This is a genomic window from Paenarthrobacter sp. NyZ202, from assembly GCF_049860755.1.
Taxonomy (GTDB): Bacteria; Actinomycetota; Actinomycetes; order Actinomycetales; family Micrococcaceae; genus Arthrobacter.
This window is the reverse complement of the sequence record NZ_CP187556.1, coordinates 2341064-2397560: the sequence shown is the minus strand read 5'-3', so window position 1 is coordinate 2397560 and position 56497 is coordinate 2341064. Positions and strand designations below refer to the sequence as shown.

The following is a 56497-nucleotide window of genomic DNA, read 5'->3' as shown; positions in this document are numbered from 1 at the left end:
AGCCCCCAGGGCAGATGGGGCCGTGGTGGCGATGTCTTCTGCCAGCAACACTCCGTTGGCCGTGGCACCGGAGCGCAACTCCTTGGCCAGCGAACGCAGCATCCCGTCAACACCTTGCCGGGCCGCGGCCGACGCCGGCGTCGACGCCGAGTGCGGAGTCCTGGAAACCGTGATGATGCGGCCATTCGGGGACAGGTCGCGCAATGACGCTGCGACTGTCAGGATCTGCTTGCCCAGGTCGTCGGGATGCTGCACTGCGTCAAGCACCAGGATGACGGCTCCAAGCTTCTCCTTGGGCAAAGCATTGCGCCGCACGTCCAGGCCCCAGCCCAGCAGCGCCGTGGCGAGGTCGTCGGCACCGAGGCTGTCGCCGTTCACCAGCACCGGCCCGATCACCAACGGAGCACCGGGCGCATGGCGCCTCAGCTCTACCGGCTGTGGCAGTCCCAGCCTCCTGGCTACGTCTTTTCCGAGTCCCTGGCTGACGATCCGCGTGTATGTATCTGTCACGTCGCTCCCTAAGCTGCTTCGAGAATGGCTACGACACCTTGTCCGCCCGCCGCGCAGACCGAGATCAGCCCCCGGGCCGGCCTTCCTGCCACGGTCCCCTGCTCGTGAAGCATCTTCGCCAGCGAGGCCACGATCCGTCCGCCTGTGGCGGCGAACGGGTGGCCGGCGGCGAGGGACGATCCGTTGACATTGAGTTTGGCGCGGTCCACCTTGCCCAGTGCGCCGTCGAGCCCCAGCCGGGTCCGTCCGAAGTCTTCGTCTTCCCAGGCAGCCAGCGTGCTCAGCACCGTTCCGGCGAAGGCCTCGTGGATTTCAAAGAAGTCGATGTCCTCGAAAGTCAAGCCGTGGCGTGCGAGCAGCCGGGGAACGGCAAAGACCGGGGCCATGAGCAGTCCGTCCTTGCCGTGGACGAAGTCGACGGCAGCCGCCTCTCCGTCCAGAACCGTGGCCAGCTTGGGGAGGCCGCGGCCATCAGCCCATTCCTCCGTGGCGAGGAGAACGGCAGATGCGCCGTCGGTCAGTGGCGTGGAGTTGCCCGCCGTCATGGTGGCCTGCGAGCCAAGGTTCTTGCCGAATACCGGCTTCAGCCCCGCCAGCTTCTCCAGGGAGGTGTCAGCGCGGAGGTTCGAATCCCGGCTCAATCCGCGGTACGGCGTGATGAGGTCATCGAAGAATCCCCGGTCGTAGGCGGCGGCGAGGTTCCTGTGGCTGGCGAACGCAAGCTCATCCTGCGCTTCGCGGGTGATATTCCATTGCGCAGTTGTCAGGGCCTGGTGTTCGCCCATGGACAGGCCTGTCCGGGGCTCGCCGGTAGAGGGAGCCTCCGGGGCGAGGTCCTTGGGCCTGATGCGCGACAGGATGCGAAGACGCTGCGTGGGCGTCTTCGCCCTGTTGAGGTCGAGCAGGATCGTCCGGAGCCCTTCGCTGACTGCAATGGGGGCGTCGGAGGCGGAATCCACGCCACCGGCGATGCCGGACTCGATTTGCCCCAGCTTGATCTTGTTGGACAGCCCTAGGACTGTTTCGAGGCCCGTGGCGCAGGCCTGCTGGAGGTCGTAGGCGGGTGTTTCGGGTGACAGGGCAGAACCGAGGACGGCTTCCCGGGTGAGGTTGAAGTCGCGTGAGTGCTTGAGGACGGCTCCTGCTGCGACTTCGCCGATCCGTTCATCCTGCAGCCCGAACCGCGCGATGAGCCCGTCCAGGGCGGCGGTCAGCATGTCCTGGTTGGAGGACTTGGCATAGGCCCCGCCCGTGCGGGCAAAGGGGATGCGGTTGCCGCCAACAATCACGGCCCGGCGTGTGGTTTGTCCTGCCGGCGGGTTGGTACCGCCGGCGTTGTTGCCTTCTGCAGCAGCCATGGGGTCTCCTTCGATGGTGGCCTGTTACTGATACCCAGCGTACCTGATACGCTGGGTATCGTGAACAACCGGCGAACAGATTTCCCGTCCGGCGGCTACATGCCGGCGGACGCCTCCGCAACCCAGGCGGGATCCGCCGTCGACGGGCGCGCATCCCGGTGGCAAAACCATCGTGAGGAACGGCGGCGGGAGCTCATCAGGGCCGCCCGCAAGGCCGTCCACGCGCTGGGCAGCGAGGCCTCCATGGAAGACATCGCAAGCGCTGCAGGGACGTCCAAGTCCGTGTACTACCGCTATTTCGGGGACAAGGCCGGCCTCCAGCAGGCTATGGGCGAGGTAGTCCTGGCCCAGATGCAGCGGCGCCTCAAGGAAGCGGCCCAGCTTGCACAAACACCCCGGGAGGGGCTGTACGCCATGGTCTCGGCGTACCTGCAAATGGCCGGGTCCAGTCCCAACGTCTATGCCTTTATTACCCGGGTGTCCCCTGGCGAGGCGTCCGCGCAGGATGCCATCGCCGCCTCCGGTGCACTCGGCAACTTCTTCGAGCAGATCACCGGGATGATTGCGACCCCCATGCGCCAGTACCTCGGTACCGGCAAAGAGGCACTGATCCGGTACTGGCCCACCGCCGCAATCGGCCTGGTTAGGAACGCCGGTGAAATGTGGCTGGGCAGTCCTCCCGGCGAGGCCAAACCGGACCAGGCAACCATGGCCGGCCAGATCACCGATTGGCTGTGCCTTGGCATTGCGCCGGAACTTACCGGGAATTCCGGCACCGCACTTTCCAATGACCATCAGCCCAATGACCCATCAGTTGTAGAACCAAAGAAGGAATCACAATGACGGATGTAGTTGATCGCACCCCAGCCAGGCAACCAGGCCGCGATGAAGCAGCAGCGATGCAATCTTCCCGCCAGGACGGCCCGGTGGTTGATGTGGCCGGACTCGGCGAGCAGCTCCTGGGCGCGTGGGCGGATGTACGCCGTGAGGCCCGCGCACTTGCCGGTAAGCCGGAAGTGCAGAAAATCGAAGGCCGGACGCACACTGAACACCGTGCCCGGGTCTTCGGGCAGCTCAAGTACCTGGTGGACAACAACGCCGTCCACCGTGCTTTTCCGGTCCGCCTGGGAGGTTCGGACGACCACGGCGGCAACATCGCCGGCTTCGAGGAACTGGTGACCGCAGACCCGTCCCTGCAGATCAAGGCAGGAGTCCAGTGGGGCCTGTTTGGCTCGGCGGTCATGCACCTGGGCACCCAGGAACATCAGGACAAGTGGCTCCCCGGAATCATGAGCCTGGAGATCCCTGGTTGTTTCGCCATGACCGAAACGGGCCATGGCTCGGACGTGGCCAGCATTGCGACCACGGCCACGTATGACCAAGCGACCCAGGAATTCGTTATCAACACGCCCTTCAGGGCGGCGTGGAAGGACTACATCGGCAATGCCGCCAACGATGGCCTGGCCGCCGTCGTCTTCGCCCAATTGGTAACCAAAAAGGTCAACCACGGCGTCCACGCGTTCTATGTGGAGCTCCGCGACCCGGCTACCAAGGAATTCCTGCCCGGTGTGGGCGGTGAAGATGACGGTATCAAGGGCGGGCTTAACGGAATCGACAACGGCAGGCTCCACTTCAGCAACGTCCGGATTCCCCGCACCAACCTGCTGAACCGCTATGGAGACGTGGCACCGGACGGCACCTACTCCTCCCCCATCGAGAGTCCCGGCCGCCGCTTCTTCACGATGCTGGGCACGTTGGTGCAGGGTCGTGTCTCCTTGGACGGTGCCGCCGTGGCCGCCAGCAAAGTGGCGCTGAAGACGGCCATTCAGTACGCCACTGAACGTCGCCAGTTCAACGCTTCCTCCACCACTGACGAGGAAGTCCTGCTGGATTACCAGCGGCACCAACGCCGGCTCTTCACAAGGCTCGCCACGACCTACGCTGCCGGGTTTGCCCACGAGCAATTGCTCCGCAAGTTCGATGACGTCTTCTCCGGAGCCCACGACACCGACGCCGACCGCCAGGACCTGGAAACGCTGGCCGCGGCCCTCAAGCCGCTGAGCACCTGGCATGCCCTGGACACCTTGCAGGAATGCCGTGAGGCCTGCGGTGGTGCAGGCTTCCTGATCGAGAACCGTTTCGCTTCCCTGCGCGCGGACCTGGATGTCTATGTGACGTTCGAAGGCGACAACACGGTACTCCTGCAACTCGTGGCCAAGCGGCTCCTGGCCGACTACGCCAAGGAATTCCGCAGCGCCGACTTCGGTGTCCTGGCCCGCTACGTGGTGGACCAGGCGGCTGGCGTCGCCTTGCACCGGACCGGCTTGCGGCAGGTTGCGCAGTTCGTGGCTGATTCGGGCTCTGTCCAGAAGGCTGCCCTGGCCCTGCGCGATGAGGAAGGGCAGCGCACGCTGCTTGCCGACCGCGTGCAATCCATGGTGGCCGAGGTGGGCGCGGCCCTGAAGGGGGCCAACAAGTTGCCGCAGCACCAGGCTGCAGCCCTCTTCAACCAGCACCAGCACGAACTCATTGAAGCGGCCCAGGCGCACGCAGAACTGCTGCAATGGGAGGCATTTACGGAGGCGCTGGCCGACGTACGGGACGACGGCACCAAGCAGGTCCTGACGTGGCTGCGTGATCTCTTTGGACTGTCGCTCATCGAGAAGCACCTTGCCTGGTACCTGATGAACGGCCGGCTTTCCATGCAGCGCGGCCGTACCGTTGGTACCTACATTAACCGGCTGCTGGTGAAGATTCGTCCGCATGCCGTGGATCTGGTGGACGCCTTCGGGTACGGTCCGGAGCACCTTCGCGCCGCAGTAGCCACCGGCGCCGAGGGAGCCCGGCAGGACGAGGCCCGCGCCTGGTTCCGCGAGCAGCGGGCCAGCGGATCTGCACCTGCGGACGAGAAATCACTGCTGGCCTTGAAGGCACGCGCGCCACGGTAGCAGCCCCGCGTGACGTGCCGGTGAATACTTTCGGAACGTGCAGCGTCCCCTTGCCGGGAACGCACGACGGCGCCGTCCCCACCTTGGGGGCGGCGCCGTCGTCGTTGTTGGGCTGCTGCGCGGAACGCTCAGGCGTTGGTGCCGGCCTCTTTGAGGACTGAGCGGTACACCTCAAGGGTGGTTTCGGTGATGGACTCCCAGGAGAAGTGCTCTTCTGCGCGACGGCGGCCTGCCGCGCCCATGGTGCGGGCACGGGCCGGGTCCGAAACAACCTCGTTCAGCGCTGCGGCGAAGTCGCTGACGAACTTGTCCGGATCGAGCGGGGTGCCGGTGCCGTCCGTCACCTGCTCCAGGGGGACCAGCAACCCTGTTTCACCGTGCTGGACGACTTCCGGGATACCGCCGGTGGCGCTGGCCACGACCGCTGCGCCGCAGGCCATGGCCTCAAGGTTCACGATGCCCAGGGGTTCGTAAATGGAAGGGCAGGCGAAAGCGGTTGCATGGCTGAGGACCTGGATCAGTTCACGCCGCGGGAGCATCCGCTCAATCACGATCACGCCTTCGCGGGTCTGCTGCAGTTCCCCGATCAGCCGCGCGGTCTCGGCGGCGAGATCCGGGGTGTCCGCAGCCCCGAGGCACAGGACGAGCTGCACGTCTGCCGGAAGGCTGGAGGCCGCGCGGAGAAGGTACGGAACGCCCTTTTGGCGGGTGTTGCGGCCTACAAATACCACGCTGGGTTTGGCCGGATCGATGCCCAGGTCGCGGATTACGTCGTCGTCTTCGTCCCTTTGCCACAGAGAAACGTCGATGCCGTTGTGGACCACCCTGACCTTGTCCGGGTCGACGTCGGGGTAGCTGCGCAGGATGTCCTGCCGCATTCCGTCCGACACGGCAATGATCGCCGCGGCGGCTTCATAGGCCGTCTTTTCCACCCAAGACGACAATGCGTAGCCGCCCCCGAGCTGCTCGGCTTTCCATGGCCGCAGCGGTTCCAGGCTGTGGGCGCTGAGCACATGCGGGATTCCGTGGAGCAGCGAGGCCAAATGGCCTGCCATGTTGGCGTACCAGGTGTGCGAGTGGACCAGATCGGCTCCCGCGATGTCAGGAACGATCCTGAGGTCGACGCCCAGCGTCTGCACTGCGGCGTTGGCATCGCCAAGGTCCGCCGGCGTGGCATAGGAGTCCACGGTGGCGCCGTGGTAGTCGGCATCCCGGGGCGCACCGAAGGCCCGGACATGGAGGTCGACGTGCTTTGCCAGCACCCGGCTGAGCTCGGCAACGTGGACACCGGCACCGCCATAAATTTCCGGAGGGAATTCTTTAGTCACAATGTCTATACGCACGCTACCCAACGTAGTCGTTCCGGCTTATGTGTTCTAGTGTGAAAGAGTCCGGAAAATCGGACTTTTGGGGGCTACGAAGACGTACGGGAGCTATGACCATGGCGTTGAAGAAAGTATTGGCAATCGTGCTGGCAGGTGGCGAGGGAAACCGCCTCATGCCGCTGACGGCAGACCGGGCCAAACCTGCGGTTCCGTTTGCCGGGGGCTACAGGCTTATTGACTTTGCACTATCGAATCTGGTCAATTCGGGGTATTTGAAAATTGTGGTCCTGACGCAGTACAAATCGCACAGCCTGGACCGCCACATCTCCGAGACCTGGCGCATGTCCACGCAGTTGGGCCGCTACGTTGCATCGGTGCCTGCACAGCAGCGTGTGGGAAAGAGCTGGTTCCTCGGCAGCGCCAATGCCATCTACCAGTCCCTCAACCTGATCCATGATGACGCCCCGGACATCGTGGTGGTGGTCGGTGCCGACCACGTCTACCGCATGGACTTCTCCCAGATGGTGGAACAGCACATCGCCAGCGGCGCGAAGGCTACGGTCGCGGCGGTGCGCCAGCCGCTGAACATGGCCAACCAGTTCGGTGTCATCGAAGTCGACCAGAACGATCCCCAGAAGATCGCGGCCTTCGTGGAAAAGCCGGCCAGCACCCCGGGTCTTGCCGCCGATCCCAACCAGTTCCTGGCCTCCATGGGCAATTACGTCTTCAACGCCGACGCCCTGGTGGAAGCCCTTCACGTGGATGCCGAGCGGCTCGATACCAAACACGACATGGGCGGCGACATCATTCCCTATTTCGTGGACAAGGGCGAGGCCGGAGTTTATGACTTCACGCTCAATGACATTCCCGGAGCCACTGAACGCGACCGCACCTACTGGCGCGACGTAGGCACCATCGACTCCTTCTTTGACGCGCACATGGACCTGATTTCCCCGGTTCCGGTCTTCAACCTCTACAACTCTGAGTGGCCCATCTACACCCGCCAGAGCATTTCCCCGCCGGCCAAGTTCGTCCGCGGCGAGAACAGCACTGTCGGTACGGCGCTGGATTCCATCGTTGCCAGTGGAGTGGTCATCTCCGGCGGAATAGTGGAGGGCTCGGTCCTGTCCAACGACGTCTTTGTCTCTGCGGGCAGCCGCGTGCAGGACTCAGTACTCATGGACAAGGTCCGTATTGGCGAAGGAGCGGTCATCAAACGCGCAATCGTCGACAAGAACGTCAAGGTTCCTGCCGGTGCGGCCATCGGGCTGGACCCGGCACTGGACAAGGCGCGGGGCTACAAGGTCACCGAATCCGGCATCACCGTGCTGGCCAAGGGCCAGGTTGTTCCGGAACCGGGCGAGGCAGAGCTGGCCCTGTCTGCCGAGTACCGCCGAAGCCTTCCGGAAGCACTCAAGGCGGCCACACACGGCGATCCGGACATCCGGGATTCGGCTGAAAAAGTTGCCGCCGGGATCCAGGCACGGGTAGCGGACGCCGCCTCCCAAACCGTCGTCCGCTAAGAACGTCCCGAGGCAGGTCCGGGTCTTCCAAGGCTGTAAAATTGGGTCAATGAGCTCCACCGACCTGACGCCTGAAGAGATCCAGGCCTGCCTCAAGGTTCTGAACACGATCCACGTCTACGACGAAGAGCACCCGGACTACGTTTCGGTCCGGCGCGCCACAGGCAAGATGTTCAAGGCGGTGAAGCGGCACCGCAGGAACACCAAGCGTGACCAGATCGCCGAGGCCGACCGCGCCGTCATGGCACTGACTGCCACCGCGGCTCCCGATCGTATCGATGACGAGACGCGCGGCAACAAGCTGGCTCCGTCGGCCACCGGCCAGATTGCCGGCCACCTGATCCGCTCACGTCCGTGCTACATCTGCAAGCAGCACTACACGCAGGTGGATGCGTTCTACCACCAGTTGTGTCCCGAGTGCGCTGCATTCAGCCACAGCAAGCGCGACGCCCGGACCGACCTGACCGGCCGCAGGGCCCTGCTGACCGGGGGACGGGCCAAAATTGGAATGTACATCGCGCTGCGGCTCCTTCGCGACGGAGCCCACACGACCATCACCACCCGCTTCCCCAAGGACGCGGCACGCCGCTTTGCCGCGATGGAAGACAGCGCCGATTGGCTGCACAGGCTGCGGATCGTGGGTATTGACCTCAGGGATCCCGCCCAGGTCATGTCATTGACGGACTCCCTCAATGAGGCCGGTCCCTTGGACATCATCATCAACAACGCAGCCCAAACCGTACGCCGCTCAGGAAACGCGTACAAACCACTGGTCGATGCCGAGGACGAGCCGCTGCCCGCGGCCCTTGAGGCAGCCAACGGAGGGCCGGAGCTCGTGACCTTCGGCCACGCCCACGATAAACATCCGCTGGCCCTGGCGACGAGCGTGACCGAGCATCCGGTCCTCGCCGGCGACGCCATTACCTCCCTGGCGCTTTCCACCGGCTCCGCTTCGCTGGAACGCATCGAATCCGGAACGGCCATTGACGCCGGGGGCCTGGTTCCGGACCTGGCCACCATCAACAGCTGGACACAGGTCGTGGACGAAGTCGACCCGTTGGAGATGTTGGAGGTCCAACTGTGCAACGTCACCGCGCCGTTCCTGCTGGTCAGCCGGTTGCGTGGTGCCATGAAACGGTCCAGCGCCCGCCGGAAGTACATCGTGAACGTCTCGGCCATGGAGGGTCAGTTCTCCCGTGTCTACAAGGGCCCGGGACATCCGCACACCAACATGGCCAAGGCCGCGTTGAACATGATGACCCGCACCAGCGCCCAGGAAATGCTGGAGGCCGACGGCATCCTGATGACGGCAGTGGACACCGGATGGATCACCGACGAGCGCCCGCATTACACCAAGGTGCGTCTCATGGAAGAGGGTTTCCATGCGCCGCTGGATCTGGTGGACGGGGCAGCCCGCGTGTATGACCCCATCGTCATGGGCGAACAGGGCGAGGACCAGTACGGCGTCTTCCTCAAGGACTACAAGCCGTCGCCTTGGTAGATTATGCGGTACAACGGGAGCGCCCTGCGGAACAGTGTTCCGCAGGGCGCTCCCTATTGTCCGGGCACTAGGCGAGCCGGGTGATCTCCACGGAGACCGACAGCGCTGAGCCGCCTCCTCCGGACAGGATGCCCTTGAGCGGGGGAACGTCGCGGTAATCCCGTCCCCGGGCAACGGTGACGTGGTAGTCGCCCGCAGGCTTGTGGTTGGTGGGGTCCCAGCTTCGCCATTCCCCGTCCCACCACTCGAGCCATGCGTGGGACTGGCCGGCAACGGTTTCCCCGATATCCGCCGACGACCGGGGATGAATGTAGCCCGAAACGTACCGGGCCGGGATGCCACAGCTCCGGAGCGAGCCGATGGCCAGATGGGCCAGGTCCTGGCACACACCCTGCTTCTGTGTCCAGGCCTGCTCGGCATTGGTGGTTACGCCGGTCATACCTTTCATGTAGGTCATCTCCCCCGCCATCCACGAGAAGACGGCAAGTGCCGCCTCGTGGGGGTTGGTGCCCTGGACCACGCCCGGGATAATTCCGAGGACTTCCTCCCCCGGACCGCTCAGCCGCGATTGGGGCAACCAGTCGCTGAACTCATCCTGGACCTTGTCCGAAGCAAGGACATCCCAACCGACGATCGTGTCGTCGCTGGCCACCCGCTCCGTGCGGTGGACTTCCACCGTGGCGGTTGCCAGGACTTCCAGGTTCTCGTGGGGCATCTGCATGTCGAAGGCCGTCACGCGCGTTCCCCAGTAGTCCCGGTAGGTGCTGACGGACGCCTGGTTGGGCGTGACTTTGAGGGACGACTCCAGGACAACCTGCTGGCCGTCGGTCAACGGGGTCATGCGGGCCTCGTTGTAGGACAGCGTCACGCGCCGGTTGTACTTGTATGCGGTCTTGTGGACGATGCTCAGCCGGGTCATGAAACTTCTCCCACCCAGGCGTGTTCGTCAGCCTGATTGAAGTACTTACGGGAAATGGCGTCCGATGCCTGTGCCACGGCCTTCTGAACACGTTCCATGTGTTCGGGCAGTTCGGACATCAGGTCGTCGGTGCGGTGGAACTCGAGGAAGGTCCTTGCCTGGCCCACGATGCGCCGGGCATCGTTGATGAAGCCTACGCGCTGGGCGGAAGGGTCAAGCTTGGCCAGGCACTCGTCGGCATCGCGCAGGGCATAGACGATCGACCGCGGGAAGAGCCGGTCCAGCAGCAGGAATTCTGCCGCGTGCTGGTCCCCGAAGGCTGCCCGGCGGGTGCGGATGAAGGACTCGTAGGCTCCCGCGCACCGGAGCATATTGACCCAGGACATACCTGCGGACTGAACATCCCGGGTGGACAGCATGCGGGCTGTCATGTCTGCCCGTTCCAGGGAGCGGCCCAGGACCATGAACAACCAGCTCTCATCATGGCTCACGGTGGTGTCGGCCAGTCCACGCACCATGGCGGTGCGTTCGAGGACCCAGTTGCAGAATCGGTACGTGCCCACCACGTCCTTGCGGTGCTGGTTAAGGCCGTAGTAGGTGGTGTTCAGGCTCTCCCACAGCGACTGCGAGACGGTTTCCCTGGCACGCCGGGCGTTCTCGCGGGCTGCTCCGAGGGAGCCTGCGATCGAGGATGCGCTCTGTTTGTCATAGGCCAGGGCATTGAGCAGTTCCGGGAGCCCGAAGTCCTCGCTGTGGGGCCGGGCACCCATGACCGCGAGGAGTTCCCGCGCGACGCTGCGCTGTTCGTCAATGGGCAGGTGGTTCAACCGTTCCAGGTGGACATCCAGGATCCGGGCAGTACCGTCTGCCCTCTCCACGTAGCGTCCGATCCAGAAAAGAGACTCGGCAATACGGCTCAGCATGCGGCTGTGCCTCCTTCGCGTGGTGCGTGTCGACGGTCCAGTGACGGTGGGGTGGGCATGGGGCAGTTTAAGCAGGACGGGTTCACTGCTGTTGCTCCGACTGGCGGTCGCGCCAGTTGCTTTCCACGGGCCACACGGAAACCTGTTCCCGGACCGTGAGGGACGGGCGGGGAATGATCTCTGCAGGGAGTTGGGGCGAGTCGGCCAGGACCCAGGTGTCCTTGGAGCCGCCGCCCTGGCTCGAATTCACAATGAGGGACCCTTCCTTGAGTGCCACCCGGGTGAGTCCCCCCGGAAGGACCCACACGTCGTCGCCGTCGTTGACAGCGAAGGGCCGCAGGTCCACGTGGCGGGGACCGAATTTGTCCCCGGACAGGGTGGGAACGGTGGACAGCTGCAGGACGGGCTGCGCGATCCATCCGCGCGGGTCCTGGATGACCCGTTTGCGCAGGGCCTCGAGTTCTTCCTTGGAAGCGTCCGGTCCGATGACCAGGCCCTTGCCGCCGGAACCGTCCACGGGCTTGACCACGAGTTCCTCCAGGCGGTCGAGGACGTGTTCCCGGGCCTCCTTCTCTTCAAGCCGGAAGGTGTCAACGTTGGCGATGATGGGCTCTTCGTGGAGGTAGTACCGGATCAGGTCAGGCACGTAACTGTACACGAGCTTGTCATCGGCCACGCCATTGCCCACGGCGTTGGCAATGGTCACGCCGCCGGCACGTGCGGCGTTTACCAGGCCCGGGCAGCCGAGCATGGAGTCTGAGCGGAACTGCAGGGGGTCGAGGAAGTCATCATCGATGCGCTTGTAGATCACGTCCACGCGCTGCTCGCCGGCAGTGGTTCGCATGTACACGCGGTTGCCGCGGCAGATGAGGTCACGGCCTTCCACGAGTTCGACGCCCATGAGGCCGGCCAGCAGCGTGTGTTCGAAGTAGGCGCTGTTGAAGACGCCGGGCGTCAGGACCACCACGGTGGGATCGTCGACGCCGGCCGGTGCGGTCTTGCGCAGAGCGGACAGCAGTCTGCGTGGATACTCTTCAACGGGCCGGATGTGCTGTTGGCCGAATGCTTCGGGCAAACCTTTGGCCATGGCCTGCCGGTTTTCCAGCACGTAGCTGACGCCTGACGGAACGCGGACGTTGTCTTCGAGCACCCGGAAGGTGCCGGCAGCATCCCGCACGACATCAATGCCGGAGACATGCACGCGCACACCGCCGGACGGTTCGAATCCATGGACAGCCCGGTGGAAGTGCGCGCTGGTGGTGACCAGTTGGCGGGGAATGACGCCGTCGGCGATCACGGCCATGCGTCCATAGACGTCGTTCAGGAACGCCTCCAGGGCTTTGACGCGCTGGGCCACGCCACGCTCCAGCACATCCCATTCGTCCGCGGGAATGACCCGTGGAACGATGTCCAGCGGAAAGGGACGCTCCTCCCCTGCGTAGTCGAAGGTCACCCCGCGGTCCAGGAAGCTGCGTGCCATGGAATCGGCACGTGCGGTGACATCCGCCAAGGAAAGCTCGCGCAGCGCACCGGCAACCTGACCGTAGGATCTTCTGGCAACATGGCCCGGGGCAAACATTTCATCGTAGGCACCGCTGCGGGCAGCGGCCTCGGAGTAGTCGAGGAAGAGGTCAGACATGGGAATTAGACAATCACCTTTTTGGGTCGAGCGCATTTCGGGCTGATTGTGTCGCTGTTGCCAACCCGTTGCCGCCGCAGCGTGGCCGTGACCACGATCATGATTAGATAGCTGTGTGTCGAATCACAATCTGTCACGCGACGAAGCCGCAACCCGCTCAGCCCTCATCACCACCCACAGCTACGACGTCACCCTCGATGTCCGCGACGCGGCAGATCCCGACGTCGCGGGCTACCCCAGCAGCAGCACCATAGCGTTTTCAGCCGAACCCGGCTCCGCCACCTTCCTCGACTTCATCGGCGGAGATGTCCACTCGGTGGTGCTCAACGGCGCCCCGCTCGACCCAGCCACCGTGGTGGACCGGAGCAGGATCCTGCTGGCAGGCCTTGCCGCCGAGAACACCGTCACCGTCCAGGCGACCGCTCTGTACAGCCGCTCCGGCGAGGGCATGCACAGGTTCGTCGACCCGGCAGACGGGCAGTGCTACCTCTATACCCAATACGAACCGGCGGATAGCCGGCGCGTCTTTGCCAACTTCGAACAGCCGGACCTCAAAGCCGAATTCACCTTCCATGTCATCGCCCCCTCCGGCTGGGAAGTGGCCTCCAACGGTGCGGAAACCGCGCGGACACAGGTTCCGGACGACGCTGCTGCGACCCGCTGGGACTTCGCCACGACCCAGCGCATCTCCACTTACATCACCAGCATCCTGGCCGGCCCCTACTTCAAAGCCACGGACCACTGGGGAACAACCTTCGACGACGGAACGCACCTGGACGTCCCGGTGGCCCTTTACTGCCGCGCGTCCCTGGCGGAGGCCTTCGATGCCCGTGAGCTCTTCAAGCTCACCAAGAACGGGTTGGAGTTCTTCAATGAACTCTTCGACTACCCCTATCCGTGGGGCAAATACGACCAGGCATTTGTCCCCGAATACAATCTGGGTGCCATGGAAAATCCGGGCCTGGTCACCTTCACCGAGAAATATGTCTTCGCGTCGCGGGCCACGGACGCGCAGTACCAGGCCCGCGCCAACACCTTGATGCACGAAATGGCGCACATGTGGTTCGGCGACCTCGTGACCATGACGTGGTGGGACGACCTGTGGCTGAAGGAATCGTTTGCCGACTTCATGGGTACCTTGGGCGTTGACCGCGCCACGGACTGGGACTCCGCGTGGGTCACCTTCGCTGGCAAACGCAAAGCCTGGGCATATGTCCAGGACCAACTGCCCACCACCCATCCGATCGTGGCTGACATCCCCGATCTCGAGGCCGCCAAGCAGAACTTCGACGGAATCACCTACGCCAAGGGCGCTTCTGTCCTGAAACAACTGGTGGCTTACGTTGGGTTCGACGCCTTCATCGCCGGGTCACGGCAATACTTCCGGCAGCACGCATATGGCAACACCTCCCTCCAGGATCTCCTGCACGCCCTGGGTGACGCGTCCGGCCGGGACCTGGGCCACTGGGCGCGGCAATGGCTGCAGACCGCCGGAATCCCCACGCTGGCCGCAGCGATCGTGGACGACGGCGGCACCATGGGCACGGTGACGATCAGCCAGGACGCGGTGGATCCACTGAGCGGCAAGCAGGAACTTCGCCCTCACCGCTTGCGCCTTGGCCTCTATGAACCAGATGCTTCCGGCAACCTGGTGCGCGCTGACAGCGTCGAGCTCGACATCACGGGCCCCTCCACTGTGGTTGAGGAACTCAGCGGCCGCCCCCGGCCTGCCTTGCTGCTGCTCAACGATGAAGACCTCACGTACGCCAAGGTCAGGCTCGACGCCGTCTCGGAGGAGACCGTGCGCAGCTCGTTGGACAGGATCCAGGACCCCATGGCCCGGGCACTGTGCTGGACCGCACTGTGGGATTCGGCCCGCGATGGCGTGACCCCGGCAGCGCGCTACGTGGCCGCCGTCGAGCGTTTTGCTCCGGCGGAGACCGGCATTGGGGCGCTGCAGACAATACTTGCCAATGCGGCCATGGCCATTGAGCGCTATGTGCCGGTGCCTGGTCGCGACGGTGTCCGCAAGGACTTCCTTGCCGTGGCGGCCGCGCAACTGCGGTCCGCTGTCCCCGGGTCTGACCAGCAACTGGCCTGGGCGCGGGTCCTCGCGGAGGTGTCCCGGCATGGCGACAGCCAGTTGCCCCTGCTCCGCGGCATCCTGGCTGGAGGGGATGTAGTGGACGGCCTTGTGGTGGACGCCGAGCTGCGCTGGAGCTTGTGGCAGGCGCTGGCTGCCCACGGACTTGCCAGCCTCGCGGAGCTGGATGCGGAACTCGCCCGGGACAAGACCGCTTCGGGACGGGAAGGGCACGCACTCGCGGCATCGGCCAGACCGGATCCGGCGGTAAAAGCCGCGGCGTGGGATGCCTCAGTCAACGCATCCGGGCTGTCCAACGAACTCCTCAGCGCCACGATCACGGGCTTCGGACTGGCCCCTGCGGCCATGCTGGACCGCTATGTGGAGCCGTATTTCGACTCGCTGGAACGCGTGTGGGCCGAAAGGAGCATTGAGATCGCAGGCAGGATCGTCCGCGGTCTCTTCCCGGGCGCCCAGGATCCGGGCCCCGGGCAGGAACCAGGCACACATCCGGTGGTGGCCAGGACGGACCGGTGGCTCCAGGAGCACGAGCATGCTCCGCGTGCGTTGCGCCGCATCATCATCGAGCAGCGGAGCCACCTCCTCCGTGCCCTCACGGCCCAGGCGGCTGGCTGAAACCTTCAGGTGCACGTTCGGTAGCTAGGGAACGCGGTTGAGCCATTCTTCGGTGCCGAACTTGGCATCAACCCGTTTCCTGGCTTCGGCAAGTTCAGCATCCGACAACCGTGACTCCACCGCGCCGTACCGCTCGGTGAAGACGTCCTGCATGGCGCTGATGATCGCCGCACGCGCCAGTCCCGTTTGCCGTCGCAGCGGATCGACGCGCTTCTTGGCGCTCCGTGTCCCCTTGTCCGAGAGCTTTTCCTTGCCGATGCGCAGGACCTCGACCATCTTGTCTGCATCGATGTCATAGCTCATGGTCACGTGGTGCAGCATGCCGCCGTTGGCCAGCCGCTTTTGCGCTGCTCCCCCGATCTTCCCCTGATCAGTGGCGATGTCGTTCAGCGGCACATAGAACGCCGTGATGCCCAGCTTTTCCAATGCCGCCATGACCCACGAGTCCAGGAATGCGTAGGAATCGGCAAAGCTGATGCCGTCCACGAGGGTCTGTGGCACGTACAAGGAGTAGGTAATGCAGTTGCCGGCTTCCATGAACATGGCACCGCCCCCGCTGATGCGGCGGACAACGGTCACGCCGTGCTTTTCCACTCCTGCAGGATCCACCTCGTTGCGGACGGACTGGAAGCTCCCGATCACGACGGATGGTTCTTCCCAGTCCCAGAAACGCAGCGTGGGATTGCGGCGGCCGGCGCCAACCGCCTCTGTCAGCACTTCATCGAGGGCCACATTGACAGGTGTGGGCAGGACGGAGGGGGGTATGACTTCCCACTGATGATCCGCCCACCCGGTGGCTTTCGACAGCGCACGCCGGACAGTGACGGCGACTGCCTCGGCCGAGAAACCGAACAGCACCGCGTCCTGGGGCAGGCCGGCAGAAACTGCTGCGGCGATGTCGGCAGCCGATGAAGACACCGGCAGGCCAGTCAGCGCAGCGTTGATGTCCAGCAAGGCTTCATCGGGTTCCAGGAAGAAATCACCGCTGACAGAGACGTCGGCGAAGGCTCCGTCGTTGACCTCCAGGTCAACCACTACAAGTTTGCCGCCCGGAACTTTGTATTCCCCGTGTAGGTGCGTGCCGTCGTCGTGCGTTTCCTGGGCCGGGTGGGAAGTCATGGGTTCCATCTTGCCCGAAAACGCAAAGGCCCGCATCGCCGTAAAACGGTGATGCGGGCCTTCCAAAAGACTTGGGGTGAAGTGGGTTACTTCTTGCCGCCGAAGCCCTTGAAGCGAGCGTTGAAGCGCTCGACGCGGCCAGCGGAGTCCATGATGCGCTGCTTGCCCGTGTAGAACGGGTGGGACTCCGAGGAGATTTCGACGTCGATGACCGGGTAGGTGTTGCCGTCTTCCCACTCGATGGTCTTGGAAGAAGACACGGTGGACTTGGTCAGGAACTTGACGCCGGAAGCCAGGTCGTTGAAAACAACAGCTTCGTACTTCGGGTGGATATCAGACTTCATAATTGGACCTTTGTTCGCGCAACTGGATTTTGCCAGCTGCCAGGTATGAATGGAGGTGGTCCGGCTTGCTGTCATCCAAGGATTCCAGCGGGCGGACCAACAAGCAATCATACCGGATACCGGGCGCAGGCACGAACCAGGCACGCACCAGCCTCAGGCTTCGCGGCGGCCGACCCTACCGGCGAACCGGAGGATTCCCCTGCGCAGACGGCCGGGTCTACTGTGAGTGCATGCGCGGGAGCATCGAGGCCGATTACCTGGTGGTCGGCGCCGGGACAGCGGGGATGGCCTTCACCGACCGGATCCTCGCGCACTCCGATGCCACGGTGGCGATCGTCGATCGCCGGCACGCGCCCGGGGGACATTGGCAGGATGCATATCCGTTCGTTCGGCTGCACCAGCCCGCGAACCTCTACGGCGTCGAATCGGTGGCCTTCGGATCCGACAGGCGCGACGTCACCGGCACGAACGCAGGCATGTACGAGTTGGCTGGCCCCAGCGAGATCTGCGCGCATTTCGAAGAGGCGATGGGGAGGGTTTTCCTGCCGACCGGTCGTGTGACCTACCTGCCCGGGAGCGAGTTCCTTGACGAAGGGCTGGTGGTCTCCCGCCTGAACGGCCGCACCGTGCCCGTCACCGTGCGCCGCCGCGTGGTGGACGCCAGGTATCTTGAGGGCCGCATTCCCGCTACCTCCGCGCCGCCGTTCGCCGTGGCCGAGGGAGTCCGCTGCATCCCCACCGGTGGGCTCGCCCGACTCGCCCATCCGGCCGGACGCTTCACCGTCATCGGATCGGGAAAGACCGCTCTCGACACGTGTGTGTGGCTTCTCGAGCGGGGTGTGGATCCCGCAGACATCACGTGGATCAAACCGCGCGAGGGCTGGTGGCCGAATCGACGCTACCTGCAGCCGCACGACCGGGTAGTGGAGCAGTACGTCGCAAACGCCGCACAGATCGAGGCCATGGCCCAGGCGACCACGGTTGAGGATCTCTTTGCACGGCTCGACGAACAGGGAATCCTGCTGCGGGTTGATCCCTCCGTGCCACCCACGATGTTCCACGGAGCGATTGTCTCAGAAGCCGAGATCGCTCTCCTCCGGCGAATCGAGGATGTCGTCCGCCTCGGCCACGTGCGCAGTGTGGAGCGTGACCGCATCATCCTCGACGACGGTGTCATCCCCACGACACCCGACACACTGCACCTCCACTGCGCTGCGTCGGGACTCGTCCGGCCGCCGCTTCGTCCGATCTTCGAACCTGGCCGCATCACGCTTCAGCCGATGTTCTGGGGCACCGTCTCGTTCCAGTACGCGATGCTTGGCGTCGTCGAAGCCGAACTCCACGACGACGACCAGAAGAACAAGCTGTGCCCCCCGCTGCACCTCTGGGATCGGAATGTCGACTTCCTCATCGCTTACGCCGCGCTGATGGCGAACGCCCGGGCACGCGCCCAGCATCCGGCCGTGTCCTCCTGGTCGCGAACGAGCCGGTTGTATCCTTTCGCCGAGCTGGAGCGTTATGCCGGGGACCCTCGCATCCCCGGGGCCCGCGAACGCAGCCGGGCCCATGCGGCCGCAGCGCTCTCCAATCTCCCCCGCCTCATCGCCTCGGCGTGACCAGGCCATCGTCAGCCAGCGATCGCCACGGGCGATGAGACTCGCGCAGCGGGTTCCGGACGAGAACGCGGCTCACAATCAAAGAATGTCCATGTGGTCTGCACAGTCCGGGGAATCGCCCGGTGGCTTGCGGCTTTCCCGCACGCCCAGGATGCAGAATATAGTTATGGACGATAACGAATTGAACGCGGCGCTGAGAGCCTACAGCGAGGCTCAAGATCGGTACACATCCCTTCCTGCACCGAAAGGCGCGGAACCAGCGCTCCCTGCACAGGCACAAGCAGCAATCACCAAGTTGCGGAACGAAGCGTACGTGGTGCCCATCCCGGGCGGCCCGATCCAGAACTATGACTACGCGTTGCGCGCATGGGCGGCGGTCAACCATCCTGACATCGACGCGGAGGAAATATACCGACATGTACTCAGCAGGCTGAGCTTCGAAATGCGGTAACACGAAGCAGGGCTGAGGGTAGTCAGGCGCTCCTTATAGCGCGCTTCCGGCTACCGCGTCGCGTAGAAAGCCACAGCGGAGGACGCCGCGACATTAAGCGAATCCACGCCGTTCATCATCGGAATCGTCACACGCGCGTCGAGCACCTGATCGGTTTCGGGCTTCAACCCGTCGCCCTCGGTGCCGAAGACCAGCGCGAGGTTTTGATAGTCCTGGGCGACCAACTCGTCAAGAGTGATGGCACCTTCGCCGAGAGACATGCCGGCCACGAAGTAGCCAGCTTCCTTAAGGACCTCGAGGTCGCCAGGCCACGATTCGATCCGGGTCCACGGCACCTGGAACACGGTGCCCATCGATACGCGGATCGAGCGCCGGTACAGCGGGTCGGCGCACTGGGGCGAGACCAGTACAGCATCGACGCCGATGGCTGCGGCGCTGCGGAAAACCGCGCCGACGTTCGTGTGATCGGTAAGGTTCTCAAGGACCGCGATCCTCGATCGTCCCGGTGGCCGGGTGTTGCCCGCCCCCTGCATTTTCAGGCCATTCACCCTGGTGTGGTCCACGATGTCTTCCGGGACTGCAACGCGCTGAGCCCCGGCGAGCAACTCCGTCAGCGGGACCGGGGTGGGCCGGTGCATGGCAGCCATGGCTCCCCGGTGAAGGTGGAAGCCGGTGATCTCCTCCAGCAGTGACGCCTTGCCGATGAAAACCGGAACGTCGGGCCAGGCCTCGAAGACATCCTTGAGATCCTCGAGCCATTTCTCTGCGAGGAAGAAGGACCGGGGCGTGTGGCCTGCCGCAAGGGCCCTGCGCAGTACGCGCGAGGACTCGGCGATGTACATGCCTTCCTCCGGCTCGCGCAGCTTGCGCAGGTGCACATCAGTCAGTTTGGTGTAGTCCGAAACCCGGGGGTCGTCGGCAGATTCAAGGTAGTGGAGGGTCATCGCCGACCCGTCACTTCAGGAGGTTGGCGACCATGAAGCCCAAGGCCACGATGCCCAGCGTGAAAATGACACCGCGGAGCACCTTGGGTGAGAGCTTGCGGCCTACTTTGGAGCCAACCAGTCCGCCAATCGTGGAGCTGACGGCGATGAGCAGAACCACGAGCCAGTTGATCCGGTCGAAGGCGAAGATCAGGTAGGAGACTGCGGCAACCATGTTCACCGTCAACGTCAGGATGTTCTTCATGGCGTTGGCGTTCTGCATGGTTCCGGACAGGAACACCCCGAGGATACCTACCAGCAGGATTCCCTGGGCAGCCACGAAGTAGCCGCCGTAGATGCCGGCGAGGAAGATGAGGACCACCAGGAGGATTCCGTGGCTCTTGTCTTTGAGGGCATGTTCCGGATTCTGTTCGCGGTTCCGGATCCAGGCTTGAAGCTTCGGCTGGAAGAGGACCATCAGAAGCGCTGCAACCAACAGCACGGGTGCAACGTACGCGAAGACCCGCTCCGGCAAGTGCAGGAGCAGCCAGGCACCCGTGATACCGCCCAACAAGGACGCGGGCATCAACTTCATGAGCTGCCTGCCCCGGCCCGCAAGTTCACGCCGGTAGCCCCAGGCGCCGGCGGCCGTGCCGGCAACCAGCCCCATCGCATTGCTCATGGAGGCCACCACAGGTGCGACGCCCAGGGCGATGAGGACCGGGAAAGTGACCAGGGTGCCGGAACCGACGACGGCATTGATGGTGCCTGCCCAGAGGCCGGCGAAAAAGACCAGGATGCTGCTAAGAATCTCCACAGTTAATACGCTCGACCGTACCTAGCGGCGGGCAGTGGCCGTGTACCGGCCACCGTTCTCGGTGACATCGAGGGCAAGTCCGAAGGTGGTGCTGAGGTGTTCGTCCGTGAGGACTTCCTTGATGGGCCCTGCGGCCACCACTTCGCCTTCCCGAAGCAGCATGGCGTGCGTGAATCCCGGTGGCACCTCTTCAAGGTGGTGCGTCACCAATACCATGGCCGGTGCTGCTTCATCACTGGCCAGTTCACCCAGTTTGTGCACCAGTTCCTCGCGCCCTCCGAGGTCCAAACCGGCAGCCGGTTCGTCCAGGAGAAGGAGCTCGGGGTCCGTCATGAGGGCGCGGGCAATCTGTACCCGCTTGCGCTCACCTTCGGACAGTGTGGCGAAGGTCCGGTTGAGAAGCGGACCCATCCCCCATTCGTTCAGCAGACCAAAAGCCCGGCGTTCGTCGTCGCGCTCGTAGCCCTCGCGCCAACGGCCGGTGACGCCGTAAGCAGCTGTGACAACCACGTTGAGGACGTTCTCGTGTTCGGGGATCTGGTTGGCCAGGGCTGCCGAAGACAGGCCGATGCGCGGACGAAGTTCGAAGACATCCACCCTGCCAAGGACCTCGTCGAGGATTCCTGCTGTGCCGCTGGAGGGGTGCAGCCGTGCGGCAGCGATCTGGAGAAGTGTGGTCTTGCCTGCGCCGTTAGGGCCAAGAATCACCCAGCGTTCGCCTTCATTGACCTGCCAGTCAACCTTGTCCAGCAGGGTCTTCTTGCCTCGGACAACGCTGACGGAAGCCAATTCCAGAACATCACTCATAGCAGTAGACACTAGGACAAAACTGAACGTGACTGATAACCGGCGCCGCGGCCTGTCGACACAGCGAAACAGATTCGGGTGCAGGTAACCGCCTCGATAGGATTGACGCCATGACTTCGAATGTGGCTGCGGTCAGCTATGGCGTGAATTTGTCCCCTGGATCCCTTGAAGATCTGCGCAAGGTACTGGCCGGCTCCGGCGTCTCAGTGTCATCGGAATCACACTCCGGAGATGACCGTTTTGGAGTCCACACCGCGCAGCTCGCCGCCGCTGCCCTGACGGCGGAGGACCTGGCCTCCCTGCGCCGCACCATCGCTGCTGCCGGCCTTCCCGGTGTTGATACCGCGATCGTCCCAGAAGCCCTTCGGCAGGCTCCCCGCAAACTCCTCATCATGGACGTCGATTCAACGCTCATCCAACAGGAAGTCATTGAGCTGCTGGCCGCCTATGCGGGCAAACGGGAAGAAGTCGCAGCCGTCACCGAGGCAGCAATGCGAGGGGAACTGGACTTCGCCCAAAGCCTCCACGCGCGGGTCGCCGTCCTCGCAGGCCTCCCGGCCGCCGTCGTCGACTCCGTACGCCAGGAAGTGCGCCTCAGCCTGGGCGCGGCAGAACTCGTGGCCGCGTTCAAGGCCGCAGGTCACGTAGTGGCGGTCGTATCCGGCGGGTTCAACCAGATCCTGGGGCCGATCGCCGAAGAGCTGGGCCTGGACTACTGGATTGCCAACGAACTGGAAATCGTCGACGGCGCGCTGACAGGCAAGGTGCTCGGTGCGGTCATCGACCGGGCGGCCAAGGAAAAGTACCTCAGGGAATGGGCAGCGGCCGAAGGAATCGACCTCGACCACACGATCGCAGTCGGCGACGGCGCCAATGACCTCGACATGCTGGGTGCGGCCGGAATCGGAGTAGCGTTCAACGCGAAACCAGCAGTGCGTGAAGTTGCTGACGCCGCCATCAACATGCCGTACCTGGACGCAGTGCGCCATATCGCGAACGTCTGAGCCTGAATAGGTCGATCAAACTCCGTCATGAATTGGGTTTGCAGCCACTTAACTATGTAACTGGCCGATGATCCTGCGTGTCCTGCAGTGATTCCCCCAACGGTTCGTTCTTTGGTACGTGGCAGTCGACTGTAAAGGTGCAAGGTCAAAAGTGAGCATTTCCGAGCGTTCGTGGAAATGGTGGAAACGATCCGAGGTTCCTGCGCCGGATGAAAACCCGTCGGAATACCAGGATGCGCTACCCAGCTCACTCCAGCAATTACTCAGTGTTGACCACGGAGCAGTGTCCGAACCGGGGGTGGATACCACCATCGGCCGCGAATCAATGACTATTACCGTCACTGACCATCATGAAAAGGAAGAAGACATCATGAGTTCTCTTGATGAAGCGGTCAAACAGCTCCTGTCCATCGAAGGCGCTACCGGCGCAGCCATCGTGGACTACACGAGTGGCATGGCCCTGGCCCAGGGAGGAAGTCCGGGCTTCGACCTGGGCGTAGCGGCTGCCGGCAACTCGAATGTTGTCAGCGCCAAGCTCCGGACTATGGCAGAGCTGGGATTGAACAGTGATATCGAGGACGTGCTGATCACCCTGGATACGCAGTACCACCTCATTAACGTGCTGAACTCGGCAGGTTCAAAGGGCCTCTTTGTCTACCTTGTCCTGGACAGGACCTACGCCAACCTGGCACTGGCCCGGCACAAGCTCAAGAACCTCGCCAAGGGGATCACCATCTGACACCAGCCGAACAGCCAAAGGGGGTGCCCGCATGAAGCGGGCACCCCCTTTTCAGTTGGGCAGGTTTTACGTTGGTTGCCCCTTGAGCCGGCGGGCCTCCCCGCGTGGTTCCTGAAATTTGTCGCCGAGCATGTGATGCACCAGGACATCCTCATTGGTATTGGCATTCGCTTCGATGGAAACCAGCTCACCGTCGCGCATGACACCGATACGGTGGCACCAACCGACGAGCTCGGACAGGTCCGATGACAAGAGGATGACCGCAACACCGGTCTGGGTGAGTTCATGGAGCATCCTGTAGACGATTTCCTTGGCCCCGATGTCGATTCCACGGCTGGGGTGGCTCAGCACCAGGATGTCGCAATCAGTGGTCATCCATTTGGCCAACTGGACCTTCTGCCGGTCGCCCCCGGACAACGTGGCCATGGTGCCGTGGATATTGGTGGTGTTGATCCGCATCCGCCGAACAAGCTCGATCACGCCCCGCAGTTGCATCACTTCATCCTGCAAGCTGACGGCCGCCGGATCTGCTGCGTGATGCAGTCCGTCGACGATGCTGCTGGTCTCCGGTGCGAAGTTGTCCGTGGTGTCGGAGAGGAAGCCGATCCCGAGATCGCGGGCATCCTGATGATTGCGGATCGCGGCTTCCACGCCACGTACGAAGATGCGTCCGGAAGTGCTGGGGTGCAGGCCGACAAGAGCCTCCACCAGGGCGTAGATTCCGGACCGATGGGTACCCACCAACCCGAAGATCTCGCCTTTTGCAACGCTGAACGTCACATCCCGTACCCGGTCACCCACCTGAAGATTGGCCACCCTGAGCGCCTCGTCCCCCGCTGCCGGTTCTCCAGGGCGTGAATTGCCCTCGGGCTTTTCCTGCAGCAGCAGGAAGGCCAGTTCGTCTTCATTCGTCTGGCTCGCGTCCAGGACCCTGTGGACCCTGCCGTCACGCAGGACGGCGATGCGGTGGGCTATTGACCGCACCTCGTCCAGCCGGTGCGTGATGTAAATAATGGCCCGGCCTTGGCTGATGAGCATGCGAAGGACCTTATGCAGCACGGCAACGTCGTGGTCCGGCAGCGAGGCAGCGACCTCGTCCATGATCACCAGCTGCGCCTCTTCGGCGACCATTCTCAGTACTTCCACGAGCGTTTGTTCAGCTCGTATCAGTCCGCCGACTTTTGTGTCGGGATCCAGGTCTACGCCAATGTCCGCCAGGAGGGCACTGGCTTGCCCGCGAAGGTCGGCATGAGGCTTGGCACCCTGGAAAGTTCCGCGGAAAATAGCTTCCGCGACGGTGAGTTCCGGATTGAGCCTGAAGTTCTGCGGTATGAGGCCAACGCCGCAGGCCTGGGCTTCATCGGTGGTATCGGGACCATAGACCTCCCCTGCCAGGGTCATCCGTCCGCTGCTGTGTTGATGGGAACCGGCGAGTACGCCCATCAGCGTGCTTTTGCCGGCTCCATTGGTCCCGATAAGTCCCAGGATTTCACCTCTATGCAGCGAAAAACCGACTCCTTTGAGGATCCGGCGTTGATCGTAGGATGCGTGAATGTCATCAGCGTGCAATAGCAGGTCCAAAGAAGCTCCTGGTTCACAGTAATGCTTTCCCGCATTGGGTCCGCAACTCATGAATTACCGCCGGACCATCCATTTCAAGGGGTGGCATGGGCGACTTCCTGAGTCAACCAGAAAAAGAAGGATCTTGCCAAATCGCTTTCTTCAAAACAACTTTCGATATTTTATGACGTGAAAAAGAATAACTTTATGGAAATGTCATCCAACTACGAAGGGATACAAAAACGGCCCGGGACCCAAGTCCCGGACCGTTGTGAGTTTGGTGGTGGGCTACTGCCCGGCCTTGCCGAAGTAGTCGGCGCCACCTACGTATTCGGTGTGACCGGACTCAACGTCCGCAGTGACCATCTTGGCCACCTCGGCGGCGAACTCCTCTACCGAGTACAACTTGCCCGCTTCAGCCCGGCGGGCTTCGATGGCCCCGGGGTTGGACCGGTCAAGCAGGGTTGCGGTGACCGTGCCCTCGATCATGTCGCCGGACACCACCACCAGCGAAATACCCTTATCCGCGAGGTTGGGAAGGAGGGCACGGAGTGCGTCCTCGCCTGCGCGCTTGCTCCTGGCCACAGGCTCGTACTCAGGCATGGTGGCCACGGAGTCAATGAAGTGCGCCTGGTGGCTGGTCACGAAAACCACGCGGGAGCCTTCCTGCATCACCGGCACGGCTGCGTTGAGCATGTTGATCTGGGCGTCGCGGTTGAGCTTGAGGGCGTACCCCTCTTCCATGCCGGACTCCATGCCACCCGAGGCATTCAGCACCAGAACGTCGAGGGATCCGAATTCCTCCATCGCAGTGCTGGCGAGGGTGTGGACACCCTCCTCGGTGGTCAAATCGGCGCCCACGGCTACTGCGCGTCCGCCGGCAGCCTGGATTTCGGAAACAACCTTGTTGGCCCGGGGGGCCTTCTGGCGGTAATTAACGACGACGGCGGCACCCTCACCTGCCAGGATCTTGGCGACCTCGGCACCGATCCCGCGGGACGACCCCGTGACGATCGCCGTCTTGTTATCCAGCGTTCCCATTCTGCTCCTCTTGTTTAAATCATCCAAAAAACTGAAGGCCTGGCTTCCATCATGCCAGCGCATCCGACGAAAGCGGTTGTTGCCCGTCTACAAAATGTGACGGGTCAAGCAAGAACCAGGGCCTAGTGGCCCATTCCCAGGCCGCCGTCCACAGGGATCACGGCACCGGAGATGTACGCAGCTTCATCGCTGGCCACCCACCGCACCACATTGGCAACTTCAGAAGCCTCGGCAAAGCGTCCGGCCGGAACATTGGCCAGGTAGGACTTCTGGGTTTCCTCCGGCAGCTCGGCTGTCATGTCCGTGTTGATGAAACCTGGAGCGACCACATTGGCCGTAATTCCGCGGCTGCCGAGTTCGCGGGTCAGAGACCGGGCGATGCCCACCATGCCGGCCTTGGAAGCGGAGTAGTTGATCTGGCCCGGAGCACCGTACAGGCCGGAAACGGAGGAGATGAGGACTACGCGGCCCTTCCGGAGGCGGATCATGCCCTTGGAGGCGCGCTTGATGACGCGGAACGCGCCCGTCAGGTTCGTGTCCAGCACGGACGTGAAGTCGTCTTCGCTCATCCGGAGCAGGAGCGTGTCCTTGGTGATGCCGGCGTTGGCCACCAGGACTTCCACGGGACCGTGCGCTTCCTCGACCACTTTGAAGGCCGCGTCAATGGAGGCTTCGTCGGTGACATCGGCCTTGACGCCGAGGACACCCTCCGGCAGCGTCGACTCGCTCCGGTAGGTCACAGCCACCTTGTCGCCGTTGGCGAGGAAGGACTCCGCGATGGCGAGGCCGATGCCGCGGTTTCCGCCGGTGATCAGGACGCTGCGGCCAGTGGGTGCTGTTTCAGACATGCTTACGCTCCAGGTTCTGCGGCATGGCTGTGCCGCTGGGACGAGAAAGGGATTTTCCTGCCTCGATCTTAGCGGTGTTGCCGGCCGACCCGCGGGTAGCCGGCTCCGGCCGGTTTTGGCGGCTACCACCTTGGTGAGAGAATTGGAAGAAGCCTTTGGAGCGTGATGATTCAGCTGTGACACGAAAGAACAGTCCCTTGCAGCAGGTGCCCGGGGATCCGGACGCCGTTTCCGGCGATGCGGAAATCCATAGCATCACCGATGCTGCGGCCGCCCACTCGGAGGACATGCGGGAGCGCATGATCAAGTATGCGGTGGCCATGGGCATCCGCATGGTGTGCATTGTCCTGATCTTCGTCGTTGACGGCTGGTTCAAGATCATCGCTGTGGCCGGGGCCGTCTTCCTCCCCTGGGTAGCGGTGGTCATAGCCAACGGCAGTGATAAAGCGGAGGACCACAGTGAGTCACTGCTGGACTACGTCCCGGTCGCCGAAATCGAAGGCTCCGGCCGCGAGGCGGAAGAGCCTCCGGCCGAGGAAGAGGTCACGGTCCTCCAAGGAGAATTGGTGGACGACGAGTCCGCCACCCCTCAGGCAGACACCCACCAACCACCACCGAAGGCCGGGGAAGCCGGCAACGAACGGGCGGCTTCATGAACATCTTCACCTTGGGCAGCTCCGGACCGGGCGGCCAGGCAGAACAGGCCCCGGGGCCGGACATCTGCTCCCGGAAAGGCTGCCGCGAAGCCGCACGCTGGCAACTGCTGTGGAACAACCCCAGGATCCACACTCCGGATCGGCGAAAGGTGTGGTTGTCGTGCGCAGAACACCGGGAATGGCTCGAAGAATACCTGCAAACCCGCGGCCTGTGGAAGGAAACCCTGCCGTTTGAGGCAAGTGACGCCACCACCGTAGGCGGGGCGCACTGAATGTACCGTTTCCTGTTCTCCAGCAAGTGGCTGGGTTATTTCGTGCTGGCCGTCATCTTTGCCACGGCCTGTGTGTTCCTGGGGCGTTGGCAAATGGACCGCAGGGCTGAAACGCTGGCCGAGATCAACCGTGTGGTCAGTAACTACTCCGCCACGCCGGTGCCATTCCCGCAGGTCAAGGAACAGTTCACCCACTTGGATCCCGAACGCGAGTGGACGCAGGTTGAAATGCGGGGCACGTACGATCCCGATGGGCAGCGCGTCGTCCGAAACCGTCCATTGAACGGCCAGCCGGGTTACGACGTGGTGGTTCCCTTCCGCCTGACCACCGGGGAAGCTGTGGTGATCGACCGTGGCTGGCTCCCGATTGGCAACAACACCCCGGGAAGGCCCGACGTCGTGCCGTCGCCGCCTGCTGGAGAGGTCACCATCGTGGCCCGCCTCAAGCCGTCGGAACCCCGGCTCGACCGTGGCGCAGTGGAGGGGCAGTTGGCGTCAATCGACCTTCCCGGATTTGCGGAAGAACTGCCATATCCGGTTGCCACCGGGGCTTACGGACAGCTGGCCAGCGAAACACCTGCCGTCCAGCCGATGCCTGCTCCGTTCCCGAAACCGGCCACGGAGGAAGGCACCCACTTGTCGTACTCGCTGCAGTGGTTCGCTTTCGGTGTGCTGATGTTTGTTGGTTTTGGGTATGCCGCCCGACAACAGGCGCGCAACGCAGCCATCGATGCCGAGGACGAGGAAGACGACACAACCATAGCGGCAGCGGGTTCAACCAAGCGCCGTGCACCTGCGCCACGCAAGAGTAAGCGCCGCACATCCGAAGAAGAGGAAGACGCAATCCTGGATGCCCAAGGCTACTGAAACCATGCCCGCAGTCCTCTCTGTCAAAGCGGCGCTGACAGCCTCCGGTGCCGGCGATACCGTCCGCATCTTCCAGGAGAAAGTACCGACAGCAGCGGCTGCCGCGGCAGTCCTCGGGTGCGACGTCGCCGCCATCACCAACAGCCTGGTTTTTGAGGTGGGCGGTGCTCCGCTGCTGATTCTGGCCAGTGGTGCTGCAAAGGTGGACACCGGCCTTGTCTCACGGCAGCTCGGCCTGGGCAAGGTCCGCCGAGCCACAGCTGAGTTCGTTGTGGAGCACACAGGCCAGGAAGTAGGGGGCGTAGCGCCGGTCGGCCACCCCCACAAAATCCGCACCATCCTGGACGATTCCTTGAAACGGCACCCCTTGCTGTGGGCCGGAGCCGGCGACCACAATTCGATGTTCTCCATCACCTATGGGGAGCTGCTCCGCATCACGGCAGCTGAAGAACTCCGCGTACGGTAGCTTCATCACGCGAGGGTGATCAGGTCCAGGTAGTCCTCGTTCCAAAGGTCCTCCACGCCATCCGGAAGCAGCACCACGCGCTCCGGGTTCAGCGCTGCCACCGCGCCTTCGTCGTGGCTGACCATGACCACGGCGCCCGCGTAATTCTTCAGGGCGCCGAGGATCTCCGCGCGGCTGGCGGGATCGAGGTTGTTGGTGGGTTCATCGAGGAGAAGCACGTTGGCGCTTGAAGCGACGATCGTGGCCAAAGCGAGCCTGGTCTTCTCGCCACCGGAGAGGACGCCTGCGGGTTTGTCGACGTCGTCGCCGGAGAAGAGGAACGAACCGAGGATGCCCCGTACCTCCGAGTCCTTCATGTCGGGTGCGGAAGAGCGCATGTTTTCCAGGACGGTCCGGTCGTGGTCCAGCGTCTCGTGCTCCTGGGCGTAGTAGCCCACTTTGAGGCCGTGTCCGGGCACAATCTCCCCGGTGTCCGGGGCGTCGACGCCGGCAAGCATTCGCAAGAGGGTGGTCTTGCCTGCGCCGTTGAGGCCGAGGATGACCACCCGGGAACCACGGTCGATGGCCAAGTCGACGTCGGTGAAGATTTCCAGCGAACCGTATGACTTGCTCAGTCCTTCTGCGGTCAAGGGAGTCTTGCCGCAGGGTGAGGGCTCGGGGAACCGCAAAGCGGCCACGCGGTCATTCTCGCGGACAGCCTCAAGTCCGCCCAGCAGCCTCTCGGCACGCTTGGCCATGTTCTGGGCGGCCACGGCCTTGGTGGCCTTGGCCCGCATCTTGTTGGCCTGGTCCATGAGGACCTGCGCCTTCTTCTCTGCATTGGCACGCTCGCGCCGGCGTGCACGCTCATCAGTTTCGCGCTGCAGCAGGTAGCGCTTCCACCCCATGTTGTAGTAGTCGATCTGCGCACGGTTGGCATCGAGGTGGTACACCTTGTTGACTGTCGCTTCGAGCAGTTCGACGTCGTGGCTGATGACGATCAGGCCGCCCTGGTGGTTCTTGAGGAAGTCCCTCAGCCAGGCGATCGAGTCGGCATCGAGGTGGTTGGTGGGCTCGTCAAGCAGGAGTGTTTCAGCTGACGAGTACAGGATGCGGGCCAGTTCCACGCGGCGACGCTGGCCGCCCGAGAGCGTCTTCAGTGGCTGGTTAAGGATGCGTTCCGGCAGAGCCAGATTGGAGGAGATGGCTGCTGCCTCTGCCTCGGCAGCGTAGCCACCACCGGCAAGGAACTCGGCCTCAAGCCGGTCGTATCGGTTCATGGCCTTGCGCTGCACGGACTCGTCACCACTGGACATCTCGGCCTGAGCCTTCTTCAGCTTGCCGACCACAACGTCCAGGCCGCGGGCTGACAGGATACGGTCCCGGGCCAGCTGCTCCATGTCCGGCGTGCGGGGATCCTGGGGAAGGTAGCCGATCTGTCCGCTGCGGGTTACCTTTCCGCCCGCGGGAAGCCCTTCTCCGGCGAGGACCCGTGTCAGAGTGGTCTTTCCAGCGCCGTTGCGGCCTACCAGCCCAATTTTGTCGCCCTTGTCCACCCGGAAGTTAACCTGATCCATCAGCAGGCGGGCGCCGGCACGGAGTTCGAGGTCCTGGACGGTAATCAATTCGGGTGATGCCTTTCGAAGGAAGAGCCGGCAACGTCCGGAATATATTGGGGGCGCTGCGGAGAAGCCGTGGGAACGGCCTGTCCAAGTCTACCGGCAGCCCGGGGAGCCGCCGAACCGGTGCCCGCGGCCGCGCTCGTGGGCCCCCCACCAAGGAACCCGCGATCCGTTTGTGGAGAGGCTCCAAAAACGGCGTACCGGGGCCTGCGTATTCTCGAATTCCAGGGGGAACACCGCATCACAGCACCCAGCTTTTCCTGAGAGGACTTCCCGTGAGCCAGACCACTTCCGCTTCGGCACAGCGCACTGCACCCCGCAAACGCTGGACCGCCACCGACCTCGGCCTGATCGCCGTTTTTGCGGCGCTCGTCGCCGCATCTTCCATTGTTCCGGGCATTCCGGTGGGTGCCCTGGGCGTGCCGATCACGCTGGTGACCCTCACCGTGATGCTCAGCGGCTTGGTGCTCGGTCCCGGAAGGGGGTTCGCCGCCGTCGGACTCTATGTACTCCTGGGCCTGGCAGGTCTGCCGATCTTCAGTGGCGGGCGCAGCGGGCTGGGGATCCTCGCCACACCTTCCGCCGGTTACATCATCGCGTTCCCCATTGCGGCTGCAGCTACCGGTTTTCTTGCCGCATGGATTATCCGGAAATCCCGGAAGAACCGGGCTCTCCTGCTTTTTGCGGCGACCATGGCCAGCAGCATCGTCGTTATCCACGGGCTGGGTGTCCTGGGCATGATGGTGAACGCCAAACTTGACCTCACCAAAGCATTCCTTGCCGATTTGCCCTTCTACCCGGGTGACATCCTCAAGAACATCCTGGCTGTAGTCATCGCGATCGCCCTTCACAAGGCGTTCCCGGACCTGCTGGTCCGGCGGGTCAAGTAGGCTGCCACCTTATGGATTCCATCAGCTTCGACGCTGTCACGGTGCGGGTAACCGTTGATGGCACGGATGCCCCCAAGACGCTCCTGCAGGATGTCTCCCTCGACCTGACCGAGCAACGCATCGGGGTCATAGGCGCCAACGGCTCGGGGAAGTCGACCTTGCTGCGGCTCATCAACGGGCTGGTGGAGCCTACCGAGGGCAAAGTGCTGGTCCACGGTGAAGACACCGTTACAGCGGTCCGGAAGGTTCGCAGCAACGTTGGCTTTGTCTTTACGGACCCTCTGTCCCAACTGGTCATGCCGACCGGGCGCGAGGACGTTGAATTGTCCCTGCGGCGCTCCGTGAAGAACGGCCGCGAACGTGCCGTGCGGGCCGAGTCTGTACTCGACAGGTTCGGTCTGCTGCGGCTTGCGGACCAGAGCATCTACGAGCTTTCCGGGGGCGAGCGCCAATTGTTGGCGTTGGCGGCGGTGCTCGCCGTCGATCCGAAAGTGCTGGTCCTTGACGAACCGTCCACACTGTTGGATCTCCGCAACCGCGAGCTGCTCAGGCGCTCAGTGGCGGGGTTGGATCAGCAGGTCATCATGTCGACCCACGACCTTGAACTCGCAGCCGACATGGACCGGGTCCTGGTGGTGGACGCCGGCCGGATCCTGTTCGACGGGGCCGCCCGCGACGGTATTGCCTGCTACCGGGAGCTGTGCGCAGCGGAAGTGCAGTCATGAGGGGCAAGGCCGTACTTATCGCGGACTATGTCAGGGGCGATTCCTTCGTCCACCGTACCCCGCTGTGGGCGAAGTTCCTGCTGGTGGCTGCCTGCGGCACCGCGTCATTCCTGATTGTTGACTGGGTGGTGTCCCTGGTTGTCTTCTGCCTGATGTGCGCTTTGTTCCTGCTGACAGGAGCCGGCCTCAGCCGCCTGTGGCGGGTCATCCGGACGGTGGCACCAATTCTGGCGGCGATAGGGCTGTTCCAGTGGTGGCAGCTGGGCGGTCCCATTGCTGCGCGAATCGTTGTGAACGTCCTTGTTTGTGTGGTCGCAGCATCGGTCCTGACAGCAACGACTCCCGTTCAGAAGCTCCTGGACGGGGTGGTGTCACTGGCCAGGCCTTTCCGTCGCTGGGGCGCCGACCCCGAGCGTTTCGCGTTGACGATCGCGATCATGCTCCGGAGCATTCCCTTCATTGCAGGCGCCTTCTCGGATGTCCGTGATGCCGCCCGCGCTCGGGGGCTGGAACGCAATCCCCGGGCACTGGTTCTTCCGGTCTTCATCACCACGGTGGCCTACGCCCGGCAAACCGGTGACGCGCTGGCAGCAAGGGGCCTGGGCGAGGCCGGGGACAGCGACGAGTAGTCTAGAGCCTCACATACTGCAGGAGGGCGGCGGTACCCATGCCCCCGGCAATGCTGATCATGGCCAGCGACAGCGGCGTGGCTCCGGCTTCCTTGTAGCGGACCCGCGACTGGGCCAGCAGCCTCGTGACCAGCACGGCACCGGAAGCGCCATAGGCGTGTCCAAGAGCAAGGGCCCCGCCGTCACGGTTGGCGAGCGAAGGGTCGATCCCAAGATGTTCCAGGCAGGCGATGGTCTGGGAGGCGAACGCCTCGTTGAATTCGACCAGGTCCACCAGTGCGGGCTCGAGGCCATTCTCTGTGAGCAACCGGGCGGCGGCGTAGGCCGCCCCGATCCCCAAAAGTTCCGGGTCAACACCTGCGGTGTCGCAACCCCGCACCAACAGGCCGTCCTTGGCCCCCAGAGAGCGGGCGCGCGCCAGGGAGGTAATAACGACGGCGGAAGCTGCGTCCGCGTCGAAGCACGAGTTTCCTGCGGTGACAGTTCCCCCGGTGACGAAAGCGGGAGGAAACCGCTCCATGAGTGCAGCTTTGAGCGACGGACGCGGACCATCGTCCCCGGACACTATTCCGTTCCCGGTATCCAGGGGGACGATCTCCGCGGAGAACGTCCCGGCAGCGGCAGCCGCCAGGGCCCGCTGGTGGCTGCGCAGGGCAAACGCATCCTGGCGTTCCCTGCCGACACCGAAAGAGCGCGCCACGTTCTCGGCGGCCACACCCATGTCCGGGTCGCCAAAGCCGGGCGGCACGAAGGTCGCCCGACTGTAGAAGTCCAGCCCGCCGTCGTCGTTCCTGCGGGCCCTGGCCGGGGCGGTACTGATGCTTTCCACGCCGCCAGCCAGGTAAACAGGATCGCCACCGGCCCCGACCATTCGCGAAGCCAGTGCTATGGCGTCCAAGCCAGATCCGCACTGTCGGTCCACGGTGACTCCCGGGACCGATACTGGCATCCCCGCCTGGAGCGCGGCATAGCGGGCCACGTTGCCTCCCCCGCCCACGGCGTTGCCCATAATGACATCGTCCACTTCCTCCGGATGGAGGTGCGCTTCACGCAGCAGGGCAGCCAGGACCGGAGCCAGAAGGTCATGGGCACCAAGGTGCTTCACTTGTCCGTTGGCGCGGCAGATCGGCGACCGGAGTGCTGCGATGATGACCGGCTGCCGGGACTCGTCCACCCCGGAGGCGTCGCCAGGAAGGCTACCCAAGGATTTGTGCCCGTGGGTCGTGGTTCTTGATCCAGTCCAACATCACCTTGCGGCTGATCTTGCCCCGGTCGGTCATGGGGATCTCGGACAGGACGAAGTACTGCAAAGGCCACTTGTCCCTCGCGAGCAGGCCGTCGAGGCCCGTGCGGAGTTGGGTCGCGGTCACGGCACCATAGGCGGGAAGGACGCCTGCAACGACCCTCTGGCCGCGGATGTCATCAGGGGCGCCGGCAGCGACGGCAGTCTCCACGCCCGGAACAGATCCAAGGGCCAGCTCAACCTCGTGAGGGTAGACGTTCTTCCCCGACGTCACGATCATGTCCGACTTGCGGCCCAGGATGTGCAGGACGCCGTCGTCCACGTACCCTTGGTCGCCCACGGTGTACCAGCCGTCCAGGCAGCGCAGTGCGTGACCGTCGTCGCCCCACAGATAGCCATCGCTCACCATGCCGCTCCGAACGCTGATGTTGCCGTGGTCACCCTCCGGAACATGTCTCCCTTCATCATCCAGGATGCTGAGCTCGACGCCGGGGAAAGGGCGTCCGATTCCTGTGCCACCGGGATCCAGGGGCTCGCCTGCCGCCAAACGGGTGCCGGAGACGAAGCTCAACTCCGAGGCACCGTAATACTCGAAGATCGCGGCGTTGGGTGCCCAGCGCCGCGCCGCCTCCAAAGTCCGGCCATCGAGTTTGGAGCCTGCGCAGATGATGCTGCGGATACCGGAGGCATCCACATCGCCGGCCAGGCCCCGCTCGCTCAACAGGCGAAGCATGGTGGGCGCCACGACCAGCCGCGTGATGCCGTCATGGCTGATGGCTGCATGGGCATCGCCCACATCGAAACTCTCCAGTGTATGGAAGGACGCCCCGGCGAAAAGGCATTCGGACAAGGCGTAGAGGTTCAGCGAGGCCGACAAAGGACCCGGCGCCAGGGTGCGGTCATCCTGCATCAGCCCAAAAAACTCGATGGACGCTTCGAAGGAAATCTGCCACGAGCGGCGTGAGCGCGTGAAAGCCTTGGGGACGGACGTGGTTCCGGAGGTAAGGCCAACCAGGAACGTGGTGGCCGGATCGCCGTCCCTTAATGCATCAACGGCAGCAATCTCCGGCTGTGTGATCCGCGACGACACCTCGTCGATCATGGCCGAAGGCCAGTGCGGATCCAGGACGGCGCAACGGCGCTCCCCCGCCACTGCGGCAGCATAGCGTTCGATGAAACCTGTTGAATTGGGCTCCGCGAGGATCGTGGTTGCGGCAGCATCATGGAGCCGGGCCGTTGCAGCGTGGTGCAGCTGTGCCCAGGTGAGGCGCCGGCGTCCCACGACGACGGCGGTGTCGTGCGGGTGCTCAGCGGCCCAGAGGTGAAGTTTGTCCAGGAAAGGCATCCACCCGATTTTACGGCAGTGTCCCGCACCGGTCACCAAAAGTGACGTCTATTCTGACTGTATGAGTTTCAACGACGGCGCACAGCTCGACCCATCCCAGGTACAGGACAGGCGTGGCGGCGGCCTGGGCCGCGGAACCAAGATCGGCGGCGGAATCGGTGGTGGCATCGTGGCACTGCTGCTGGTACTGCTGGGCGTCAATCCGAACATCCTCGGCGACCTGACCGGCGGCGGGCAACCACCCGCCGTCGAGGGTGGAGCAGGCACTGGTGGCGTGCAGGAATGCAAGACAGGCGCTGACGCCGACAAGCGGCTCGACTGCCGCATCCTCGGCACGGTGAACAGCCTCAACGCCTTCTGGCCCGACTACCTTGCCGACTACAACGTGCAGTACCCCCGCCCGGAGACCGTCATCTTCAGCCAGGCGACCAATACCGGATGCGGCTCTGCCACCAGTGCCGTCGGCCCGTTCTATTGCCCGGCAGACACCACCGCATATTTCGACCCCGGTTTCTTCGACGAACTGGTGAGCCGCTTCGGGTCCTCAGGCGGGCCCCTCGCCCAGGAATATGTGGTGGCCCACGAATTTGGCCACCATGTGCAGAACATCCTGGGAACACTCGGCCAGGCACAGCAGGATCCACAAGGGCCGCAGTCCGGTGCGGTCCGTGTGGAACTCCAGGCTGATTGCTATGCCGGCCTGTGGGTCCGCCATGCGACAACCCAGCCCGATCCTGCCACCGGGAAGCCGTTCCTTGATCCCCTGACGGAGCAGGATTTGCAGGACGCGTTGTCGGCAGCCTCCGCGGTAGGCGACGACCGAATCCAGGAAGCAGCCACCGGAAGGGTCTCCCCCGAGTCCTGGACACACGGCTCCAGTGAACAGCGGCAAAAGTGGTTCTACCAGGGCTATTCCACAGGTGACATCAACAAATGCGACACGTTCGGGGTGGCTGTCCCCTAGGCTTTTGGTCCGTTGCACGCCAGCGGCCCGACGGTTGAACCCGCCGGGCCGCTGGTGGGTGGTTACTTGCAGGTGACGTCCACGCGGTACGTGTAGTCGCCTTCATTGTGGTCCGCAACGGTCACGGACACCGTGGCGCTGCTGCCCTTGATCTTCGCCAGCGCGCCGTCCGGGCCCACCACGGCTCCGAGGCCACAGCCAGGCTGACCGGAAACCTTGATGGAGTGGGTTCCCTGTTCGGTCGCCTCGAAGTGTGCCTCGTGGTAGGCAAGAACATCAGGGTTCCATTCGGAGAACTTGATGTTGTGCGCACCGTTGGTGTCGGTCCATTCGGCCGCATAGCCGTCCAAGGCCACGCCGTTCTTGAAGAACCGGACGTCGATTTCAACAATCAACGGATTCCGGACCTTGAAGTTGTCGACTTTGCTGTAGCGCGGAACGAAGCAGTGCTTGTTGCCTGGTGCCGAACAGTCATAGCGTTCCACCGGTGTCACCCACACCTTGTAGACGCCGCCGTTGTTGGGTGTATCGGCGTAGGGAAACAACTGGACCGTCGCCCCGCCGTCCTCACCGTCTGCACCGGTGGCGTGTTCACAGCCTCCTGCCGCTACGACGTCTTCAATGACTCCGGAAGCATTCACCGTAAAACGCCGGCACTCGATGGCGTCAGAGGACAACAGCGTCTTTCCTGATGGGTCCGTGACCTGGAAGTAGTAGTCACCGGCTGGAAGGCCCGCCGCGTTATCGGGGGCGTTGATGCCCGGGCCGCCGTTGAGGTACACGTCTTCCTTGGCCTCATAGATGTTGAGGTTCACAGGTACTCCGGATCCGTCGGTGGTGAAGATCGCTCCGGATAGTTGGCTGCCGGCGGGCGGTGCCGAGGATGCCGGCGGTGCCAGGAGTCCCACTGCAACGATGGCTATTGCACTGGGAATAACGGCCATTCTTCTTCTCATGGGGGTGCCTCTGATCTGCGTGTGGTGATATACCTGCACTGTTGCGCAGTAGGCGGCCACTCCCCAGCCAGCAGGCACCGCCACTCCCCGGATCAGGGGGCCGGAGGAGTCAGGACCGCGCCTCAGATGGCGGCATACTACTCCCTCATGGAATCCGTGAAAAGAGCCTGCGAACGGGTAAAGGAAAGGGTCCCGGGCGTATTGCCCGGGACCCTTTCAATCCGCTGAAGCGGAGCGTGATTCCTGCTCAGATGTTGAAGCCGAGGGCCCTCATCTGGTCTTTGCCATCGTCAGTGATCCGCTCCGGACCCCATGGCGGCATCCAGACCCAGTTGAGGCGCCAGTCGTCCACGATGCCGTCCAAGGATTTCCCGACCTGTTCTTCCAGGACGTCCGTCAGCGGACAAGCCGCAGTGGTCAGCGTCATGTCGATCAGCAGGGCACCGTCCTCGTCCGAGTACTTCAGGCCGTACAGCAGGCCAAGGTCCACCACGTTGACACCGAGTTCGGGGTCGATGACGTCCTTGAGCGCTTCCTCGACGTCCTCAAGGCTGGTACGCGCCGCGTTGATTTCGGTCATGGAACGATCCTAACTAGGCCTGGGCGGCAGGAGCAACGGCGACGCCGGCACCGGCGGCGTAGCGGTCGTAGCCCTCTTCTTCAAGACGGTCGGCGAGCTCAGGGCCGCCTTCTTCCACGACCTTGCCGTCGACGAACACGTGAACGAAGTCCGGCTTGATGTAGCGGAGGATCCGGGTGTAGTGCGTGATAAGCAGTGTGCCCATGTTGCCCTGGGCGTGCGCCCGGTTGACGCCTTCGGAAACAACCTTGAGGGCGTCGACGTCCAGGCCGGAGTCGGTCTCGTCCAGGACGGCAAACTTCGGCTTGAAGAGTTCCAGCTGCAGGATCTCCACGCGCTTCTTCTCACCACCGGAGAAGCCCTCGTTGACGTTGCGCTGTGCAAAGTCGGCGTCGATGCGCAGCTGCTGCATGGCTGCCTTGACGTCCTTCGTCCAGGTACGGAGGGCCGGAGCCTCGCCATCGATGGCGGTCTTGGCAGTACGCAGGAAGTTGGTCATGGTCACGCCCGGAACCTCTACCGGGTACTGCATGGCCAGGAAGACGCCTGCACGGGCGCGCTCGTCGACACTCATCTCCAGGACGTCTTCGCCGTCAAGGGTGATGCTGCCGCTGGTCACCGTGTAGCGGGGGTGTCCGGCGATGGTGGAGGCAAGAGTGGATTTGCCGGAGCCGTTCGGGCCCATGATCGCGTGGGTTTCACCGGTCTTGATCGTCAGGCTGACGCCCTTCAGGATCTCCTTGGTGCCCTGCTCCGTCTCGATGCTGACGTGCAGGTCCTTGATCTCAAGAGTAGACATGCTGTTCTTTCTTTCCGTTCGTAAGTCTGGAGGACTCGGCGCTCAGTAGTTGTTAACCGGGGCGCCGTTCACAACGTTGGTCACGTCCACGTAGACGTCGTCGCCATCCACGGCGACAGCGAAAACGGGGACGGGGTCATAGGCAGGCAACTGGAGCGGCTGGCCGCTGCGCAGATCGAACTGGGAACCGTGGCCCCAGCACTCAATGGCGCAACCTTCAACTTCGCCCTCGGACAGGGAGATATCTGCATGGGAACAGGTGTCCCCGATCGCATGGATTTCGCCCATTGAGTCCCTCACGATGGCTACCGGGTAGTCATCGATGAGGATGCGCAGCGCCTGCTTCACTTTGATGTCGTTGGCGCTGCACACCAGCTCACCCTTGGGTTGTTCACTCATGGTTGTCCTGACCGCCTGTGGCTAGTTGTCCGTTGCTTCGAGTTCGCGCTCGACGGCTTCGGTCAGGCGCTCCTCAATGGCGGGAACCTTGATCTTCTGGATGATCTCGTTGAGGAAGCCCCGGACGACGAGCCTGCGGGCTACGTCTTCGGGGATGCCGCGGGCCATGAGGTAGAACAGGTGCTCGTCATCAAAGCGTCCGGTGGCACTTGCGTGGCCTGCACCCTCGATGAGGCCTGTCTCGATTTCCAGGTTGGGGACGGAGTCAGCGCGGCAGCCGTCGGTCAGCACCAGGTTCTGGTTCTTCTCGTAGCTGTCGGTTCCTTCGGCCTGCTTCTGGATCAGGACATCGCCAACCCACACAGTGTGCGCGCCCTTACCCTGCAGGGCACCCTTGTAGAGGACGTTGGATACGCAGTTGGGCTGTGCGTGGTCAACGAAAGTACGGTGCTCAAGGTGCTGGCCGGCGTCGGCGAAGTACAGGCCGAAGAGCTCGGCTTCACCGCCGGGAGCCGCAAACCGGGCAGTGGGGGTTACCCGTACGAGGTCCCCGCCCAGGCTCACGGTGATGTGCTTGAACTTGGCGTCGCGTCCGATCCTGGCCTGCTGGGAGGAGGCGTGGACGGAGTCGTCGTTCCATTCCTGCAGGGAGACGAGAGTCAGTTCCGCACCGTCCTCAAGTACGATCTCCACGTTCTCGGAAACCACGGCGGAACCCTCGTGGGAAAGAACCAGGACGGCCTTGGAGAACTTCTGTGCCACGACAACCACATGCTGGGCCGAAGCTTCAGCGCCGGTACCTGCGAGCGTGACCGTGATCTCCGGCTCCACGGACGTTTCCGCGGGCACAGTGATGACGGTGGCTTCCTTGAAGTTGGCCCAGGCGTTGGCCGAGACACGGTCTTCCGGAATGCCGGCTGAACCGATCCTGACATCGTCACGGCCCACGGTCTCCACAGCTACGCCTTCCGGCGCGGCAACGGAAACAGCCGGAGCGGCGCCGTCGAGGATATCGGTGTGCAGGCCGCGGAGGCGGCGCAGCGGCGTAAAGCGCCAGTCTTCTTCCAGGCCGGTGAGGGCTTTGAAGTCCTCGAGCTCGTACGAGGTGAGGCGGCCGGCCCGCGAACTGTCCGGAACGCCTACGCCGCCACCGTGCGAATGGCCCTTGGCCGAAGCGCCCGCGAGCGGGCCCGCGGACGGCTGCTCCGCCGTCGTGCCTGTTGCGTTGATGGGCGAGAGGTTCTCGCCTTCTTCCGTGAAGCCGTCGATAAAGGGCTGTGCCGAAGGCGCGCCGATGCGTGCCTTCTCAGTAGTGATATCAGTCATTGTTAACCGACGGATCCTTCCATCTGAAGTTCAATCAAGCGGTTCAGCTCAAGGGCGTATTCCATGGGAAGCTCGCGGGCAATCGGCTCGATGAAGCCGCGCACGATCATGGCCATGGCCTCGTCCTCCGGCATGCCGCGGGACATCAGATAGAAGAGCTGCTCTTCGCTGACGCGGGAAACAGTCGCCTCGTGTCCCAGTACGACGTCGTCCTCGCGGATGTCAATGTACGGGTAGGTATCCGAGCGGGAAATCGTGTCCACCAGCAGGGCATCACAACGGACCGTGTTGGCCGAATGCTTGGCCCCTTCACGGACCTGGACCAAACCGCGGTAGGCCGCGCGGCCGCCGCCACGGGCCACGGACTTGGAGATGATGGAGCTCTTGGTGTTGGGAGCAATGTGCACCATCTTGGAACCGGTGTCCTGGTGCTGGCCTTCGCCGGCAAAAGCGATGGAGAGCGTTTCGCCCTTGGCGTGCTCGCCCACGAGGTAGACGGCCGGGTACTTCATGGTCACCTTGGAGCCGATGTTGCCATCGATCCATTCCATGGTGGCGCCTTCTTCGCAGATCGCGCGCTTGGTCACCAGGTTGTAGACGTTGTTGGACCAGTTCTGGATGGTGGTGTAGCGGACGCGGGCGCCCTTCTTGACCACGATCTCGACGACGGCCGAGTGGAGGGAGTCCGAGGTGTAGATCGGAGCCGTGCAGCCTTCGATGTAGTGAACATACGAGTCTTCATCGGCGATGATCAGCGTGCGCTCGAACTGGCCCATGTTTTCCGTGTTGATGCGGAAGTAGGCCTGGAGGGGAATCTCGACGTGGACGCCCTTGGGCACGTAGACGAAGGAACCACCGGACCACACTGCCGTGTTCAGCGACGCGAACTTGTTGTCACCCACCGGGATGACCGTGCCGAAGTATTCCTGGAAGATCTCCGGGTGCTCACGCAGCGCGGTATCGGTGTCGAGGAAGACAACGCCCTGGGCTTCGAGGTCCTCGCGGATCTGGTGGTAGACGACCTCGGACTCGTACTGGGCGGCCACACCGGCAACCAGGCGGTTGCGCTCGGCTTCCGGAATGCCCAGCTTTTCATAGGTGTTGCGGATGTCCTCGGGCAGGTCCTCCCACGTGGCGGCCTGCTTCTCGGTGGAGCGGACGAAGTACTTGATGTTGTCGAAGTCGATGCCCGAGAGGTCTGCACCCCAGGTAGGCATGGGCTTGCGGTCGAAGTACTTCAGGCCCTTGAGGCGGAGGTCGAGCATCCATTCGGGCTCGTTCTTCTTCTGGGAGATGTCGCGGACAACTTCTTCGTCCAGGCCACGACGGGCGTTCGCTCCAACGTCGTTTTTGTCGGCCCAGCCGTACTCGTAGTTGCCGATACCGTGGAGCTCGGGATTCTTCTCCAGTATCTCCGAGATCACAGTGCCGTCAGCGACTGCCTTCTCTGCTGTTCCTTCAGCTAATTGACCCGTCATCACGGCCTTTCTTGCTGGTTGTTTGATTCCTGGTACGGGTTGCCGGCCGGTGCTGCGGCGCCTGGGGGCACCGTTGCGGCCAGCCGCCCGGTAGGTATGTGGGTGGTGCAGACGTGACCGCCTTGCGCCAGGGTGGAAAGGCGCCGGACATCGACACCCACCAGTCGGGAAAAGACTTTGGTTTCGGTTTCACAGAACACCGGGAACTCTGCTGCCAGCTGCTGGATGGGACAGTGCCCCTGGCAGAGCTGGACGCTGGAGAACTCAGCCGGGAGAGGGGCCTTGGCCTCAATGGATTGGGCAGAGGAGACGTAGCCGTCGCGGTTGAGGGCCTTGGACAGTGCCATGGCGCGCGCGGTGATGTCCTCTCCGGCCGCCTCCACCTCCGGGGCATAGCGCCGTTCCAGTTCGGTGAACCGCTCTTCCGCGTACTGGCGGACCGACTCTTCTCCGGCAATATCCTGGAGGCGGCGCAGTGCGGACCGGGCTATGTTGAAGTAGTCATCCCCCAGCTTGGACTGGCCCTGTGAACTCAGGACGTACCGGCGCGCGGGCCGCCCCGCACCTCCGCCGGCTTTTGCCACGCGTTTGACCTCGATGACTCCGGTTCTCTCGAGGTGGTCCAAGTGGCGGCGTACGGCGGCCGGGGTGAAACCCAGGAGGTCACCGAGTTCAGCCGCGCTGACGGGACCGTTTTCGAGGACGGCTCCAAGGACGCGGTCCCGCGTGCGGTCCTCGGCGTCCGGCAGGGCAGGCGAGGCCACCAGGGCCTCTGCCGCTGCAGCATGCCGCTTGGAAGGCATGGGAAGTGGACTACTCATGGAATACACAACACAATCATGTCGTAATTTGTTTCATGCCTCCAGTAAGGCAAGACTGACCTCACCTGCCCGCACAGTGTGACCGTACTACTTCCCGTAGAATACTGTGGTGCGATCCCCCGATTCCCCGGTCCTCACCATTGAAGGCCTCATAAAGGACGTAGGTCCCCTGGCCTCCCTCGACGGTAAAATGCTCAGGGTTGTCAGCGGCCTTTCCCTGATTGCGGAACGTGGACAGATCACCGCGCTGCTCGGTGCCAACGGTGCCGGCAAGACCACCACGTTGGAGTGCGCACAAGGGCTGCAGAAGCGAACCGGCGGATCCATCTCCCTCCTCGGCGAGGATCCCGATTCGGCGGGTGCGGAACTGAGGTCCCGCGTCGGCGTGATGCTCCAGGACGGCGGACTCCCGCCGTCGGCCCGTCCTGTTCCACTCCTTCGGCACGTAGCCGGCATGTACCGCAACCCCATGGATGTCGACGTCCTCATGGACCGGCTGGGCATCAACCAGTTCAGCAGGACCTCGGTGCGCCGCCTGTCCGGTGGGCAGAAACAGCGGCTCGCCCTGGCAGCGGCACTGGTCGGCAATCCCGAGATCCTGTTCCTCGACGAACCCAGTGCAGGCCTGGATCCTCAATCCCGCCAGATGGTTTTCGACCTGATCGCCGAACTCCGCGATGCCGGCATGGGAATCGTGCTCACCACCCATCTCATGGATGACGCCGAGCGCCTGGCCGACTACGTTTACATCATCGACGGCGGCCATAACGTAGCCGAGGGCACAGTGGCCGAACTCCTGCGCCACGACCATTCAACGGACATTACGGACAGGACCCTGGTGTTTGATGCCCCGCCGGGACTCGATTTTTCCGCTGTGCTCACGCCCGGCGTGCAGGTCAGTGAAACCCGGGCGGGCAGCTATTCCGTGTCCGGACCCATCACTCCCAAGGATCTCGCTGCCCTGACGGCATGGTGGGCCGAAAGGGACATCCTGCCGGCATCTTTGCGCCTTGAGGCCAGGAGCCTTGAGGATGTCTTCCTGGATATCTCCGGAAGGGACCTCCGATGAGCAAACTCTTGACGGCGAACGCCGGTCCGGCTTCCCTGGCGAAGCGGATCATGCAGCAGGGACGCTACGAGACCATCACCATGCTGAGGAACGGCGAACAGTTGATCCTGGCGGTGGTCCTTCCCGTTCTTGCGCTCGTCGGCCTGACTGTTACCCCCCTGTTGGATGGTCTGGGAGGTTCAAGGGTGGACGTGGCGACGCCCGGCATCCTTGCCCTTTGCGCGATGTCAACGGCATTCACGGGCCAGGGCATTGCCACCGGATTCGACCGCCGCTACGGCGTTCTCCGGTTCCTTTCCACCACGCCCCTGGGACGGGGCGGCCTTATTGCCGGAAAGATCCTGGCAGTGCTTGCCGTCCTGTTGCTTCAGGTAGTGGTGGTGGCAGTGGTCGCAGCCATGCTCGGGTGGCAGCCCAAGCCGGAAGCCTGGCTCCCGGGTTTGGCACTCCTGATCCTCGGAGCCGCAGCTTTCACCGCGCTCGGCCTCCTGGTGGCCGGCACGGTCCGGCCCGAGGCCACCCTTGCCATCACCAATCTCCTGTGGATTTTGCTGGGGGCCCTGGGCGGAATCGTGGTGCCTGCCGAAAGACTGCCGGGTGCGGTCCAAGGCCTTGCGCATTTCCTCCCCTCAGGCGCGCTTGGGCAGGCATTGCGCGACGTATTCCTGACAGGCACCGTACCGTTGGCCGGTGTCCTGGTACTTCTGCTCTGGACGCTGCTTGCAGGGGCTGCGGCCATCCGCTGGTTCAAGTGGAACTGATCGATTAAGACGAACTGAGGACTGAGAAATTGTGAGCACGGCGTCCCGCCTTCCGAAAACCGTCCAGCGGCTGGCATCCAAGTTGCCGACGGAGGTCAACCGCGCCATCAGGCGACTGGCCGTTCTTTCCCTGATTGGGCAGACAGTCCTCGTGGTCACCGGTGGGGCCGTTCGCCTCACAGCATCCGGCCTGGGTTGCCCCACCTGGCCACGCTGCACCGACGACTCCCTGGTCAACACTCCGGAGATGGGCATCCATGGTTTCATCGAGTTCGGCAACCGGCTCCTGACCTTTGCCTTGGCAGCGGTGGCAGCCCTCATGCTGGTGTACTTGTGGAACTTGCGCAAGGAACGCCGTGATCTGTTCCTGCTTGCCCTGGGTCTGCTGGCCAGCATCCCGGCACAGGCAGTGATCGGCGGGATCACCGTACTCTCCGGCCTCAACCCGTGGGTGGTGGGGCTCCACTTCCTGGTCTCCATGGCCCTGGTGGTCTTTGCGACGCTTTTGGTCAACCGCGCGTTCGGGCGCACGGGGCGTTTCATGAACCGCTCCCTGCCGTCCCTTCCGGGTGCAGCCCGCCCGATCATGATGGCCGTTGCCGTGTTTTCCGCCATTGCCGTGATGCTGGGGGTGGTGGTGACCGGTGCGGGTCCCCACGCCGGTGACGCGGACGCGCCCCGGAACAACCTTGACTGGGACCTCTTCTCGCACATCCACGCCATCCCCGCCTACCTCATCACCGCAGGTTCGCTCTTTGCGGTCTACCTGGTCTTCCGGCACAAAATCGGCGGCCCCTTCCGCACGGCCGCCTACCTGATGCTGGCAGTTACGGTGCTTCAGGCGATCATCGGCTTCACTCAGTACTACAACGGAATTCCGGCGCTGCTGGTGGGAGCGCACATGCTGGGTGCGGCACTGCTCATGAGCGCGGCCACCAATGCGGCAGACCTGGCAAAGGCGAGCCCGGCCACGTAGGCAGGGCTACGCCGCCCAGCTCATCCGCGTCACCTTAGGATCCCCGGGCCGGGACGCCGCGTATCGGCCAACCTCGGACTCACCGCTGCGGGAGCCTTGGGCAGGTGATGAAAAAGCCCGACGCCGGCACCCAGGTGGGTGCCGGCGTCGGGCTTTAACTCTTGGAGGCTGCGCTCCTTAGCCGCCAATCAGCGGCGAACCGACGAACGGATCCACGGCCAGGGCAATAAAGAGAAGCGTCAGGTAGCTGATGGAACCGTGGAAGACCTTCATGGCTCCCTTGTTGGAGACGTCACCGCCCTGTGCCCGCTTATACAGTGCGTGGCTCTCGTAGAGGAACCAGGCGCCGGCGGCAACGGCAGCCACTGTATAAACCCAGCCGGCACCGCCGACCGGAATCATCAGGAGGGAACACGCGACCATGGCCCACGCGTAGAGGACGACCTGGACGGAAACGACCTTTGCGCCGGCGATCGCCCCCAGCATGGGCACGTTGGCGTTGCGGTAGTCTTCGCCGTACCGCATGGACAGGGGCCAGTAATGCGGTGGTGTCCAGAGGAAGATGACCATGAAGAGGACAATGGCCGGCCACTCCACGGTATTGGTAACGGCGGCCCAGGCGATCAGGACAGGAAAGCAGCCTGCAGCGCCTCCCCAGACAATGTTCTGGGCCGTACGGCGCTTAAGGATCATGGTGTAAATGACCACGTAGAACACGATCGCACCCAGGCCCAGCCATGCAGAGAGCGGGTTGGCCCCGAACCAAAGAATGGCAATCGAAGCAGCGCCAAGCACCCACGCGAAGACCAGGGCCTCACGGGGGGTCACCTCTCCTGTAACAAGGGGGCGCTTTTCCGTCCGGTGCATCAGTTTGTCGATGTCACGGTCGATGTAGCAGTTGAAGACACCGGCGCTGCCGGCGGCGAACGCGCCGCCCACCAGCGTGGCCAGGATGAGTCCCAGGGAGGGGAAGCCGCGCTGCGCGAAAATCATGGTGGGCAGCGTGCTGACCAGGAGCAGTTCGATGACGCGGGGTTTGGTGAGTGCGAGATACGCCTTGAACTTACGGGAGAATCCGATGCTTCCCCGGGCCGGGGACGCGTTGAGGTGCGTATCAGTTGTGCTCACGGCGGCAGTCACTCTGTTCTATGCTCTGGGGTTCTCGCAGCAGTTGCCATCCGGGACTCCGACGTGGGACCGCGGGCGCGCGAACTGCTGGTGGCCTCCAAATATCATACCGTGGCCGGGCACGGGCCAATGTCCGCAAAAATCGCCAATGTTTCCGAATCTTCACGCCTCCGCGGCGCCTTGGTGATTCATATAAGCGAATTTCTGTCCAGTTAGTGGGATTCCCTGAGTCCCACGACACGTTTCGGGCTAAGCTGTGAGCAGATCAGCACACGTCGACTTTCCGGGAAACCGTATTCTCGGATCTCCGTGCGTCTGGATGAGAGATCAACGTTTCAATGGTGAACGGCCGGGAGACACATTGCAGCGGGCCGCCATCCTGAGCTTCTGCGTGCCGTCTCCATAAACTTGCCGTCAGCACAGAGAGGGGCTCGGTTTTCGTGCCACATTTGGAAGAGCAACAACTGTCCTGGACCGATCTGGACAAGAAGGCCGTGGACACCGTTCGGGTGTTGGCTGCGGACGCTGTGGAGAAGGTGGGCAACGGACACCCCGGTACCGCGATGAGTTTGGCTCCCGCGGCGTACCTGCTGTTCCAGAAGCTCATGCGTCACGATCCGAAGAACCCTGACTGGATTGGCCGTGACCGTTTCATCCTGTCTCCGGGCCACACTTCTTTGACTCTTTACATCCAGTTGTTCCTCTCCGGTTACGGCCTGGAATTGAAGGACCTCGAGGCGCTGCGTACCTGGGGTTCGCTGACTCCGGGCCACCCGGAGTACAAGCACACCGCCGGTGTTGAAATCACTACCGGACCGCTGGGCCAGGGTCTGGCGTCGTCGGTCGGTTTCGCGTACTCCCAGCGCCGCCAGCGCGGCCTGTTCGACGCCGATGCTCCCGCCGGCCAGTCGCCGTTTGACCACACCATCTGGGTCATCGCTTCCGACGGCGATCTCCAGGAAGGTGTCACCTCGGAGGCTTCCTCCCTGGCCGGGCACCAGGAACTGGGCAACCTCGTGGTGATTTACGACGAGAACCACATCTCCATCGAAGACGACACCGACATCGCGTTCACCGAGGATGTCCTGAAGCGCTACGAGGCCTATGGCTGGCACACCCAGCGCGTGGACTGGACCAAGACCGGCGAATACGTCGAGGATGTCCAGGAACTGTACTCGGCGCTGCTGGCGGCCAAGGCCGAAACGACCAAGCCCTCCATCATTTCGCTGCGCACCATCATCGGCTACCCGGCTCCGAAGAAGCAGAACACCGGCAAGATCCACGGTTCGGCCCTGGGCGCCGAGGAAGTGGCTTCCTTGAAGTCCGTCCTGGGTTTCGACCCGGAAAAGTCCTTCGACGTTGACGAAGAGGTTCTGGCCCACGCCCGCAAGGTTGTTGAGCGTGGTTCCGAGGAACGCGCAGCCTGGCAGGCGAAGTTCGAGGCATGGCAGGCTTCCAACCCGGACGGCGCCGCTTTGTTGGAGCGCATTGAGGCCAAGAAGCTTCCGGTGGGCATCGACGCTGCCCTTCCGGTGTTCGAGGCCGGCAAGGACGTTTCCACCCGTGCCGCTTCGGGCAAGGTCCTGAACGCCATCGGACCTGTCCTGCCCGAACTCTGGGGCGGGTCCGCTGACCTGGCCGAGTCGAACAACACCACGATCGAGGGCTCGCCCTCGTTCATCCCGGCATCGCGGTCCACGGACGCCTGGAAGGGCAACCCGTACGGCCGTGTGCTGCACTTCGGTATCCGTGAGCACGCCGCTGCCTCGATCGTGAACGGCATCTCGCTGCACGGCCGCACGCGTGCGTTCTCGGGCACGTTCCTGATCTTCTCGGACTACCAGCGTCCGGCCATCCGTCTTGGCGCTTTGATGGGTGTTCCGTCCCTGTACGTGTGGACGCACGACTCCATCGGCCTGGGCGAAGACGGCCCCACCCACCAGCCGGTGGAACAGCTCGCCTCCCTGCGCGCCATCCCGGGCCTGGACGTGGTCCGCCCCGGTGACGCGAACGAAGTCTCCGCTGCCTGGAAGGCCATGCTGGAGAACCACGAGAACCCGGCAGGGATCGTGCTGACCCGTCAGAACATCCCCACCTACGCCCGCGGTGAAGGCGAAGCCACCGGTGATACCTTCGCATCCACCGCAGGTGTGGCCAAGGGCGGCTACGTCCTGGCCGAGGCCTCCAAGGACGGTGAAACGGTGGACGCCCAGGTCATCCTGATCGGCACCGGCTCCGAGGTCCAGCTCGCCGTGCAGGCCCGCGAAGCACTCCAGGCCGAAGGCATCGCCACCCGCGTCGTCTCCATGCCGTGTGTCGAGTGGTTCAACAAGCAGGACGAGGCCTACCGCGAATCCGTCCTCCCGGCCTCCGTCAAGGCCCGCGTCTCCGTCGAAGCCGGACTCTCCCAGGGCTGGCGCGAATTCGTCGGTGACGCCGGCCGCTCCATCTCGCTGGAACACTTCGGCGCCTCGGCTGACTACAAGCGGCTCTTCCAGGAGTTCGGCATCACCGCCGAGGCTGTCGCCGCAGCCGCCAAGGACTCCCTCGCAGACGCCGCAGCATAACCGTCTGACCCCCTAAGACAGGAGAAATTCAATGACTACTCCAACACAGCAGCTTTCCGAAGCCGGCGTTTCCATCTGGCTCGACGACCTCTCCCGCGGACGCCTTGAAACCGGTACCCTGCAGAAGCTCATCGATGAAAAGAACGTCGTTGGCGTGACCACGAACCCGTCGATCTTCCACGCCGCCATCACCTCGGGCACGGACTACGACGCCACGATCGCCAAGCAGGCAGCAGCAGGCGCCAGCGTCGAGGAGACCATCTTCGAGATCACCACTACCGACGTCGCCGACGCCTGCGACCTCTTCGCTCCGATCGCCGCAGCGACCAACGGTGTTGACGGCCGTGTCTCCATCGAGGTCGATCCCCGCCTCGCCTGGGACACCGCCGGTACCATCGCGGAAGCCAAGCACCTGCACGCCAAGGTGAACAAGGACAACGTCCATATCAAGATCCCGGCAACCCTGGAAGGCCTCGAGGCCATCACGGCAACCCTGGCCGAAGGCATCAGCGTCAACGTCACGCTGATCTTCTCCCTGGAGCGCTACCGCGCAGTCATCAACGCCTTCCAGTCCGGTTTGGAGCAGGCGAAGGAGAACGGCCACGACCTCTCCAGGATCCACTCGGTCGCGTCATTCTTCGTCTCCCGCGTGGACACCGAGATCGACAAGCGGCTCGATGCCATCGGAACCGACGAGGCCAAGGCTCTCAAGGGCAAGGCAGGCGTTGCCAACGCCCGTCTCGCCTACCAGGTCTACGAAGAGCTGTTCTCCACCGAACGCTGGGCAGTCCTGGCCGAAGCCGGCGCCCGTCCCCAGCGTCCGCTGTGGGCATCCACCGGCGTCAAGGACCCGGCATACCCGGACACCCTGTATGTTACGGAGCTCGTAGCTCCGGGTGTCGTCAACACCATGCCCGAGAAGACGCTTGATGCTACTTTCGACCACGGCGTCGTCACCGGGGACACCGTCTCCGGAACCTACGAGGACGCCAATGCAACCCTGAACGCCCTTGAAGGCCTTGGCGTCGCTTACAACGACGTCGTGGCGCTCCTTGAGTCCGAGGGGCTTGAGAAGTTCGTAGCCAGCTGGAAAGAACTGCTGGCCGACGTCGAAGGCGCTCTCGCAACTGCACGGAAGGCTTCCTAACCAACAATGAGCACAATCAGCTACGACGCCAGCGGTGCTGCACAGCAGGCTATCGCCCAGCACATCGACGCCCTGGTCGAGGACAAAATCGCAACAAGGATTTTCGCCAAGGACCATACTCTGTGGGGTCCTGACGCCGAATCCGAGTCCGCCATCAGGCTGGGCTGGGTAGAGGCTCCAGCCGTCTCCCAGCCTCTGGTTGCGGAGATTCTGGAACTGCGTGACGCCTTGCGCGCAGAGGGCGTCTCCCATATCGTCCTGTGCGGCATGGGTGGATCCTCGCTGGCCCCCGAGGTCATCGCCGGTACCGCCGGCGTCGAGCTGACTGTGCTGGACAGCACCGACCCCGAACAGGTCAGTGCTGCCCTTGCCGACCGCCTGGAGGAAACAGCCATTGTGGTTTCCTCCAAGTCAGGTTCCACTGTGGAGACCGACTCGCAGCGCCGCGTCTTCGAGAAGGCCTTCAACGAGGCCGGAATCGAAGCGGCCAGCCGGATCATCATCGTGACGGATCCTGGCTCTCCCTTGGACAAGGCGTCCCGTGAGGCCGGCTACCGTGCTGTCTTCAACGCTGACCCCAACGTCGGCGGACGGTTCTCGGCCTTGACCGCGTTCGGCCTGGTCCCGTGCGGCCTGGCCGGCGTCGACATCCAGGCCTTCCTCGATGAGGCTGAAGAGGCTGCGGAGGTCCTCAACGAGGACTCCAACGACAACATCGGCCTCGCTCTCGGCATCGCCCTGGGGGGAACCACCCCCCTGCGCAACAAGATCGTCATCGCCGAGGACGGCTCCGGGATTGTCGGCTTCGCCGACTGGGCCGAACAGTTGATCGCCGAATCCACCGGCAAGTCGGGCACGGGTGTCCTGCCGGTCGTTGCCGGCCCGGACTCCCCCGAAGCCGTTGCGGGCGCGGACGACGTCCTGGTGGTGCGCCTGGTGGACGCCGACGCGGACGTCGATCTTCGCGACAACGAGGTGGCCATCGCAGGCGGACTCGCATCCCAGATGTTCGTCTGGGAATTTGCCACCGCAGTTGCCGGCCGGTTGCTCGGCATCAATCCCTTCGACCAGCCGGATGTCGAGGCCGCCAAGGTTGCTGCCCGCGGTCTGTTGGACGCACGTCCCGAGCCCACACCTGCGGCTTTCACGGACGGCTCCGTGGAAGTCCGGGGCGGCGACTGGCTCGGCTCCGCAGCGACAGTCACCGACGCCGTCCAGGCTCTGCTGGATCAGCTGGGCGCTGACGGCTACCTGAGCGTCCAGGCGTACCTTGACCGGATCGCCCACGCTCCCCTGGAAGGAATCCGTGACGAACTGGCCGCTGTGTCCGGGCGCCCGGTCACCTTCGGTTGGGGACCGCGCTTCCTTCACTCCACGGGGCAGTTCCACAAGGGTGGACCCGCCATTGGAGTGTTCCTCCAGGTCACGGCAGCCGCCTCCACGGACCTGGAGATTCCGGACCGCCCGTTCACCTTCGGTGAGCTTATTGCGGCCCAGGCCTCGGGCGACGCCCAGGTCCTTGAAGGACACGGCCGTCCCGTGCTTCGCCTGCATCTCACTGACCGTGCAGCAGGCGTAGCCCAGCTCCAGGAAGTCGTCGCTGCGTTGGCCGGGCAGGCCAGCGCACTCGAAAGCTAAGGCACAAAACCAAACATGCCAGAAACTGAAAACGGCAGGAAGAACGCCGGGCTGCGGAACCCCTTGCGGGACCCGCGGGACCGCCGTCTGAACCGTATTGCAGGGCCGTCGTCGTTGGTCTTCTTCGGAGTCACCGGCGACCTCGCCCGAAAGAAACTCATGCCCGCGGTCTACGACCTCGCCAACCGGGGCCTCCTTCCGCCGAGCTTTGCCTTGGTGGGCTTCGGCCGCCGCGACTGGGACGACGCCGACTTCGCGGCCGAGGTCAAGGAAAACGTCAAGGCCCACGCCCGCACCAGGTTCGATGAAGCCGTGTGGGAGCAGTTGGCGTCCGGCATCCGCTTCGTCAAGGGCGAGTTCGACGACGACGACGCCTTCGAGCGCTTGGGCGACGTCCTCGAAGAACTCGACGAGAACCGTGGCACCCGGGGAAACCACGGCTTCTACCTGTCAATCCCGCCCAAGGCGTTCGAACAGGTCTGCCGGCAGCTGTCCAAGCACGGCCTGGCCCAGGCCAAGCCGGGCCAGTGGCGGCGCGTGGTCATCGAGAAGCCGTTCGGCCACGACCTCGAGTCGGCACGGCAGCTGAACGACATTGTGGAATCGGTGTTCCCGCCGGACGCTGTGTTCCGTATTGACCACTACCTGGGCAAGGAAACAGTCCAGAACATCCTGGCCCTGCGCTTTGCCAACCAGTTGTTCGAGCCGCTGTGGAACGCCAACTATGTTGACCACGTGCAGATCACGATGGCCGAGGACATCGGTACCGGCGGCCGCGCCGGCTACTACGACGGCGTGGGCGCAGCCCGCGATGTCATCCAGAACCACCTGCTGCAATTGCTGGCGCTGACGGCCATGGAGGAGCCCATCTCCTTCAACGCCGACGACCTTCGTGCGGAAAAGGAGAAGGTCCTGGCTGCCGTGAAGCTGCCTGAGGACCTTTCAACCCACTCCGCCCGGGGACAGTTCACCGGTGGCTGGCAGGGGGGCGAGGAAGTCCAGGGCTACCTGGACGAAGACGGCATTCCTGCGGACTCGAAGACCGAAACCTACGCCGCCATCCGGGTGGACATCAATACCCGCCGCTGGCATGGGGTTCCGTTCTACCTTCGCGCCGGAAAGCGCCTGGGCCGTCGGGTGACCGAGATTGCCGTGGTGTTCAAGCGTGCACCCAACCTGCTCTTCCGCGACCACGGTGAAGACGACTTCGGGCAAAACGCAGTGGTCATCCGCGTACAACCGGATGAGGGCGCAACCATCCGCTTCGGTTCCAAGGTCCCGGGCACGCAGATGGAAGTCCGCGACGTCACCATGGACTTCGGTTACGGCCACTCCTTCACGGAGTCAAGTCCCGAAGCCTATGAGCGGCTGATCCTGGACGTCCTCCTGGGCGAGCCGCCGCTGTTCCCGCGGCACCAGGAAGTGGAGCTGTCCTGGAAGATCCTCGACCCGTTCGAGGAATACTGGGCTGGTCTGGACGAACAACCTCAACCCTACGCACCGGGCAGCTGGGGGCCGGCATCCGCCGACGAACTCCTGGCCCGTGACGGACGAACCTGGAGAAGGCCATGATCGTAGATCTTCCCGACACAACCACGTCCAAGATCTCGAAGAAGATCATGTCGCTGCGTGAACAGGGCGGTGTCATCGCGCTGGGTCGAGTGCTCACGCTGGTGGTGGTTACCAAGTCCGGTCAGGAGGAGGAAGCCATCGAGGCCGCCAACGAGGCGAGCCGGGAACACCCCTGCCGGATCATCGTGCTTGCCGACGCCGGGGCCGAAGCGCCCGACCGCCTCGATGCGCAGATCCGCGTGGGAGGCGACGCCGGAGCCTCCGAGGTCATCGTGCTGCGCGGCTACGGCCAGATGGCCCACGAGAGCGAGTCGCTGGTGGCTGCGTTGCTGCTGCCGGACGCTCCGATTGTGGCGTGGTGGCCCCACGGAGCGCCGGAGAGCGCCTGCGACACATCCATCGGCGGGATTGCCCACCGGCGTATCACGGACTCGGCCAATGAGGCGGATCCCGCCCAGGCATTGGAGAACATCCGCCGCACGTACAAGGCCGGTGACACCGACCTTGCCTGGACGCGGTTGACCAATTGGCGCATCCAGCTTGCGGCGGTTCTCGACCAGGTGGACAGCGATCCTGTCTCTGCCATCGCGGTCGAAGGGGCGTCGGACTCCCCCAGCACCCTCCTGCTGGCCGCCTGGCTGACGTTGGCTTTGCAGGCCCCGGTCACGATCGTGGCGGACCCGGCCGGCACCGGGATCCGGCGTGTACGCCTGACCCGTGCCAGCGGTGATGTCCAACTGTTCCGCCCGGGCTTGTCCGTGGCTGAACTGACGCAGCCCGGACAGCCGGCCCAGCGCATCACCCTCCCCCGCCGCAGCCTTCGGGACTGCCTGGCAGAAGAACTCCGCCGCCTGGATCCTGACGAAGTCTTCGGAGAAGTGATTACGATGGGACTGCCACTTACCAGCCAGAGGAGAGTCCAGACCAGTGCACGCTGAGCCAAGAGTTAGCATCCATCCCGACTCCAAGGTGTTGATGGCTGCCATTGCGGCACGCCTGATCACCAAGCTTGTCGACGTACAGGACAAGCACGGCGAAGCCACGGTTGTCCTGACGGGCGGCACCGTGGGCATCGGGACGCTCAAGGCTGTAGCGGACTCTGCCGCAGCTCCTGCAGTTGACTGGTCCAGGGTGAACTTTTGGTGGGGGGACGAGCGCTTCGTCGCTGCCGACAGCGACGAGCGGAACACCCGTCAGGCTCACCACGCACTGCTGTCGCAGTTGCCTGTCGATCCTGCCCGTGTCCACGAGCCCGGCTCCTCAGACGATTTCGCCACGGCGCAGGAGGCGGCCGATGACTACGCGGCGCGACTCAAGGCGGCAGCAGAAGCCGAACACGCAGCCGACATGTCTGACGACCGGCCGGAAAGTCCGTCAGACCTGCCACGGTTCGATGTGCTGCTTCTTGGCGTAGGACCTGATGCACACGTGGCGTCGCTCTTCCCCGAACAAGCCGGTATCCGCGAAAAGGGCCGGACTGTGGTGGGCGTCGAAAATTCACCCAAGCCGCCGCCGTCGCGCGTGTCCCTTACCCTGCCGGCGATCAACACCGCCCAGGAAATTTGGATGGTCGTGGCAGGCGAGGACAAAGCAGGTGCGGTAGGCCTGGCACTTGCCGGGGCGAACCCGGTTCAGGTACCGGCTGCCGGTCCTGTGGGTCGGTCCCGGACCCTCTGGCTTATCGACGAGAACGCTGCTTCACGCGTCCCCCAGCAACTGGTCCGGAAGGACCCGGCCGGCGCGTAACCGCTCCAGCGCTCCAGCCAGGACCGTTTCGGCGTCCTGGCTGGAGCGTCTTTCTTTAACGTAGTCCAGGTGCGATTTATACAGTTCGTCGTCCGGCCGGGTTGGTGAGGCAGTTCCCGGCTCCCTGGCCGCGGTCAGCCCGCACTTGGGACAATCCCAGGTCTTGGGGATCTGATCGTCGGGCAGCTTAAGGAAAATAAGCCGCGTTTCATGTCCCTTGGCGCACCAATAGGGGACACGAATACGCGGCAATTGCTCAGCTTCGCCTGGATCGCTGTGATTCCTTGCTCCGGAACCAAGCGCAACTCCTGCGCGGGTACCCCGGTAGCCGGGCGTGCCATGAACCATTGTTTGAACCCCCTGGGCGACGAGGTGGTGGGCCGTGGCGGCCAGTCGGCCCTGCGGCCGACACGCCCATTGTAATGCGGGGTGTACGACGGCGGCACCCGTCTTCCGGGTGCCGCCGTCGTGAATACATGGAAAGCCTCAGGCTTTGGCTACGAATCTCCGCCGGAGGTGAAGCGCATGATGAGGCCCAACCCGATGATGACAAGGCCCCAGGTGACACCAAGGATGATGGTGAAGCGGTTGAGGTTCCGCTCAGCAACACCGGAGGAGCTCAGTCCGGAGCTCATACCGCCACCGAACATGTCGGACAGCCCGCCGCCCCTTCCCTTGTGAAGCAGGATGAGCAGCGTCAGCAGCAGGCTGGTTACACCAAGCAGAATCTGCAGGATGACTTGGAGAACGTCCACAACGGCCTTTCGAAGAAGCGGAAAACGGGAGCCGGACTAGTCCGTCACGAGGTGGCTCTCGAACCTGACAATGTTAGCAAACTCGGCGGGGTCCAGGCTGGCGCCACCCACAAGGAGCCCGTCAACGTCAGCTTCAGCCATGATGGCAGCCGCGTTGTTGGCCTTGACCGACCCTCCATAGAGCAGGCGCGTCTTGAGGGCAACCGACTCATCAAAGAGCCTGGCCAACTCATCCCGGATGGCGGCGCACATTTCCTGGGCGTCGCCGGGACCTGCGACTTCACCGGTACCAATGGCCCAGACGGGCTCGTAAGCCACCACGAGTTCGGCCGCTTGCTCGCCGGTCAGCCCTTCGACGCCTGCGCGCAGCTGTGCAAGCGTGTGCTCCACGTGCGTGCCCGCCTGCCGGACCTCGAGGCCTTCCCCGACACAAAGGACGGGGGTGACTTGGTGACGGAACGCTGCCTTGACCTTGGCGTTCAGGACT

The 56497-nt window shown here is 63.6% G+C and carries 54 protein-coding genes (2 of these 54 cut by a window edge); 26 read left to right on the top strand and 28 right to left on the bottom strand.

What is annotated here, in order from left to right; genetic code table 11:
* Window positions 1-510, bottom strand: the beginning of a protein-coding gene (locus ACPFL9_RS11085; protein WP_426002662.1) for a 3-oxoacyl-ACP reductase. 831 nt of this gene lie to the left of the window's left edge; only the first 510 of its 1341 coding nucleotides appear in the window; the start codon lies at window positions 508-510; the stop codon falls past the left edge of the window.
* 8 nt (window positions 511-518) lie between these two features.
* Window positions 519-1868 (bottom strand): acetyl-CoA C-acetyltransferase, encoded by a 1350-nt coding sequence (locus ACPFL9_RS11080; RefSeq protein ID WP_426002660.1) that lies wholly within the window; start codon window positions 1866-1868, stop codon window positions 519-521.
* Between the two features lie 99 nt (window positions 1869-1967).
* On the opposite strand from ACPFL9_RS11080, the gene ACPFL9_RS11075 reads away from it, so the two are divergent.
* On the top strand, window positions 1968-2711 hold the full coding sequence (locus ACPFL9_RS11075) for a TetR family transcriptional regulator (protein ID WP_426007533.1): 744 nt from the start codon (window positions 1968-1970) through the stop codon (window positions 2709-2711).
* Complete coding sequence (locus ACPFL9_RS11070) at window positions 2708-4816, top strand: acyl-CoA dehydrogenase (protein ID WP_426002659.1); 2109 nt, start codon at window positions 2708-2710, stop codon at window positions 4814-4816. Before ACPFL9_RS11075 ends, ACPFL9_RS11070 begins: the two co-directional genes overlap by 4 nt.
* 128 nt (window positions 4817-4944) lie before the next feature.
* Here ACPFL9_RS11070 and glgA read toward each other — a convergent pair whose 3' ends face one another.
* Window positions 4945-6159, bottom strand: coding sequence for a glycogen synthase (gene glgA / locus ACPFL9_RS11065; RefSeq protein ID WP_426002658.1), 1215 nt, complete (start codon window positions 6157-6159; stop codon window positions 4945-4947).
* Between the two features lie 92 nt (window positions 6160-6251).
* Between glgA and glgC the strand changes: the two genes are divergently transcribed.
* Both glgC and ACPFL9_RS11055 read left to right on the top strand, forming a co-directional pair.
* The gene (gene glgC, locus ACPFL9_RS11060; RefSeq protein ID WP_426002656.1) at window positions 6252-7664 is read left to right on the top strand and encodes a glucose-1-phosphate adenylyltransferase; all 1413 of its coding nucleotides are present in this window, start codon (window positions 6252-6254) and stop codon (window positions 7662-7664) included.
* 49 nt (window positions 7665-7713) lie between these two features.
* Complete coding sequence (locus ACPFL9_RS11055; protein ID WP_426002655.1) at window positions 7714-9165, top strand: SDR family NAD(P)-dependent oxidoreductase; 1452 nt, start codon at window positions 7714-7716, stop codon at window positions 9163-9165.
* 67 nt (window positions 9166-9232) lie between these two features.
* Here ACPFL9_RS11055 and ACPFL9_RS11050 read toward each other — a convergent pair whose 3' ends face one another.
* From ACPFL9_RS11050 to ACPFL9_RS11040, 3 genes are all read right to left on the bottom strand, one after another.
* A complete protein-coding gene (locus tag ACPFL9_RS11050) occupies window positions 9233-10084 on the bottom strand; it encodes a transglutaminase family protein (RefSeq protein ID WP_426002654.1) in 852 nt (283 codons plus the stop codon).
* A complete protein-coding gene (locus tag ACPFL9_RS11045) occupies window positions 10081-11007 on the bottom strand; it encodes an alpha-E domain-containing protein (protein ID WP_426002653.1) in 927 nt (308 codons plus the stop codon). The genes ACPFL9_RS11050 and ACPFL9_RS11045 overlap by 4 nt, the downstream gene beginning before the upstream one ends.
* Window positions 11008-11089: 82 nt before the next feature.
* Entirely contained in the window at window positions 11090-12646 is a 1557-nt protein-coding gene (locus ACPFL9_RS11040) for a circularly permuted type 2 ATP-grasp protein (RefSeq protein WP_426002652.1), read from the bottom strand.
* A gap of 115 nt (window positions 12647-12761) precedes the next feature.
* Between ACPFL9_RS11040 and pepN the strand changes: the two genes are divergently transcribed.
* Window positions 12762-15365, top strand: coding sequence for an aminopeptidase N (gene pepN / locus ACPFL9_RS11035; RefSeq protein WP_426002651.1), 2604 nt, complete (start codon window positions 12762-12764; stop codon window positions 15363-15365).
* A 24-nt stretch (window positions 15366-15389) separates the two neighbouring features.
* On the opposite strand, the gene ACPFL9_RS11030 is transcribed toward pepN, so the two are convergent.
* Both ACPFL9_RS11030 and ACPFL9_RS11025 read right to left on the bottom strand, forming a co-directional pair.
* Window positions 15390-16484 (bottom strand): lipoate--protein ligase family protein, encoded by a 1095-nt coding sequence (locus ACPFL9_RS11030; protein ID WP_426002649.1) that lies wholly within the window; start codon window positions 16482-16484, stop codon window positions 15390-15392.
* An 86-nt stretch (window positions 16485-16570) separates the two neighbouring features.
* Window positions 16571-16828 carry a type B 50S ribosomal protein L31 gene (locus ACPFL9_RS11025; RefSeq protein WP_009358283.1) on the bottom strand — a complete coding sequence of 86 codons (258 nt, stop codon included), beginning with the start codon at window positions 16826-16828 and terminating at the stop codon, window positions 16571-16573.
* A 2-nt stretch (window positions 16829-16830) separates the two neighbouring features.
* Between ACPFL9_RS11025 and ACPFL9_RS11020 the strand changes: the two genes are divergently transcribed.
* Together ACPFL9_RS11020 and ACPFL9_RS11015 are read left to right on the top strand one after the other, a co-directional pair.
* Window positions 16831-18444: an NAD(P)-binding protein gene (locus tag ACPFL9_RS11020; protein WP_426002647.1), complete on the top strand. Its 1614-nt coding sequence runs from the start codon at window positions 16831-16833 to the stop codon at window positions 18442-18444.
* A 166-nt stretch (window positions 18445-18610) separates the two neighbouring features.
* The gene (locus ACPFL9_RS11015; RefSeq protein WP_426002646.1) at window positions 18611-18895 is read left to right on the top strand and encodes a hypothetical protein; all 285 of its coding nucleotides are present in this window, start codon (window positions 18611-18613) and stop codon (window positions 18893-18895) included.
* A gap of 50 nt (window positions 18896-18945) precedes the next feature.
* Here ACPFL9_RS11015 and ACPFL9_RS11010 read toward each other — a convergent pair whose 3' ends face one another.
* From ACPFL9_RS11010 to ACPFL9_RS11000, 3 genes are read right to left on the bottom strand one after another with little or no spacing between them, the layout of a single operon-like run.
* Entirely contained in the window at window positions 18946-19839 is an 894-nt protein-coding gene (locus tag ACPFL9_RS11010; RefSeq protein ID WP_426002644.1) for a TrmH family RNA methyltransferase, read from the bottom strand.
* Between the two features lie 10 nt (window positions 19840-19849).
* A complete protein-coding gene (locus ACPFL9_RS11005) occupies window positions 19850-20635 on the bottom strand; it encodes a sulfite exporter TauE/SafE family protein (protein ID WP_426002643.1) in 786 nt (261 codons plus the stop codon).
* Window positions 20636-20656: 21 nt separating this feature from the next.
* The gene (locus ACPFL9_RS11000) at window positions 20657-21442 is read right to left on the bottom strand and encodes an ABC transporter ATP-binding protein (protein WP_426002641.1); all 786 of its coding nucleotides are present in this window, start codon (window positions 21440-21442) and stop codon (window positions 20657-20659) included.
* Between the two features lie 110 nt (window positions 21443-21552).
* Here ACPFL9_RS11000 and serB point away from each other — a divergent pair, with 110 nt between their 5' ends.
* Window positions 21553-22446, top strand: a complete 894-nt coding sequence (gene serB / locus ACPFL9_RS10995; protein WP_426002640.1) for a phosphoserine phosphatase SerB — start codon at window positions 21553-21555, stop codon at window positions 22444-22446.
* A gap of 370 nt (window positions 22447-22816) precedes the next feature.
* Window positions 22817-23185, top strand: a complete 369-nt coding sequence (locus ACPFL9_RS10990) for a hypothetical protein (protein ID WP_426002639.1) — start codon at window positions 22817-22819, stop codon at window positions 23183-23185.
* 66 nt (window positions 23186-23251) lie between these two features.
* Here ACPFL9_RS10990 and ACPFL9_RS10985 read toward each other — a convergent pair whose 3' ends face one another.
* The 3 genes from ACPFL9_RS10985 to ACPFL9_RS10975 form a co-directional block, all read right to left on the bottom strand.
* The gene (locus ACPFL9_RS10985; RefSeq protein WP_426002637.1) at window positions 23252-24817 is read right to left on the bottom strand and encodes a sugar ABC transporter ATP-binding protein; all 1566 of its coding nucleotides are present in this window, start codon (window positions 24815-24817) and stop codon (window positions 23252-23254) included.
* A 216-nt stretch (window positions 24818-25033) separates the two neighbouring features.
* Window positions 25034-25786, bottom strand: coding sequence for an SDR family oxidoreductase (locus ACPFL9_RS10980; protein ID WP_426002635.1), 753 nt, complete (start codon window positions 25784-25786; stop codon window positions 25034-25036).
* A 122-nt stretch (window positions 25787-25908) separates the two neighbouring features.
* Window positions 25909-26634 (bottom strand): beta-ketoacyl-ACP reductase, encoded by a 726-nt coding sequence (locus ACPFL9_RS10975; protein WP_426002634.1) that lies wholly within the window; start codon window positions 26632-26634, stop codon window positions 25909-25911.
* Window positions 26635-26789: 155 nt separating this feature from the next.
* On the opposite strand from ACPFL9_RS10975, the gene ACPFL9_RS10970 reads away from it, so the two are divergent.
* Genes ACPFL9_RS10970 through ACPFL9_RS10955 form a run of 4 tightly spaced genes read left to right on the top strand, consistent with a single transcriptional unit; the run spans window position 26790 to window position 28895 of the window.
* Window positions 26790-27290, top strand: coding sequence for a DUF3099 domain-containing protein (locus ACPFL9_RS10970; protein ID WP_426002633.1), 501 nt, complete (start codon window positions 26790-26792; stop codon window positions 27288-27290).
* Window positions 27287-27562, top strand: coding sequence for a hypothetical protein (locus tag ACPFL9_RS10965; protein ID WP_426002631.1), 276 nt, complete (start codon window positions 27287-27289; stop codon window positions 27560-27562). Before ACPFL9_RS10970 ends, ACPFL9_RS10965 begins: the two co-directional genes overlap by 4 nt.
* The gene (locus tag ACPFL9_RS10960; protein WP_426002629.1) at window positions 27563-28429 is read left to right on the top strand and encodes an SURF1 family protein; all 867 of its coding nucleotides are present in this window, start codon (window positions 27563-27565) and stop codon (window positions 28427-28429) included. It abuts the gene before it with no gap.
* A complete protein-coding gene (locus ACPFL9_RS10955; protein ID WP_426002628.1) occupies window positions 28413-28895 on the top strand; it encodes a YbaK/EbsC family protein in 483 nt (160 codons plus the stop codon). Before ACPFL9_RS10960 ends, ACPFL9_RS10955 begins: the two co-directional genes overlap by 17 nt.
* Before the next feature lie 5 nt (window positions 28896-28900).
* Here the strand turns inward: ACPFL9_RS10955 and ACPFL9_RS10950 are convergent, their stop codons facing one another.
* Window positions 28901-30499 (bottom strand): ABC-F family ATP-binding cassette domain-containing protein, encoded by a 1599-nt coding sequence (locus tag ACPFL9_RS10950; protein ID WP_426002627.1) that lies wholly within the window; start codon window positions 30497-30499, stop codon window positions 28901-28903.
* A 272-nt stretch (window positions 30500-30771) separates the two neighbouring features.
* Between ACPFL9_RS10950 and ACPFL9_RS10945 the strand changes: the two genes are divergently transcribed.
* The 3 genes from ACPFL9_RS10945 to ACPFL9_RS10935 are packed head-to-tail and all read left to right on the top strand — an operon-like array spanning window position 30772 to window position 32740.
* A complete protein-coding gene (locus ACPFL9_RS10945; protein ID WP_426002626.1) occupies window positions 30772-31386 on the top strand; it encodes a biotin transporter BioY in 615 nt (204 codons plus the stop codon).
* Between the two features lie 11 nt (window positions 31387-31397).
* Window positions 31398-32111 (top strand): energy-coupling factor ABC transporter ATP-binding protein, encoded by a 714-nt coding sequence (locus ACPFL9_RS10940; protein ID WP_426002624.1) that lies wholly within the window; start codon window positions 31398-31400, stop codon window positions 32109-32111.
* On the top strand, window positions 32108-32740 hold the full coding sequence (locus tag ACPFL9_RS10935; RefSeq protein WP_426002623.1) for an energy-coupling factor transporter transmembrane component T family protein: 633 nt from the start codon (window positions 32108-32110) through the stop codon (window positions 32738-32740). Before ACPFL9_RS10940 ends, ACPFL9_RS10935 begins: the two co-directional genes overlap by 4 nt.
* 1 nt (window position 32741) lies before the next feature.
* Here ACPFL9_RS10935 and ACPFL9_RS10930 read toward each other — a convergent pair whose 3' ends face one another.
* A complete protein-coding gene (locus ACPFL9_RS10930; RefSeq protein WP_426002622.1) occupies window positions 32742-33944 on the bottom strand; it encodes a thiolase family protein in 1203 nt (400 codons plus the stop codon).
* On the bottom strand, window positions 33937-35328 hold the full coding sequence (locus ACPFL9_RS10925; protein ID WP_426002620.1) for a class I adenylate-forming enzyme family protein: 1392 nt from the start codon (window positions 35326-35328) through the stop codon (window positions 33937-33939). The genes ACPFL9_RS10930 and ACPFL9_RS10925 overlap by 8 nt, the downstream gene beginning before the upstream one ends.
* Window positions 35329-35389: 61 nt before the next feature.
* On the opposite strand from ACPFL9_RS10925, the gene ypfJ reads away from it, so the two are divergent.
* Window positions 35390-36292 carry a KPN_02809 family neutral zinc metallopeptidase gene (gene ypfJ / locus ACPFL9_RS10920; protein WP_426002619.1) on the top strand — a complete coding sequence of 301 codons (903 nt, stop codon included), beginning with the start codon at window positions 35390-35392 and terminating at the stop codon, window positions 36290-36292.
* Between the two features lie 62 nt (window positions 36293-36354).
* On the opposite strand, the gene ACPFL9_RS10915 is transcribed toward ypfJ, so the two are convergent.
* The 7 genes from ACPFL9_RS10915 to ACPFL9_RS10885 all read right to left on the bottom strand — a co-directional run bounded on the left by ACPFL9_RS10915 (window position 36355) and on the right by ACPFL9_RS10885 (window position 42651).
* On the bottom strand, window positions 36355-37236 hold the full coding sequence (locus ACPFL9_RS10915) for a hypothetical protein (protein WP_426002617.1): 882 nt from the start codon (window positions 37234-37236) through the stop codon (window positions 36355-36357).
* A 259-nt stretch (window positions 37237-37495) separates the two neighbouring features.
* Window positions 37496-37828, bottom strand: coding sequence for a metal-sulfur cluster assembly factor (locus ACPFL9_RS10910; RefSeq protein WP_021470428.1), 333 nt, complete (start codon window positions 37826-37828; stop codon window positions 37496-37498).
* Window positions 37829-37841: 13 nt separating this feature from the next.
* Entirely contained in the window at window positions 37842-38627 is a 786-nt protein-coding gene (gene sufC, locus ACPFL9_RS10905) for a Fe-S cluster assembly ATPase SufC (RefSeq protein WP_426002616.1), read from the bottom strand.
* A gap of 42 nt (window positions 38628-38669) precedes the next feature.
* Window positions 38670-39026 (bottom strand): non-heme iron oxygenase ferredoxin subunit, encoded by a 357-nt coding sequence (locus ACPFL9_RS10900; protein ID WP_426002614.1) that lies wholly within the window; start codon window positions 39024-39026, stop codon window positions 38670-38672.
* A 21-nt stretch (window positions 39027-39047) separates the two neighbouring features.
* Window positions 39048-40352 (bottom strand): Fe-S cluster assembly protein SufD, encoded by a 1305-nt coding sequence (gene sufD / locus ACPFL9_RS10895; protein ID WP_426002613.1) that lies wholly within the window; start codon window positions 40350-40352, stop codon window positions 39048-39050.
* Window positions 40353-40354: 2 nt separating this feature from the next.
* A complete protein-coding gene (gene sufB / locus ACPFL9_RS10890; protein WP_426002611.1) occupies window positions 40355-41830 on the bottom strand; it encodes a Fe-S cluster assembly protein SufB in 1476 nt (491 codons plus the stop codon).
* Window positions 41830-42651, bottom strand: coding sequence for a helix-turn-helix transcriptional regulator (locus ACPFL9_RS10885; protein WP_426002609.1), 822 nt, complete (start codon window positions 42649-42651; stop codon window positions 41830-41832). The genes sufB and ACPFL9_RS10885 overlap by 1 nt, the downstream gene beginning before the upstream one ends.
* A 109-nt stretch (window positions 42652-42760) precedes the next feature.
* On the opposite strand from ACPFL9_RS10885, the gene ACPFL9_RS10880 reads away from it, so the two are divergent.
* From ACPFL9_RS10880 to ACPFL9_RS10870, 3 genes are read left to right on the top strand one after another with little or no spacing between them, the layout of a single operon-like run.
* Entirely contained in the window at window positions 42761-43720 is a 960-nt protein-coding gene (locus tag ACPFL9_RS10880) for an ABC transporter ATP-binding protein (protein WP_426002608.1), read from the top strand.
* Complete coding sequence (locus ACPFL9_RS10875; protein WP_426002606.1) at window positions 43717-44481, top strand: ABC transporter permease; 765 nt, start codon at window positions 43717-43719, stop codon at window positions 44479-44481. Before ACPFL9_RS10880 ends, ACPFL9_RS10875 begins: the two co-directional genes overlap by 4 nt.
* Before the next feature lie 31 nt (window positions 44482-44512).
* Complete coding sequence (locus tag ACPFL9_RS10870) at window positions 44513-45457, top strand: COX15/CtaA family protein (RefSeq protein ID WP_426002605.1); 945 nt, start codon at window positions 44513-44515, stop codon at window positions 45455-45457.
* 177 nt (window positions 45458-45634) lie between these two features.
* Here the strand turns inward: ACPFL9_RS10870 and ACPFL9_RS10865 are convergent, their stop codons facing one another.
* Entirely contained in the window at window positions 45635-46597 is a 963-nt protein-coding gene (locus ACPFL9_RS10865; protein WP_426002603.1) for a heme o synthase, read from the bottom strand.
* Between the two features lie 437 nt (window positions 46598-47034).
* On the opposite strand from ACPFL9_RS10865, the gene tkt reads away from it, so the two are divergent.
* Genes tkt through pgl form a run of 6 tightly spaced genes read left to right on the top strand, consistent with a single transcriptional unit; the run spans window position 47035 to window position 55255 of the window.
* Window positions 47035-49152 carry a transketolase gene (gene tkt / locus ACPFL9_RS10860; protein WP_426007532.1) on the top strand — a complete coding sequence of 706 codons (2118 nt, stop codon included), beginning with the start codon at window positions 47035-47037 and terminating at the stop codon, window positions 49150-49152.
* 31 nt (window positions 49153-49183) lie between these two features.
* Window positions 49184-50299 carry a transaldolase gene (gene tal / locus ACPFL9_RS10855; RefSeq protein WP_426002602.1) on the top strand — a complete coding sequence of 372 codons (1116 nt, stop codon included), beginning with the start codon at window positions 49184-49186 and terminating at the stop codon, window positions 50297-50299.
* Window positions 50300-50305: 6 nt separating this feature from the next.
* Entirely contained in the window at window positions 50306-51937 is a 1632-nt protein-coding gene (locus ACPFL9_RS10850; RefSeq protein ID WP_426002601.1) for a glucose-6-phosphate isomerase, read from the top strand.
* Window positions 51938-51952: 15 nt separating this feature from the next.
* Window positions 51953-53509: a glucose-6-phosphate dehydrogenase gene (gene zwf / locus ACPFL9_RS10845; protein WP_426002600.1), complete on the top strand. Its 1557-nt coding sequence runs from the start codon at window positions 51953-51955 to the stop codon at window positions 53507-53509.
* The gene (locus ACPFL9_RS10840; protein ID WP_426002599.1) at window positions 53506-54447 is read left to right on the top strand and encodes a glucose-6-phosphate dehydrogenase assembly protein OpcA; all 942 of its coding nucleotides are present in this window, start codon (window positions 53506-53508) and stop codon (window positions 54445-54447) included. The genes zwf and ACPFL9_RS10840 overlap by 4 nt, the downstream gene beginning before the upstream one ends.
* Before the next feature lie 37 nt (window positions 54448-54484).
* Complete coding sequence (pgl, locus tag ACPFL9_RS10835) at window positions 54485-55255, top strand: 6-phosphogluconolactonase (RefSeq protein WP_426002598.1); 771 nt, start codon at window positions 54485-54487, stop codon at window positions 55253-55255.
* Here the strand turns inward: pgl and ACPFL9_RS10830 are convergent.
* The 3 genes from ACPFL9_RS10830 to tpiA form a co-directional block, all read right to left on the bottom strand.
* Complete coding sequence (locus ACPFL9_RS10830) at window positions 55208-55603, bottom strand: RNA polymerase-binding protein RbpA (protein ID WP_426002596.1); 396 nt, start codon at window positions 55601-55603, stop codon at window positions 55208-55210. The two genes, pgl and ACPFL9_RS10830, sit on opposite strands and share 48 nt — an antisense overlap.
* 149 nt (window positions 55604-55752) lie before the next feature.
* Window positions 55753-56010 carry a preprotein translocase subunit SecG gene (gene secG / locus ACPFL9_RS10825; protein ID WP_426002595.1) on the bottom strand — a complete coding sequence of 86 codons (258 nt, stop codon included), beginning with the start codon at window positions 56008-56010 and terminating at the stop codon, window positions 55753-55755.
* Between the two features lie 36 nt (window positions 56011-56046).
* Window positions 56047-56497, bottom strand: partial view of a triose-phosphate isomerase gene (gene tpiA / locus ACPFL9_RS10820; RefSeq protein ID WP_426002594.1) — the 3' portion only. It continues 365 nt past the right edge of the window; the window shows 451 of its 816 coding nt (coding positions 366-816); its start codon lies off the right edge, out of view; it ends in the stop codon at window positions 56047-56049.

Bases quoted from the DNA above. Each gene is read 5' to 3' on its own strand.
- ACPFL9_RS11015 (WP_426002646.1), top strand. From the start codon at position 18,611: ATGGACGATAACGAATTGAACGCGGCGCTGAGAGCCTACAGCGAGGCT.
- ACPFL9_RS10965 (WP_426002631.1), top strand. From the start codon at position 27,287: ATGAACATCTTCACCTTGGGCAGCTCCGGACCGGGCGGCCAGGCAGAA.
- ACPFL9_RS11075 (WP_426007533.1), top strand. From the start codon at position 1,968: ATGCCGGCGGACGCCTCCGCAACCCAGGCGGGATCCGCCGTCGACGGG.
- ACPFL9_RS10980 (WP_426002635.1), bottom strand. From the start codon at position 25,786: ATGGGAACGCTGGATAACAAGACGGCGATCGTCACGGGGTCGTCCCGC.
- ACPFL9_RS10985 (WP_426002637.1), bottom strand. From the start codon at position 24,817: ATGAGTTGCGGACCCAATGCGGGAAAGCATTACTGTGAACCAGGAGCT.
- ACPFL9_RS10900 (WP_426002614.1), bottom strand. From the start codon at position 39,026: ATGAGTGAACAACCCAAGGGTGAGCTGGTGTGCAGCGCCAACGACATC.
- ACPFL9_RS10935 (WP_426002623.1), top strand. From the start codon at position 32,108: ATGAGGGGCAAGGCCGTACTTATCGCGGACTATGTCAGGGGCGATTCC.
- zwf (WP_426002600.1), top strand. From the start codon at position 51,953: ATGCCAGAAACTGAAAACGGCAGGAAGAACGCCGGGCTGCGGAACCCC.
- ACPFL9_RS11040 (WP_426002652.1), bottom strand. From the start codon at position 12,646: ATGTCTGACCTCTTCCTCGACTACTCCGAGGCCGCTGCCCGCAGCGGT.
- ACPFL9_RS10830 (WP_426002596.1), bottom strand. From the start codon at position 55,603: ATGGTTCATGGCACGCCCGGCTACCGGGGTACCCGCGCAGGAGTTGCG.
- ACPFL9_RS11030 (WP_426002649.1), bottom strand. From the start codon at position 16,484: ATGACTTCCCACCCGGCCCAGGAAACGCACGACGACGGCACGCACCTA.
- ACPFL9_RS11045 (WP_426002653.1), bottom strand. From the start codon at position 11,007: ATGCTGAGCCGTATTGCCGAGTCTCTTTTCTGGATCGGACGCTACGTG.
- ACPFL9_RS10910 (WP_021470428.1), bottom strand. From the start codon at position 37,828: ATGACCGAAATCAACGCGGCGCGTACCAGCCTTGAGGACGTCGAGGAA.
- sufB (WP_426002611.1), bottom strand. From the start codon at position 41,830: ATGACGGGTCAATTAGCTGAAGGAACAGCAGAGAAGGCAGTCGCTGAC.
- ACPFL9_RS10915 (WP_426002617.1), bottom strand. From the start codon at position 37,236: ATGGCCGTTATTCCCAGTGCAATAGCCATCGTTGCAGTGGGACTCCTG.
- glgC (WP_426002656.1), top strand. From the start codon at position 6,252: ATGACCATGGCGTTGAAGAAAGTATTGGCAATCGTGCTGGCAGGTGGC.
- ypfJ (WP_426002619.1), top strand. From the start codon at position 35,390: ATGAGTTTCAACGACGGCGCACAGCTCGACCCATCCCAGGTACAGGAC.
- tal (WP_426002602.1), top strand. From the start codon at position 49,184: ATGACTACTCCAACACAGCAGCTTTCCGAAGCCGGCGTTTCCATCTGG.
- ACPFL9_RS10875 (WP_426002606.1), top strand. From the start codon at position 43,717: ATGAGCAAACTCTTGACGGCGAACGCCGGTCCGGCTTCCCTGGCGAAG.
- ACPFL9_RS11070 (WP_426002659.1), top strand. From the start codon at position 2,708: ATGACGGATGTAGTTGATCGCACCCCAGCCAGGCAACCAGGCCGCGAT.
- ACPFL9_RS10850 (WP_426002601.1), top strand. From the start codon at position 50,306: ATGAGCACAATCAGCTACGACGCCAGCGGTGCTGCACAGCAGGCTATC.
- ACPFL9_RS11000 (WP_426002641.1), bottom strand. From the start codon at position 21,442: ATGAGTGATGTTCTGGAATTGGCTTCCGTCAGCGTTGTCCGAGGCAAG.
- serB (WP_426002640.1), top strand. From the start codon at position 21,553: ATGACTTCGAATGTGGCTGCGGTCAGCTATGGCGTGAATTTGTCCCCT.
- ACPFL9_RS10955 (WP_426002628.1), top strand. From the start codon at position 28,413: ATGCCCAAGGCTACTGAAACCATGCCCGCAGTCCTCTCTGTCAAAGCG.
- ACPFL9_RS10925 (WP_426002620.1), bottom strand. From the start codon at position 35,328: ATGCCTTTCCTGGACAAACTTCACCTCTGGGCCGCTGAGCACCCGCAC.
- ACPFL9_RS11010 (WP_426002644.1), bottom strand. From the start codon at position 19,839: ATGACCCTCCACTACCTTGAATCTGCCGACGACCCCCGGGTTTCGGAC.
- ACPFL9_RS10990 (WP_426002639.1), top strand. From the start codon at position 22,817: ATGAGTTCTCTTGATGAAGCGGTCAAACAGCTCCTGTCCATCGAAGGC.
- ACPFL9_RS11055 (WP_426002655.1), top strand. From the start codon at position 7,714: ATGAGCTCCACCGACCTGACGCCTGAAGAGATCCAGGCCTGCCTCAAG.
- sufD (WP_426002613.1), bottom strand. From the start codon at position 40,352: ATGACTGATATCACTACTGAGAAGGCACGCATCGGCGCGCCTTCGGCA.
- ACPFL9_RS10840 (WP_426002599.1), top strand. From the start codon at position 53,506: ATGATCGTAGATCTTCCCGACACAACCACGTCCAAGATCTCGAAGAAG.
- ACPFL9_RS10960 (WP_426002629.1), top strand. From the start codon at position 27,563: ATGTACCGTTTCCTGTTCTCCAGCAAGTGGCTGGGTTATTTCGTGCTG.
- pgl (WP_426002598.1), top strand. From the start codon at position 54,485: ATGGCTGCCATTGCGGCACGCCTGATCACCAAGCTTGTCGACGTACAG.
- ACPFL9_RS10885 (WP_426002609.1), bottom strand. From the start codon at position 42,651: ATGAGTAGTCCACTTCCCATGCCTTCCAAGCGGCATGCTGCAGCGGCA.
- ACPFL9_RS10975 (WP_426002634.1), bottom strand. From the start codon at position 26,634: ATGTCTGAAACAGCACCCACTGGCCGCAGCGTCCTGATCACCGGCGGA.
- ACPFL9_RS11080 (WP_426002660.1), bottom strand. From the start codon at position 1,868: ATGGCTGCTGCAGAAGGCAACAACGCCGGCGGTACCAACCCGCCGGCA.
- ACPFL9_RS10940 (WP_426002624.1), top strand. From the start codon at position 31,398: ATGGATTCCATCAGCTTCGACGCTGTCACGGTGCGGGTAACCGTTGAT.
- sufC (WP_426002616.1), bottom strand. From the start codon at position 38,627: ATGTCTACTCTTGAGATCAAGGACCTGCACGTCAGCATCGAGACGGAG.
- ACPFL9_RS11050 (WP_426002654.1), bottom strand. From the start codon at position 10,084: ATGACCCGGCTGAGCATCGTCCACAAGACCGCATACAAGTACAACCGG.
- ACPFL9_RS11025 (WP_009358283.1), bottom strand. From the start codon at position 16,828: ATGAAGTCTGATATCCACCCGAAGTACGAAGCTGTTGTTTTCAACGAC.